The organism is Nocardia ignorata NBRC 108230 (assembly GCF_001612905.1).
Taxonomy (GTDB): Bacteria; Actinomycetota; Actinomycetes; order Mycobacteriales; family Mycobacteriaceae; genus Nocardia; species Nocardia ignorata.
The window spans coordinates 56,666-98,812 of record NZ_BDBI01000013.1 but is presented as its reverse complement, the minus strand read 5'-3'; the positions used below and the strand labels follow the sequence as shown (position 1 = coordinate 98,812).

Below are 42,147 nucleotides of genomic sequence, written 5' to 3'. Positions count from 1 at the left end.
CCCGGTGATAGGAGGGCAGGTTGTCCTCGGTGAGCAGATTGGTGATCATCGCCGCCTTGGCGACATCGGTGAGCTTGGATTGTTCCGGCTCCCAGTCGATTCCGCCCATCGCGGCGAAATTGCGACCCTCGTCCCACGGCACGTAGTCGTGCGGATGCCAGTCCTTGGCGATGGACAGGTGCCGGTTCAGATTCTGTTCGGCGACGGGTTCGAGAGCCTTCAGGATTTCGAGCTGAGTCAGAGCTTTGGTCACGCGAGCCTCCACTGTCGTTGTCGAGCAAGGAGAAATGGGCAAAACCTGGCTTCTAGCGCGGAATCCACAGTATCGCCTCCGCCGTGGCATCGAGAAATGCACCGTCATCGCGCGGTACTGTGCGCATATGGGTTACCCGGAGGATGTCCTCGCGCCCGACGAGCAGCTGATCCTGCACCGCCACCCGCACTGGAAGATGCTGGTCTGGCCGATCATCACGCTCATCGTCGCCACCGCCCTCGCCGGTTTCCTCGGTGGGCTGGCCTGGCGCAACACCACCGGGCACGTGCGAACCGTGCTGCTGGTGCTCATCGGCCTGATCTGGTTCGGGATCATCGCCTGGCGGGTGATCGCACGGGTGATCGCCTGGAAATCAACGCATTTCATCGTCACCCAGCGGCGGGTGCTCGTGCGTGAGGGCGTGCTCACCCACACCGGTATCGATATCCCGCTCAGCCGTATCTCCAGCGTGCAGTTCAGTCACGGCGTCTTCGACCGGCTGCTCGGCACCGGCACCCTGATCATCGGGTCGTCGTCGGAGGAGCCGCTCGAATACGACGACATCCCCCAGGTGCAGCAGGTGCACTCGCTGCTCTACCACCAGGTTTTCGAGGCGGGCCGCTCGCCCACCGATCAACATTGGGGTGGCGGCTACCGGTGAGCCGCGGGTCCAGACCACTTAACCTGGGCACATGACCGCAGTACTTCTGGCCGAGGACGACGAGGCGATCGCCGCACCCCTGTCGCGCGCACTGGGGCGTGAGGGCTACACCGTCACCGTCGAACGCTTCGGGCCGGCGGTGCTGCGGCGCGCTCTCGAAGGCAACCACGACCTGCTGATCCTCGATCTCGGCCTGCCCGGAATGGACGGGCTGGAGGTGTGCAGGCAGGTACGCGCGGGCGGCGCCGACATCGCCGTGCTGATGCTCACCGCGCGCACCGACGAGGTCGACTTCGTCGTCGGGCTCGACGCGGGCGCCGACGACTACGTCGGCAAACCGTTCCGCCTCGCCGAACTGCTCGCCCGCGTGCGAGCTCTGTTGCGGCGCAGCGGAATCGGTGACGACGCGGTGGAGGTCGGCGGTATCCGGCTGGAACCGGCGGCGCGCCGCGTGCTGGTGAACGGGGCCGAGGTGAACCTGGCCAACAAGGAGTACGAGCTGCTCAAGGTGCTCATCGACCGGGCGGGTCAGGTGGTCGGCCGCGAGACGATCCTGCGCGAGGTGTGGGGCGATGCCGACCTGCGCGGTTCCAAGACCCTCGACATGCACATGTCCTGGCTGCGCCGCAAGATCGGCGACGAGGGCCCGATGGCCGAGCGGCGCATCGTCACCGTGCGCGGTGTCGGCTTTCGCCTCAACACCGACACGCACCGGAGCTGACGGGTCGTGCGTCGTCGCATCCTGCGTTCGATTCTCACCGTCCTCACCATCACCACGGTGGTGCTCGGCGTACCCCTGATCTACACCGCCTGGCTCTGGGTGGAGGACATCACCCGCAACGATCTGCAGAGCAGGCTGGAACGCATCGCGGCCGAGGTGATCGCCCAGGAACAGGTCGACGGCTACGTCCATGACGGGCTGGACGTGCGCGCCATCCGGGCGCTGGTGCCCGAGGGCGGCAGGCTCACCGTCGTCTACCCCACGCCGACCGACAATGCCGCGCGCACCGATATCGGTGCCGAGAAGATCGACGATCCCCTGGTGGAGTCGCTGTCGATGGGGACTTCGGCGTCGTTGCGGCTCGAGGTGCCCGCCGGGCCCATGCATGCCCGCCAGGAGCAGGCCGTCGCCGCGGTGGCGCTGGCCGTGCTCGCTTCGCTCGGTGCGGCGTTCTCGGTGGCCGTGGTGACCGCGCGCCGCGTCGCCGATCCGCTACGCGACGTGGCCGCCCGCGCGGCCCGGCTGGCGATGGGCGATTTCCGGCCCGACCCCCGCAGACACGGCATCGCCGAACTCGACCGTGTGTCCGATGTGCTGGACTCGGCGACCGTCGAGATCGCCGGCCGTCTGCAACGTGAGCACGCGCTGGTCGCCGACGTCTCCCACCAGCTGCGCAGTCGTCTGACGGCCGTGCGGCTGCGCTTGGACGAGCTGTCGACCCACAACGATCCGGAGGTCGTGCACGAGGCAGAGGAGGCGATGGCGCAGGTCGACCGGCTCACCGACGCCATCGACGACCTGGTCCGCGCCTCCCGCTCCGAGGACGCCGCCGATCGCGACCCGGTGCCGGTGATGGCCGAGCTGCGCGGTGTGGTCGCCGAATGGACGCACCCGTTCCACGAGGCGGGCCGCGAACTGAGCCTGATCGGTGACGAATCCCTGCGCGCGCCGATCACCGGTTCGCGGTTGCGTGAGGCTGTCACGGTGCTGGTCGACAACGCGCTCATGCACGGCGGCGGCACCTGCACGGTGTCGGTGCGCACGGTCCCGACGATGAGCGCACGTGACCCGCTGATCTGCGTGGAGGTGGCCGACGAGGGCGAAGGCATTCGCGACGAAATGGCACCGCACATCTTCGACCGGGGTTTCTCGGCGGGTGGGTCGACCGGTGTGGGGTTGGCGCTGGCCCGTGCGCTGGTGGAGGCTGACGGTGGTCGCCTGGAGTTGCAGCGGCGGCGTCCGGCGTTGTTCGCGGTGTTCCTCGGTTCCACGGTCAACCGGTCGCCCAACGCGACCCTGACGGAACCGCGCTGATCTCAGCTCTTGCCGAGCGGTTCTTCCTCGACGAGGTGTTCCAGTTCGGCGACGATCTCGTCCATTTCGTCGGGGAACACCCACCGCCGCATCGCCCAGAACCGGAACGCCATCTGCAGCAGGTTGCCGATGACGAACGCGCTCACGAAGTCGGCGATGTTCTCGGTCAGGAAACTCACATTCGGCTGGCGCAGATCGAACACATAGCTCGAGATCCACAGCGGGATATTGCTCAGCGCCACGCCGATGCCGCTGACGCCGAAGAACAGCAATGCCTCGTGATGTTTCTCGCGGCCGCCGCGATTCTTGAACGACCATTCGCGGTTGAGCACATAGGACGCGATCACCGCGACCACGCCGGAAATGATCTTGGCGGTGACCGGCTTTTCCGACAGAACGGTCCATTTGAGCAGGTAGAACAGGCCGCTGTCGATCACGAACGTCGTCGCGCCGACGATGGCGAACTTGATCAGCTCTTTATGCCGGAGCGCGAGCTCGCGCAGGCGCGGGGGAAGGACGCTGACCACGTCGTCGACGATTGACACGAGTTCCGAGTGTACCGGTAGCAAAGATTCGCATTCGACATGACAACATTGCACGACGTGACTGCACGTTCGTTCGATCCGTCTGCCATGCCCACCGTCACGATGGTCGGTGGGGGCCAGCTCGCGCGCATGACGCACCAGGCCGCGATCGCCCTCGGCCAGCGTCTGCGGGTGCTCGCCGAGAACCCCGGCGATCCCGCCGCCCAGGTGAGTCCCGATGTCGTGCTCGGTAGCCACGACGACCTGTCCGCGCTGCGCACGGCCGCCAAGGGCTCACACGCGCTCACCTTCGACCATGAGCACGTGCCGACCGAGCACCTCGACGTGCTCGTCGCCGAGGGCGTGAATGTGGCGCCGCCGCCGCAGGCGCTGATCTTCGCCCAGGACAAGCTGGCGATGCGGACCAGGTTGTCCTCGCTGGGTCTGCCGGTGCCCGCGTTCGTCGAGGTCACCTCGCCCGCTGATGCGGTCGCCTTCGGTGACGAGCACGGTTGGCCCTTCGTGCTCAAGGCCGTGCGCGGTGGGTACGACGGGCGCGGGGTGTGGATGCCCGCCGATGCCGAGGAGGCGACGGCGCTGGTCACCGACCAGCTCGCGCACGGTGTGCAGCTGCTCGCGGAGGCGAAGGTCGATCTGAAGCGTGAGCTGTCGGCGATGGTCGCTCGTTCGCCGTTCGGGCAGGCGGCCACCTGGCCGGTCGTCGAGACCGTGCAGCGCAACGGTCAGTGCGCGGTCGTCATCGCGCCGGCCCCCGACCTGCCAGAGGACACCGGCGCCCGTGCGGAGACGATGGCGCTCGAGCTGGCGGCCGGGCTCGGCGTGGTCGGTGTGATGGCGGTCGAACTGTTCGAAACGCACGACGGCGAACTGCTGGTCAACGAGCTCGCCATGCGCCCGCACAACTCCGGGCACTGGGGCATGGACGGCGCGCGGACCGGTCAGTTCGAGCAGCACCTGCGCGCCGTGCTCGACTACCCGCTCGGTGACACCACCCCGTTGGCGCCTGTCACGGTTATGGCGAACATTCTCGGCGCTGCCGAGGCGCCGGAGATGTCGATGGACGAGCGGCTGCACCACCTGTTCGCCCGGCTGCCCGAGGCCAAGGTGCACCTCTACGGCAAGGGCGAGCGGCCCGACCGCAAGATCGGGCACATCAACATCCTCGGCGACGACGTGACCGAGGTCCGCGAGCAGGCCGAGCGCGCCGCGCATTGGATGTCGCACGCGGTCTGGACCGACGGTTGGGACCCGCACGGCGAGTGAACCGCTGACAACCCCGCGCACCGCACCTCCGCCGAAAGGAATCAGATGAGCACCACCGGACCCCAGGTCGGCCTGATCATGGGCAGCGACTCCGACTGGCCCACCATGGAAGCCGCCGCCGAGGCCCTCGCCGAGTTCGGTATCCGCTTCGAGGTCGGCGTCGTCTCCGCCCACCGCACCCCTCAGCGCATGCTCGACTATGCCCGCGAAGCAGCAGCCCGCGGCCTGAAAGTCATCATCGCGGGCGCGGGCGGCGCTGCCCACCTCCCCGGCATGGTCGCCTCCGCCACCCCCCTCCCAGTCATCGGCGTCCCCGTCCCCCTGAAATACCTCGACGGCATGGACTCCCTCCTCTCCATCGTCCAAATGCCCGCAGGCGTCCCCGTAGCCACCGTCTCCATCGGCGGCGCCCGCAACGCGGGCCTCCTCGCCGTCCGCATCCTCGCGTCCTCCGACGAATCCCTGCGCACCCGCATGGAACAGTTCCAAGCCGGCCTCGAAAAAATGGTCCTAGCCAAAGACGAAGCCCTGCGCACCAAACTTTTGGGCTGAGAGACCACGCCGGTCGCCTCTCTCGGCGACCGGCCGCCCGAATTGGCGAATTCCGGTGAACCGCCGCGATTTTCGCACAACGATTCACCGTCGCATACCTTCACCGCATGGTGACCTCATCGCACGAAGCGATGCATCGGATCTTCCAGCACGATGCCGCGGCAATTGCCCACGCGTTCGTCGTCTTGAATCTGCCGTTCGCGAAACCGACTGCGGTGGAGCAGGTCTGCGTGGATCTGACCGAAACCGCTCCGGTCGAACGGCGTGCCGACACCGTCCTCGACATCACGACGGTCGACGACCGGTTTCTGATGGTGGTCGAGGCGCAGTCGGCGCCCGATGATTCCGGCCGGACGCTTGGTCGTATTACGTCACGTTCCTGCGCAACAAATACCGGCTGCCGGTCATCCTCGTAGTCGTCTGCCACGATCATTCGACGGCACGATGGGCCGAGGCTCCAATGGCGATCGGGCACACGTCGTGGACCACGATCACCCTGCACCCGCTTGTGCTCGGCCCGCACAACGTCCCCGCCATCACCGATCCCGCCGCGGTGGCCCAGGATCTGCCTCTGGCCGCATTGTCGGCGGTGACTCATGCCCGAGAGAACGACATCGGTGCGATACTGGAAGCGATCGTCACAGCTCTGCGCAGGATGGACGGCAACGAGGCGACCGAGTTCTACGTCGAATTGATCGAGCAGGGTATCTCCCATACCGAAGCCGCTGAGACCTGGAGGAAGTACATGACAGCCGATCTCTCGTTCTTCCGTTCCGAGTCCGCGCAGAAGCTCAGGGAGCAGGGCCGCGCTGAGGGGCGCATGCAGGATCTGCTGATGATTTTGCAACACAGGGGGGTCGCGGTCTCCGATGTGGCAGCGGATCGGATTCGAGCCTGCGATGACGAAGCGCAGCTGACCACGTGGCTGCGGCGATCGCTGGACGTATCTTCGGTCGACCAACTGTTCGGTGAGTGAGACGCCCGCGAGCGAGTGGGCGTCGGGTGAGGCGCTCGGGCGATGGTGACTACGGTTGACGTCCGTGGCACAGGATGATGCGGCGCAGTTTCGGCTGACGGTGGTTGATCAGGCGTTGCGGTTGTTTGCCGAGCGGGGGTATGAGGCGACGACGGTCGACGAGATCGCGGTGGCGGCGGGGATTTCCCGGCGGACGTTCTTTCGGCAGTTCCGGTCGAAAGAGGACGTGATCTTCGCGGATCACGAGTTCCAGCTGGCTTCGGCGCAGGAATTCCTGGGTGAGGTGCGGGGGGATCCGTGGGATGCGGTGTGCGAGGCCGTGATCGGGGTGTTCGAGCGGTTCACGCAGTGGCGCGATATCGCGGCGCGGCGGTATCAGGTGGTGCGGCGGGTGCCCGCGTTGCGGGAGCGCGAGATCGTCACCGTGTTCCGGTACGAGCGGTTGTTCACGGAGTTCCTGCGCGAACGGCTGCCGGAGACGCCGGATCTGGCGCGCATCCAGTTCACGGCCGCGGTGACCGCCACCCACAACTACCTGTTGCGGCGGATGGTGCGTGGCGAGCCGGGGGCGGCGGTGAGCGATCTGCGGACCGAACTCGCGCTGATTCCCCGTGGCAGGCGCGACGCGGCGGAAGGGGAGGAGCTGGTGGTCGCGGTGTTTCCGCGCGACATGCCGCCGCGTGAGCTGGCCGACCGGCTCACCGCACGCCTCGGTAACCTGTGAGCCATCAGGCTCGCGACACCACACATCAGTGACACTCGGTGCCACGCCCATATCCCCATGTAGCGATAGAGTGTCCCGGGTATAATCTCTGTGGATTGGCACTGCGTGCCGAACGTAAGCCCGCTGTGCGAGGCGCAGCGAACACCACCAGAACCAGGAGTGTGCCTTCGATGGCTGGAAACCCCGATTTCGACCTGTTCAAGCTCGAGGACTTCCACGACGAGCTGCGGCAGGCCATCCGCGGCCTGGCCGAGAAGGAGATCGCGCCCTACGCCAAGGACGTCGACGGCAACGCCCGGTTCCCCGAGGAGGCGCTCACCGCCCTCAACGCTGCCGGCTTCAACGCCGTGCACGTGCCGGAGGCCTACGGCGGCCAGGGCGCCGACTCGGTCGCCACCTGCATCGTGATCGAGGAAGTCGCCCGCGTCTGCGGTTCCTCCTCGCTGATCCCCGCCGTCAACAAGCTCGGCACCATGGGCCTGATCCTCAACGGCTCCGAGGAACTGAAGCAGAAGGTCCTCGGCGACCTGGTCGAGGGCAAGATGGCCTCGTACTGTCTGTCCGAGCGTGAGGCCGGCTCCGACGCCGCCTCCATGCGCACCCGCGCCAAGGCCGACGGTGACGACTGGATCATCAACGGCTCCAAGTGCTGGATCACCAACGGCGGCAAGTCCGAGTGGTACACCGTGATGGCCGTGACCGACGCCGAGAAGGGCGCCAACGGCATCTCCGCGTTCATGGTGCACAAGGACGACGAGGGCTTCGTCGTCGGCCCGCTCGAGCACAAGCTCGGCATCAAGGGTTCGCCGACCGCCGAGCTGTACTTCGAGAACTGCCGCATCCCCGGCGACCGCATCATCGGCGAGCCCGGCACCGGCTTCAAGACCGCGCTGCAGACCCTCGACCACACCCGTCCGACCATCGGCGCGCAGGCCGTCGGCCTGGCTCAGGGCGCGCTCGACGCCACGATCGCCTACACCAAGGACCGCAAGCAGTTCGGCAAGTCCATCGCCGACTTCCAGAACACCCAGTTCATGATCGCCGACATGGCGATGAAGATCGAGGCCGCCCGCCTCATGGTCTACACCTCCGCGGCCCGCGCCGAGCGTGGCGAGAAGAACCTCGGCTTCATCTCCGCCGCCGCCAAGTGCTTCGCCTCGGACGTGGCCATGGAAGTCACCACCAACGCCGTCCAGCTCTTCGGCGGCGCCGGCTACACCACCGACTTCCCGGTCGAGCGCATGATGCGCGACGCCAAGATCACGCAGATCTACGAAGGCACCAACCAGATCCAGCGCCTCGTCATGAGCCGCCAGCTCCTGCGCTGATCCCGACATCGAACGCCCCCGGCAGGATTACTGCCGGGGGTTGCGTGTTTCAGGGCCCCGAAGGAAGTACGCGTCTTTGGTAGTCGGCACAGCTCGTGGCGGGTAGCCCTCCGTCGTGAGCGCGGTTCACTAGCGTGATCGCCCGAGTGGCCGGGAATGCGGCCGGGTGAGTCTCGAGGTGATGTGGTGCGACGTGACCGGATGGTTCGGTGGGTCGCGGTGTTGGGGGTGGGGGTGGCGTTGGCCGGGTGTGCGGCTGAGGAGGCGCCGGGGATCGTGGCGCTGAAATCGTTGCCTCGGCTGGCCGAGTATCCGGCCGGGTATTCGCTGGTGGGCAAGCCGGCGAGTATCACCGCCGCCGAGGCGGGCACGGCGTTGCCGCTCACCTTCACCGATGAGGCGTGCCGTCCGCTGATCGAGAATCCGATCGGTGCGGGGGCGCGGGAGTCGGTGGCTTCGAATACGAGCCCGGCGGTGTTCCTTGTCCAGATCGTCGAATCCGACTCGGATGTGGCGGGTCTGACCGGCCTGGTGCAGCGGTGCGCGAACGTCGAGGCGCGCACCGGGGACCGCACCTTGAAGATGGCCGTGTCGACGGTGGAGGCGCCGAAAACGGTGGCCACGGAAGCCGTTGTCGTCCGGACGAACGGGAATCAGGAGACGCGCGTCCAGGGTGGGCCGCCGGTGCAGACCCCGGTCGCCCAGCAGCGCGTGGTCGCCAAGGTCGGGAAGTATGTGGTGTCGGCGCTGGTGATGCTGTCCTCGATGCCGGAGCACAGTCAGACCGCCGAGCTCGAGGTGCTGCGGCGGGTCTACGAGATCGCCGTCGACCAACTGGCCCGCGAGACCGCGTGAGCGCTCAGGGGACCAGTTCGGCGTATTCGGGGTGCTCGGCGATGTACTTCTCGACGTACCAGCACGTGGGCACGACCTGGTAGCCGTTGGTCCGGGAGTCGTCGAGGCCGTATTTGACCACGTCGGCGGCGACCCCGCGGCCCCGGAACTCGGGGAAGGTCATGGTGTGGTGGAAGTCGCGGACCTTGGTGTCCTCGCGTTCGGCGTAGTCGGCGTATCCCGCGAGGACATCGTCGAGGTAGATCTCGTAGCGGGTATCGGCGACGTTGTGCTCGAGCCTGGTGGTCATACCGGATGCTAACCCGTCGCGGTCGGCGGATGTTCCTACAGGACCGCGCCGGGGTTGAGGATGCCCGCCGGGTCGAGCGCGTCCTTGATGCGGCGGGTCAGGGCCATCACCTCGGGGCCGACCTGGTTGGGCAGCCACGCCTTCTTGAGCCTGCCCACGCCGTGCTCGCCGGTGATGGTGCCGCCGAGAGTGATCGCCAGGTCCATGATCTCGCCGAAGGCGCGGTGGGCGCGGGCGGTGTTGTCGGGGTCGGTGGGGTCGTGCACGATCAGCGGGTGGGTGTTGCCGTCGCCCGCGTGGGCGATGACGGAGACCAGCACGTCGTTGCGTTCCCCGATCGCGGCCACGCCGGTGATGAGCTCACCGAGCCGGGGCAACGGCACACCGACATCCTCGAGCAGCAGCGACCCGATCCGTTCCACCGCCGGAATCGCGAACCGCCGCGCGGCGGTGAAGGCTTCGCCTTCCTCGGGATCGGCGGTGTGGAAAACCTCTGTCGCCCCGGCCTTTTCGCAGAGCTCCAGCATCGTCTGCGCTTCGTGCGTCGCGTACTCGCCCGGTGCGTCCGACCGGGCGACGAGCAATGCGGCGGCGGTGCGATCCAACCCCATCCGCATCTCGTCCTCGACGGCGTTGATCGCGACGGTGTCCATGAACTCGAGCATCGCGGGCCGCAGCGCCGAGGTGATCGCGAGGATCGCGTCGGTGGCGGCGGTGAGTGTGGCGAAACCGGCGACCACGGTGGCCTGCGGCGGTTGGGCGGGCAGCAGGCGCAAGGTGAGTTCCGTGATGACCCCGAGAGTGCCCTCACTGCCGACGAACAGCTTTGTCAGCGACAACCCCGCCGAGTCCTTCAGTCGAGGCCCACCGAGCCGAACCACGGTTCCGTCGGCGAGCACCACCTCCATACCGAGCACGTAATCGGTGGTCACACCGTATTTCACGCAGCACAGCCCACCCGCGTTGGTTGCCGCGTTCCCGCCGATCGAGCACATCTCGAACGACGACGGGTCCGGCGGATACCACAACCCTTCCGCCGCGACGGCCCGCTTCACCTCCGCATTGAGCAGACCCGGCTGCACCACCGCTGTGCGCGTCACGGGATCGACGCTGATCTCGCGCATCAATTCGGTGGACAGCACGATCCCGCCGTCGACCGCCGTCGCGCCACCCGAGAGCCCCGACCCCGCCCCGCGCGGCACCACCGGCACCCCGCGCGCCTGTGCCCAGCGCAGCGTGGCCGCCACATCGGCGGTACTGCGCGCCCGCACGACCGCGACCGGCGTTCCCGCCTCGGGATCACGAGCCCAATCCTGCCGATACCCCTCCATCACATCGGCATCGACTACAACAGCCCCCTCGGAAACCTCCGAAACCAGCGAATCCAGATCCACCCGGCGATCGTCCATTCCCAACGCTAACCCGACCAGGCCCTCTCGAGTATGCGATCACCACGCTCTGGTGGCGGCATCGTCGGAGAGCCGAACCGTGGTGATCAACCGTCCAGATGTGATGTGCGTCCGAACAGGGCCGCGCGGGCATGATTGTGATTCGGCGCGGCTGGTTGGTGTATACGGCGTCCGAGTGGTCACAATGCAGGGGAGGGTGTGATTTGTCGGGGCGCCCGGCGTGTTTTCTTGTTCCGTTGCCTGCGCATCGCGTACGCGATGTCGTTGTGCCGCACCGTTTTTCACAGGGAGGATCGGATGATGAGGGAACCTCGGGACCGGGCCGAGCTGGTCGGCGCGCTGCTGGGCGCCGATATCGAGGCCGACGCGATGCGTCGCGTGTACGCGGGCGACCACGACGACTGGATGACGGCGCTCGAGTCGACGGGTCTTTTCGATCTGCGCGCGCTCGCCGAGATCGCGAGCTCGTGGGCCGCCGACCCGCGCGTACTGCGTGACGCGCTGCTGGCCGAGGCCGACGAATTCACCCGCCGCCGTTGCCTCGCCGAGTGGGCGGCGCTCGAGCGCGGACCGGTCGTGGCCGTCGGCCGCTAGCGCTCGGGGCGTTTGCCCGTTGCTCACCTCGATGTCATGTGCCGCTGGCAGGCTGGCCGGGTGCAGCAGCAGGCGAGTGTCACCGATTCGGCCGCCGACCGGTTCACCCGCTGGTGCGAGGGCGTTGTCGCCCGGTTGCCGTGGGGACTCGACCGGTACGTGCCCGCCACTTTCCTCGGCTTCGCCCTCATCAACAGCTTCACCTTCGGCGTCGATCTGCTGTTGCTCACCCTGCTGCACGACGGATTCGATATGCCGGTGTGGTTGTCCATCACCTGCGCCTATATCGTCGCGTTCGGCCTGAGTTTCCTGCTGAATCGCACCTTCAACTTCCACTCGCACGCCCCGATGGGCAAGCAGGCAGCGGTGTATGTGGTTGTGGTCGTGGTGAACTACCTGGCGTTCATCCTCGGCGTCGGCTCGGGTCTCACCGCGCTCGGCGTGCAATACCACGTGGCGCGGTTGCTGGCCGGTGGATGCGAGGCCGTGTACATGTACTGCGCGATGCGCTGGATCGTATTCCGCAAACGGACACCGGCACCCGACCTGGCCGCGGCCGACACCGCACGCTGAGACCCTCAGCGTGACCCGCGCAGCACCTCGGTGTGCTCGCCGTCGACCACGACGACATCGTCATCGGTGAGCGCCCAGTGCGGGACGCCTTCTTCCTGGTAGCGCGCAAGCATTTTCGCCGATTCTCCGTCCGGATCGGTGGCCGAGTCCAGGTGCACGACCAGCTGCCGATCCACCAGCCCGAGCCCGTCCCATCGCGGAGCCGCCCCGGTGGTGGGCAACACCTCGCCCGGGTCGTCCATCGTCTCCAGCCCGTGCAGATCGGGCGTGAGCAGGCAGGCGCCCGCGCTGTATCCCGCATAGGTCAACGTGTCCTCGCGCAGCAGCGTGGTAAGCACCGAATCTGCTCCGCTGCGGGCGAATTGGGCACGCAGCACGAACGTGTTGCCGCCACGCACCCACACCATCGAGTACCCGCGCAGCCGACGCTCCAGCTGCGCGGGCTGCCCGACGTACTCGCGCAGGTCCAGCACTTCGGGAGAATAACCCTGCCTGCGTAGGGGTTCCATGTCGCTGGCGACCGCCGACGCCCATGCGGCGGGCCAGGCATCACACGCGTTCGGAATCACCGCGACCTTGCCCTTGCCGCCCGCCAGCGTGGCGAGCCGCTCGGCGAAACCGCCGAATCGGTAGGAGGCCAGGAACAACCGCATCAGATGGTGAAGGCCAGATTCTGGACGAGCCGATCGCCGAGGGCGGCATCGCCTTCGACGACCACCTTCCCCGGGTGCGTCGCCGCCGACTGCCTGCCACCACGCAGACGCGCGAAAAGCCCCGAGTCCAAACGGATCACGGTTGTCGGCTCGCCGTCGGCTTCGTCGAGCACCGAACCGCGCCCGCCCTCCACCGCGAGGTGCACCTGCCGGGTGACCGGGCCGGTGAGATCGAGTGTGATCCGTGAACCATCCGGTGCCTTGGCGCCTTTCACCACCGCGCGCCCGAGCCCGAGCGTGAGTTCGGTGAACGCCGCCTCCGCGCGCGCACCGCCCTCGTCGACACTGCGCCCGATCCCGTCGGCGAGGTCGAGCTCGTGCATCCAGCAGTCGAACAGGCGCACCCGCATGAACCGGCCGTAGGCCACCTGCCCGACCGGCGACACCGTCGGCGCCTCCCACTCCTCGTCGGTCATGGCGGCGAGGGCGGCCCGGCGCAGCTCGGTGACCTCGTCGAACAGCGCGAGCAGGCGTTTGCCCGACAGCGGCCGCAACCGGTCGACCCAGATCTCGTTGAGCACGGCGACCTCGTTGCGCACATGCGGCAGCGTGCGCACATCGGTCTTGGGGCGCAACGGATCATGGGCGGGCGGGGTGCGCCCGAGCAACCACGATTCGGTACCGATCACATGCGCGACCACATCGAACAGCGTCCAGCCGGGCAGGGGAGACGGCCGGCGCCAGGCCTTCTCGTCGAGGTCGGCGACCAAAGTGGCGATGGTCTCCCACTGCTGGGCCAGCAGATCGGTGAGCAGTTCGCGCGGCGGTGTCGGTTCGGTCATCCCTGTACTCCTTCTGCTTCGCTCGACGGGCCCGGCCGATCAGGTTGCCGCCCCGGCGTATCCGCCTCGGCGTCGAGCGCGTCGATGCCCGCGCGGATCGCCGCCGCCGTCGAGGTGGGTTCGTGCGGCCGTCGCAGCAGGAACCCCCTGGCGAAACCGAGTTTGTCACCGTGCTTGCGCGGCACCACGTGCAGGTGCACATGGCCGACGGTCTGGAAGGCCGCGGTGCCGTCGTTGATCGCGAGATTGGCGCCGTCGCTGGCCAGCCCGCTCCGGCGCAGGGCGCGGGCAAGGTGATGGCCCACGCGGAAGACCCGCGCGCCGAGATCGGGATCGAGGTCGTCGAGTTCGGTGGCGTGGGTCTTGGGAACCACAAGGGTGTGGCCTCGCATGATGGGCCGGATGTCGAGGAACGCGCAGACGGCGTCGTCCTCGTAGACCTTGGTCGCCGGCGCGGCACCGGCCACGATCCGACAGAAGACGCAGTCGTTCACACCGTGAACCCTACGGTGTGGCCCTCGGGACGCAACAGTCCTTGCATGACACACGTCACGTCCCGCTCGGTGGTCGGCCGTCCTACCCGCACTCTCACGTCCAGGTAAGTATCGGACCTGCTTGTGCGTTCTTGTCCTCGCCTACCTGCGGCTACGAATGTGTAGTCAGGCGCCACCCGGCGCCCGGCGGGCCGAGGAAGTGGCTGTCGCTGCGGAAACAGGTCCGCTCTGTCCGTTTTGTGGTCAAGAGTCCAGTTCTCCGCTGTGACGGGCATCTCCGCTAGGCTCACCGCGAGCCGAGTACAGTTGCGAGGATTTCAGTTGAACTTACTGACCGGTAACGTCGGCTGAACCGTTGTTCCCAGGCTCGAAGCCAGCACGAAAAGGAAGTCTGACTAGTGGAGACAACGCAAAACGTTGGCGAGGATTCGCCGCGCGGCGCGCGTGTCGGAGTCGTTCGCGAGTCCGGCGTGGGTGAGCGGCGAGTCGCCCTGGTACCCAAGATCATCCCCACCCTGTCCAAGCAGGGTGTCGAGGTGATCGTGGAAGCCGGTGCGGGCCTCGGCGCGCTCATTCCCGACGCGGCCTATGTAGAGGCCGGTGCGACGATCGGCGATCCGTGGTCGGCCGATGTCGTGGTGAAGGTGGCGCCGCCCAGCGATGCCGAGGTGGCCAAGCTGTCCTCCGGGCAGACGCTGATCGGCTTCCTCGCGCCCCGCAACGCGGAGAACCAGATCGGTGCGCTGAAGGCGGCCGGTGTGCAGGCCTTCGCGGTGGAGGCGATTCCGCGTATCTCGCGTGCGCAGGTGATGGACGCGCTGTCCTCGCAGGCCAATGTCGCCGGGTACAAGGCTGTGCTGCTCGCCGCGTCGGAGTCGACCCGGTTCTTCCCGATGCTCACCACCGCGGCGGGCACCGTGAAGCCGGCGACGGTTCTCGTGCTCGGTGTCGGCGTGGCAGGCCTGCAGGCGCTGGCGACCGCCAAGCGTCTCGGTGGTCGCACCACCGGGTACGACGTGCGTCCCGAGGTCGCCGACCAGGTGCGTTCGGTCGGTGCGCAGTGGCTCGACCTGGGTATCGATGCCGCCGGTGAGGGCGGGTACGCCCGCGAGCTCACCGAGGAGGAGAAGGCCAAGCAGCAGCAGGCGCTGGAAGACGCCATCAAGGGTTTCGACGTGGTCATCACGACCGCGCTCGTGCCGGGTCGCCCGGCGCCGCGCCTGGTGACGGCCGCCGCGGTGGAGGGCATGAAGCCCGGCAGCGTGATCGTCGACCTGGCCGGGGAGACCGGTGGCAACTGTGAGCTCACCGAGCCCGGCGAGATCGTCGTCAAGCACGAGGTGACCATCGCCTCGCCGCTGAACCTGCCCGCCACCATGCCCGAGCACGCTTCGGAGCTGTACTCCAAGAACATCGCCGCGCTGCTGGAACTGATGCTGGTCGACGGCAAGCTCGCGCCCGATTTCAGCGATCAGGTGCTGGCCGATTCCTGCGTCACTCGTGAGGTGGAAGCCTGATGTACACCGAACTTCTCGCCAATATCGCCATTCTCGTGCTGTCCGGCTTCGTCGGCTTCGCGGTGATCTCCAAGGTCCCCAACACCCTGCACACCCCGCTGATGTCGGGCACCAACGCCATTCACGGCATCGTCGTGCTCGGTGCGCTGGTGACGCTGGGCAATGTGAAGGATCCCTCGCTGCTGGTTCAGGTGATCCTGTTCGTCGCCGTGGTGTTCGGAACGCTGAACGTCATCGGTGGCTTCGTGGTCACCGACCGCATGCTCGGCATGTTCAAGGGTAAGAAGAAGGCGGCCGAGTGATGCACGCAGTCGACAATATGACCTACCTGGTCAACGGCCTCTACATCGTGGCCTTCTCCATGTTCATCTACGGCCTGATGGGGCTCACCGGCCCCAAGACCGCCGTGCGCGGCAACCAGATCGCCGCCGTCGGTATGGCGATCGCCGTGATCGCCACGCTGATCTCGATCCGGCACACCGAGATGCTGAACTGGATCCTGATCGCCGGCGGCCTGATCGTCGGTGTGGCACTGGGTGTTCCGCCCGCCGTGCGCACCAAGATGACCGAGATGCCGCAGCTGGTCGCGGCGTTCAACGGTGTCGGTGGTGGCACCGTCGCGCTCATCGCGTGGGCCGAATTCATCGACAGCTCGGGCTTTTCCGCGCTGCACGACGAGCCGACCATCCACATCATCATCGGTTCGCTGTTCGCCGCGGTGATCGGCTCGATCTCCTTCTGGGGCTCGATCATCGCCTTCGCGAAACTGCAGGAGATCCTGTCCGGCAAGCCGATCGGCATCGGCAAGCTGCAGCAGCCGCTGAACCTGCTGCTGCTGCTCGGCTCCATCGTGTGTGCCGTGGTGATCGGTCTCGGCGCCAACGACGGTGGCGTGTCGCAGCTCTGGATGATCGCGCTGCTTGTACTGGCCGGTGTGCTCGGCCTGATGGTCGTGCTGCCCATCGGTGGCGCCGATATGCCGGTCGTCATCTCGCTGCTCAACGCCCTGACCGGTCTGTCGGCCGCGGCCGCCGGCCTGGCGCTGAACAACACCGCGATGATCGTGGCGGGCATGATCGTCGGCGCGTCCGGCACCATCCTCACCAACCTGATGGCCAAGGCCATGAACCGGTCGATCCCCGCGATCGTCGCCGGTGGGTTCGGTGGTGGCGGCGCGGTCGCTTCCGGTGCCGGTGGTGAGGCCAAGACGGCAAAGGCCACCTCGGCCGCCGATGCCGCGATCCAGATGGCCTACGCCAACCAGGTCATCGTGGTCCCCGGCTACGGTATGGCCGTGGCCCAGGCCCAGCACGCGGTCAAGGAGATGGCGTCGCTGCTGGAAGGCAAGGGTGTCGAGGTCAAGTACGCGATCCACCCCGTCGCCGGTCGTATGCCCGGGCACATGAACGTGCTGCTGGCCGAGGCCGAGGTCTCCTACGACGCGATGAAGGAAATGGACGACATCAACGGTGAGTTCAACCGCACCGATGTGGTCCTGGTGATCGGCGCCAACGACGTCACCAACCCCGCCGCCCGCGAGGACCCGTCCAGCCCTATCTACGGCATGCCGGTCCTCAACGTCGACCAGGCCAAGAGCGTCATCGTGCTCAAGCGCTCGATGAACTCCGGCTTCGCCGGCATCGACAACCCGCTGTTCTACGCCGACCACACCTCCATGCTGTTCGGCGACGCCAAGAAGTCCGTCGGTGCGGTCACCGAGGAACTGAAGGCGCTGTAAGACAAGCGACATCGAACAAGAGAGGCCCCGCCGGTATTTCACCGGCGGGGCCTCTCGCTGTCGCGTGGCTACTCGAAGGTGTCGGCCAGGAGGTCGAGGGTGGCCATGGACTGGCGGTAGTCCGGGCGCTTGCTGGCTGCGGGGAGTTCGTAGACCTGGTTCTTCTGGAATGCGGGGAGCATGGCCAGGGCCGGGTCCTGCTTCAGGGCGGGGATGTTGCGGCCGCCGTCGAGGAGGATCACGAACAGGACCGGGGCGTCGGCGACGGTGCTCAGGAGTTCGGGGCTGAAGGTGACCCAGTCGCCTGCCTGGGTGCGGGGCGGGTTGCCCGCCTTGGTCTCGATCTTGTCGTCGATGGTGAAGCCGACGTCGGCGAGGAGGTTGGACAGCGGGGTGCCGGGGGCGAGCAGGATGGGCTTGCCGTCGGCCTGGGACTGCATCACCGAGGTCGCGCCCTGGGGGATCTTCAGCTCGGCCTTCACCTCCGCGACCCGGTCCTTGTAGGCGGTGATCATGGGCTCGACCTTGTCGGGGCGGTTCACGAAATCGGCCACCGTCTTCAGCTGGTCCTGCCAGTTGGCGAGGTCTGAGGGGACGAGGGCGGTCGGTGCGACGGCGCTGAGCTTGTCGTAGTTCTTGATGGTCTGCAGGCCCGGGAAACCGGGCCCGCCGCCGATGATGAGGTCCGGTCGCTGGGCGGCGATGAACTCCAGGTTGAGGTCGTCACCGGAGGGAACCGCCTCGGTGCCTTGTTCTTTCGCGTCGGCGGCCCAGGACGGGGGGAACTCGCCGGGTGCGAGGGTGACGCCGAGGATGCGCGGATCCGCGGCCTTCACGTTCGCGTCCAGATCGTAGAGGAATCCGGCGAGGGCGCCGTTGAGCACCACGATGCGCTGCGGGTCGGCGGGCACGGTGATCTGGCCCTTGGCGGTTTCCACTTGGCGGGTGCCGGTGTCGGTCGACCCTTCGGAGGTGGAGGTGCCGCAGCCCACTGCCGTCGCGGTGACCGCGACGATCAGGAGTGCGACGGCGGCGCGCATGCGGGCCGTCATTCGGTGCGCTGACATAGGAGTTGTTCCTTCTTTCTATCCAGGTGGAAGTTCAGGTGCGGATCGCGGGATCCGCGTCGATGAGCGCGGCGACCTCGATCCAGCCGGTCGGCATCGCGATCTCGTTGTGGGTGTAGGGCAGTCGCCGGACCACCAGCTGGGCGCCCGCGGCACGCCAGCCGGTGAGCTGGGCGTGCACGCGCTCGGGTTCGAGGCCGTTGTCGGCGCAGTACAGGGCCATCGGGCCGCTGTAGGAGGGGGACTCGGACTCGGTGACCATGCGCAGCAGTTCGGTCGCGGCGTGGGTTACCACGGCTGCCAATTCGGCTGGGTACTCATCGATTTCGGGGACGAGTGCGGCCATTCCGGAGGGATCCGCCAGGGTCGCGGCGGCCCGTTCGGTCAGGTTCGACAGCGGGTGCGAGTCGAGCAGACCCACATAGGCGACCTGCTCACCCTCAGCCTCGAGGATGGCGGCCATGGCGTGGGCGAGATTGCCGCCCAGCGAATAGCCGAGGAAGTGGTACGGGCCGTGCGGTTGGATGCGGCGGACGGCGGCCAGGTAGTACCGCGCCAGGTCGTCGAGAGTGCGGGTCCGCGTGGTCGGCTCGGTGAGGTGGGGCATCTGTAGGCCGATGATGGGTCGTTCGGCCCGCAGCAACCTCGCCAGCGGAGCGTATTTCCATGCGGTGCCGCCGATTTGGTGGACGCAGAACAGCGGCGGGACCGAGCCCTCGGCGCGTAGTTCCAGGACCGGGTCGAGGCGGCGGCCCAGGCCGGCGAGGCCGTCCTTCGGTGGGGTGGTGGGGTCGGCCGCGCCGATGCGGGCTGCGAGCTTGCGGGGGGTCGAGGCGGTGAAGACGTCGTCGAGAACCACGGGTAGGTCCGCGCGGGTGAGTCGGCCGACCAGCCGCACGGCGAGCAGGGAGTGGCCGCCGTTGTCGAAGAAGTCGTCGTCTGTGTCGATTGCGGGGACCGAGAGAACAGCTGCCATTGCCGCGCGAATGGTGTCGACATTCTCGTCGTGCGTTCTGTCGACGAGCTGGGCCGAGCGGCGGATGGGCTTGTCGCCGGTGACAGCGTCGAGAGGTGTCTCGGTAGCCGTGGCCTCGGCGGGCACGGGGGCGTCGCCTTCCGGGGTGCGTGACTCCGGCGCTGGGAGCGCCCGGCGATCGATCTTCTCCGTCGCCGTGCGAGGGATGTGATCCAGTACGACGACGGCGGCGGGAATCATGTAGGCGGGCAACTTTGTTCGGAGCTGGTCGCGAACCGCATCTGTGTCGAGCGTGATTCCGGACTTCGCCATGAGATAGGCGACCAGCCGCTGATCGCCCGGTGTGCCCTCGCGCAGCTGCACCACCGCGTGAGCCACGCCGGGGCACGTGAGCAGGGCCGATTCGATATCGCCCAGTTCGATGCGTTGGCCGCGCAACTTCACCTGGCTGTCGGTGCGGCCGATGTAGTCGAGTTCGCCGTCGGGGTTCTGTCTCACCAGATCACCTGTGCGGTACATCCTTTCGCCGCTTCCGAACGGGTCGGCGACGAAGGCCGCGGCGGTCAGGTCGGGGCGGGCCAGATAGCCGCGCGCCAACCGCACTCCGGTCATGTAGAGCTCACCGACGGTGCCCTCGGGGACGGGGTGCAGTCGGTCGTCGAGGATGCGGATGGTGTCGGCGGGTGCACCGACCGGGACCGACTTGGTGTCGGCGTCGACGGTCTCGTGGAAGGTGAAGCCGATCGCGGCCTCGGTGGGACCGTAGAAGTTGTACACAGCGGTGCCGGTGAGCGCGCGCATCCGCTGTGCTGTCGCCGGTGGCAGCACTTCACCGCCGGTGAGGACGCAGCGAAGGTCCGCGCATCCCGAGAGGTCGGCCTCCTCGGCGAGCACGGTGAGCATGGAGGTCGTCATCCACATCGCCGTGACACGCTCCGCGCTCATGAGTTGTGCCTGGTAGTAGGGGTCGCGGTGGCCGCCGGGGCGGGTCAGCACGATCCGGGCGCCGAGGTGCAGCGGCAGGAACATCTCCATGAGCGAAGCGTCGAAGATCGGCGGGGTGCGGTAGAGCATGGTGTCGCCCGGGCCGAACCCGACTTCGCGCTGCAGCCATTCGAAAGTGGAGATGATCGCGGCGTGCGACAGGCTCACCCCCTTGGGCACACCCGTGGAGCCGGAGGTGAACAGGAGGCAGGCGGTATTCGCCGGGCGCAGCGGTGCGAGGCGGTCCGCATCGGTGAGCGGAGTAACGGCGAATTCGTCCTCCCCGGGGTGGTCCGATTGCTCGTCGACCATCGTGCGAATGTCATCGAGCGAGCTCAGAACCATTGTAGGAGCAGCGGTATCGATAATCTTCTCGACGCGTTCTGTGGGCTGTTCCGGGTCTATCGGGAGATAGACACCGCCGGCACGGCAGATCGCATGCGCCGTGACGACGGAATCGATAGTGCGCGGCATGGCGACGGCAACCACGGTCTCGGGACCGACACCACGCGAGATGAGCCACCGGGCAAGACGATTGACCCTGGCATCGAATTCGCCGAAGTCGATCGTGACGCCGTCCGCCGTCACCGCCGGGGCTGTCGGATCGACAGCGTTGCCCCACTCGGCCAGGGTGGTACCGCTCGGAGCCGCCACGATCGGGCGACTGAGCAAGGCCCCATTGTTGAGCGGAGCAGCAGATCGGGCGGCAGTGTCGACGCGGGCTGTCGCTGGAGTGCCGTCGACGGCTGGTGCGGTGGGCCGCGCTGTGACGACTGGCTCGGCGAGGACTTCTGGTGGCGGTGCGATGGGTGGTGCCGGTGCGGCCGGGGGCGTGGCGGTTGGAGTGAGGGGCTTGATGAACTGGGTCGCGGGGGTGTCGGGGGTGGTCGTGATCGACGTCAGCGTGGTGGTGATTCGGTCGGCGATCCGGGCGAGGTTGGTGTCGGGGATGACGCTGCGGTCGTACCAGATGACCAGCGTCAGGTGGTCGCCCGGCGGGGCGATCAGGGTCAGTGGGTAGTGGGTGTTGCCGTGGTTGTGGAACGCGCCGAGGCGCAGTTCGTGCGAGCCCGGCTGTCCTGAACCGGAATCGGGGAAGTTCTCGAAGGCGACGAGGGTGTCGAAGAGGGTGCCGAGGCCGGTGATGCGTTCGATCTCCGCGAGGCTCGCGAAGTCGAACTCCTGCATGGCGAACTGGTTTTCCTGCAGGTCGGCCCACTGGTCGAGCAGGGGACGAGCCGGATCGACGGTGCAGCGGACGGGCACGGTATTGGCGAACAGGCCGACCATGCCCGCTACGCCGGGCAGCTCGGCAGGACGTCCGGAGACGGTCGCACCGAACACGACATCGAGGCGACCGGTGAGCGCGGCTAGCACCAGCGCCCAGGTACCCTGCACCAGGGTGTTCATCGTGAGACCGCGGCATCGGCCGAGCTCTGCCAGTGTGGTTGCGAGCGATGCCGGGAGCGCAACCTGCCACTGCCGAACCTCGCGGGAAGTGGCGCCCTGATCGAGTGCCGGTGTGGTGGCCGGCGATGCCGGGCGTCCGACTTGCTGCTGACGGGTTTCGGGTTCGCGGGGAGTGTGGGCGGCATCGACGGTCGTCCCGGTTACCAGCGTCGGTGCCTCGAGCCCGGCCAGTCGGCGAGACCAGGCGGTGCGGACAGCGTCGCGGTCCCGGGCGGCGAGCCAGGTCAGGTAGTCACTGTACGCGGGCGCCGGGGTGAGTTCGTCGCCGTGGTAGGTGGCCAGTACTTCGCGCAGAACTATCGGGGTTGACCAGCCGTCGATGACCAGGTGATGGGTGTTGAGCACCAGGCGGTGTGTATCACCGGGTAGACGAATCAGCGTGGCGCGCAACATCGGTGACCGGTCGACCGCGAACCGGTGGCGGGTCGCTTCGGCTTCGAGGCGGTCGGCTGCGGTCTCTGCGGTGCGCAGCGGCAGATCTGAGAGGTCGACCTCACGCCAGGGCATGCCGACCGAGCGAGGAACCGCCTGCACCGGCTGGTCGAGGTCCTCGTAGTGGAAGGCGGCCGCCATGGTCGGGTGTCTGCCGACAACAGTGTCGAAGGCCGCCGACAACCGTGGGCCGTCGAGTGGACCGTGCAGGTCGACGCGGGCACTCAGGGTATAGACATCGTCGGCGCCGTCGCGAATCGCGTGGAACAGCAACCCCTCCTGCAAGGGCGACAGCGGGAGCAGCTCGGACAGTGGGCCGTGCGAGTCCTCCAGCGCATCGATGGTGTCCTGGTCGACGATCACGCCGGGGCAGTCCGACGGTGTGAGTCCGCCGGGGTACAGCCTCGCGTGGGCGGCGAACGCCTCCAGTGCGAGCTCGAAGTGCCGCTGGATTTCCGCGATCTGGTCGGCGCCGAGAATCCGGCTCGCGGCTGTCCACTCCACGGCCAGGCGCGGCGCACCGGCCTGCGCGGCTTCGTGGACGAAGACATTGAGCGCCAGCACTTCGGTGAGTGCCTTCTCCGGTGGTTCCGTCACCGCGAACGCGTCGTGCTCGGGCAGGCTCCAACCCGGTGCCCCGCCGCCACCGAACCGGCCGAGGTAATTGAGTAGCACCTCCGGTGCGCGGCGACCGGCGAATCGCGGCGCGGTCTCGGGGTCGAGCCTGCGCAGCACGCCGTAGCCGACGCCGTTCCCGGGAACCGCGCGCTTGGCCTCTTTGACCGCGCGCAGAAGGTGCCCGGCCGCCGCGCCACCGGACAAGGCCTCGGTGAGTCCGGCGGGATCATCGATGCCGGTCGCGGGCGTCCACACCGGGAACTCGCTGGTGAACCAGCCGACGGTACCCGCGAAATCGGTGTCGGGACGCAATGCTTCGCGCCCGTGACCCTCGACGGTGACCGGCCTGCCCGGCTCGAGCGCCTCGCCGCGCTCGTGCCGCCAGGCGTTGAGTGCGAGCATGAGTGCGGCGAGCAATACGTCGTCGGTCTTCGCTCGGTAGGCGGTCGGCAGGGTCGTGAGGAAGGCCTCGGTGATCGCGGGCGCCACGAAAGTTCTCGACTGCTGGGCGCTCTCGACAAGGTCGACAGGGGGATCGAGCGCCCTTTGCCCGAGGGGTCCGACGCTCGCGTCGCCGAGCGCCCGCTCCCAGTGCGCCAGTTCCGAGCGGTACTCACCCGCGACACCGGACTCGGCGAGCAACGTGGCGTACCGCCGCCACGAGCTCCCCTTCCCGGCAAGTCGCGCGGGGCGTTCTTCCTGCGCGGCGGAGCAGGCTTCATAGAGCTCGGGCACCAGGACTCGCCACGAAGCACCGTCTACCACAAGGTGATTGGCGACAAGCACCAACCGATCGGCGACGCCGGGCCCGCTACGTACCAGCGCGGCACGAATCTGGACACCCGCGGCGGGCGCCAATTCCCCTGCCAGCGCCAATGCCACCGACTCGGTGTGCTTCGGTGCACCGGCGCGCTCTGGCCCTGTTGTGGCGTCGGCAGTTTCGTCGAGGCGGGTGATCGACGCGGTTTCTGTGTACGCCGTGACATCGGTGGTGCGTGGTGGAGCAACCTCGCGGACCAGGTCGGACGCGCGCACCGTGCCCACTGCGGCGACCTCGAGCCGGGCGTCGGTGCCGGACCCGTCGAGGACGAGGCGGAGGGCGTCGTGGCGGTCGAGGAGGGTTTGCAGGCCGGTGGTTAGGTGGTCGACGGTGAGGTCTTCGTGGAGGGTCAGGGCCGTCCACTGGGCGTAGCCGGCGATGGTGCCGGAGTCCGCGTTCGCCTCGAGGAGGGCCGCCACCATGGGTGGGATCGGGACGGGGCCGGTCGGCTCATCCGGGGTCACGGTGGCGGTCCGGGCTTGCGCCATCTGGGCGGTGGCGGCGATGGTGGCCAGGTCGCGTTGGGCGAGCAGGGTTTTCGGTTGGATTTCCCAGCCGAGGGCGCGGAGGCGGCTGCTCACGCCGATCGCGGTGATGCTGTCGCCGCCGAGGCCGAAGAAATCGTCGGTCGCGTTGACCCGCGCCAGGCCCAGGACCTCGGCGACGATTCCGCACAGTGCCCGCTCCTGTTCGGTGCGCGGCGGTCGGCCGGTCGAGGTCAGCTGGGGTGCGGGGAGGGCGGCGCGGTCGAGTTTTCCGTTGACGGTGGTCGGTAGGGCATCGAGGATCACCAGGGCCGAGGGCACGAGGTGGTCGGGGACCAGGGTGGTCAGCAGCTGACGCAGCTGGTCGGCGTCGAGGGTGCGGCCGGTCTCGGGGACCAGGTAGCCGACCAGTCGGGTGCTGTCGCCGGACTTGCGGATGGTGGCGGCCGCTGCGGCTACGCCGGGCAGCGCGCCGAGCGAGGCTTCGACCTCGCCCAGTTCCACGCGATACCCGCGCACCTTGATCTGAGAATCTGCGCGCCCGAGATAGTCGTAGCCGTGGCCAGGGAGCCAGCGCGCCCGGTCACCGGTGCGGTACATGCGTTCGCCGGACGCGAACGGATCGGCGACGAACCGCTCCGCCGTCACCACCATGCGCCCGAGGTAACCGCGCGCCAATTGCGTTCCCGCCAAGTACAACTCGCCGATCTCGCCGTCGGGCACCGGCTGCAACGCGCCGTCGAGCAGATAGGCCCGGGTGCCCGGCAACGGTCCGCCGACGTGCGGCACGGTGCCGGTCACCGGCGCACTCAGCGCGTCGACGGTCGCCTCTGTCGGCCCGTACATGTTGCGGGCGAACACCTTCGACGCGACGATGACCGACCACAACGCAGGCGGCGTCGCCTCACCACCGAGCAGCAGCAGTTCCGGACGGTGCGCGTTGCCGAGCAACCCGTTGTCGATCAGCGCGGTAGCCATCGAGGGAGTGGTGTCGACGACATCGATCCGATCGGTACGCAACGCCGCTACCTGCGCAGTCGCGTCCTTCTGAATATCTGTGTCGTACAGATGGATCCGGTGCCCGCACCACAGCCACAAGAGCTGATCCAGCGCCGCGTCGAAGGCGAAGGAATAGGTGTGCGCCACATGCAGCTGCCGCCCGCCCACTCGCGCGGCGGTATCGGCGTAAACGGTGCTTCGATGGTGGTGCAACAGTTGAGCCATCGCGCCGCACGAAATCTGCACACCCTTCGGCTTGCCGGTGGAGCCGGAGGTGTACACGACATAGGCGAGATGTCCGGCCGAACGAGGCGCGGCGAGTTCAGCCATCGACAGCGGCCCGCTCGGCAGACCGGTGATCGCTGCACGAACCGTGTTGTCGGACAAGAGGAGGGTCGCCGCAGGCCAGTTGGTCGCCCGCTCGTCGGCGGGACGCAGCGAGGCCGATGTCGCTTCGGCGTCGGAGGTCAGGTCCGTGGCCCCGGCAGTCGTGCGCCGATCCGTGAAGACAGCTTGCGCGACGATGTCATCCGTCAGGATCAGGACCGGATCGGCGTCGTCGATGATGTCTGCCAGGCGCTGGGCGGGGTGGGTGATGTCGAGCATCAGGAAGGCCGCGCCCGCGTGTTGGACCGCCAGGAGGGCGATCACCAGGTCGACCGAGCGGGGGAGGGCGATGCCGACGATGTCCTCGGGGCCGACGCCTCGGCCACGCAGGAAGCGCGCGAGCTGGTGCACGCGGGCGCCGAGTTCCGCCGCGGTGAGCCGGTGGGTGCCGTCGACGAGGACGATGTCGCCGGGCTGGGCCGCGACCATGTGGTCGAAGACCTCGACGACGTCGTCGGGACGATCGGGCAGGGCCGCACCGGCGCGGTCGACGGCGATGTGCGCCGTGAGCGAAGCCGGGTACAGGGTGATCGCGCCGATCGGCTCGTCGGCATCGACCAGCTGAGTGATCAGCGTGACCAGCGCGTCCATCCGCCGCCGCACAGTGGCCGCGTCCAGTGACCGCGCGTCGACCTCGAAGCCGAGCTGGACGCGGTCCTCCGACAGCGGGGTGACGGTCAGGCCGAGGTCTTCGGGCGGCCCGCCGGCCACATTGCGCAGGGTGCCGGTGGCACCGTCGAAATCGAGGGCGAAGTCGAAGGCCTTGAGGTTGACGCCGATGCCGTGCAGCAGGGCACCGGTCTGTGCCCCACCGAATTCCCGGGCCAGGTCCTCACCGCGAAAACGCTGGTGGGCGCGCATCTCTCGCAGTGCGTCGGCCACCCGCTTGCCCAGCTCACCCAGGCGGTCCTGACCGGACACCGAAACTCGCAGCGGCAGGACGTTGACCGCCATCGACGGAGTGGTGAGGGCGGTCTTGCCGACGCGCGCCATCACCGGCAGCGCGATGACCACATCGGTCTCACCGAGCAACCGATGCACGAACCCCGCGTAACCGGCGACGAGCACATCGGCCCACGTGATACCGGCTTCGGTGGCCGCTGTCTTGACGCGACCCATCAGGTCGGCGTCGAGGACCGCGCGTACCTCATGGGTCTGCTCGACCACGCCCTCGGGCGCCCGCCCGCGCCCGTCCAGCGGCGGCAGCGGCGTGAGCCGGTCGCGCCAATACTCGCGGTCGTGCCGATGTGCCTGGCTCCCGCGGTATTCCAGGTCCTCGGCCACGAGCGTCTCGACCGACCCCCAGCGCAGGCGCGGCGCTTCGGTACCGCGACGCAGCGCGGTGTAGTGGGCCGCGACCCGGCGCGACACCATGGCCGCGCTGTAGCCGTCGATGATCAGGTGGTGATAGAGCTGGATACACCACACGTCGTTGTCGGTGAGGCGCAGCAGCGTGTAGGTGTAGAGCTGCCGTTCCACCATGTCGCGGCAATAGGTCGCCGCGCGTTCGCGTTCGGCGGCGACGAGCCGGTGCGCCGCGGCGACCGGGTCGGCTTCGGCGCGCAGATCGACGAGTGGGCGCAGCTCCGGTTCCAGGTCGGTGATCCGCTGGCGCGGGCCATCGGACGTCTCGCTGAAACGCGATCGCATCGTGTCGGTTTCGGCGATGGTCCGGCGAATCGCGGTGTCCAGCAACGGCACGTCCACGGGCTCCGTACCCGAGATCTCGAGTACCTCGCCGACCAGGTAACTGAGCGACTCAGGATCGAGCCGCTGCGCGTTCCAGATGCCCAATTGCGCTCCGGTGAGCGGTAATCCGGGATGTTCGGCGCTCACGTCGTCCCGTTCCACCGAGCCCACAGCAACTCCTTCGTCAAAGTTCTCCACCCACCCACGCGGCTGCCGGACTCGGAAAGAGTCCGGCAGCCGCGCGAGGCGAGTCAGGTTTGTCTTGGTTCGAATGGCGGAGCGTCCGCCGGCGGGTCAGGCGTCTGCTTCGACCTGTGCGGGATCCAGCTGGCGCAGCAGCTCCGAGGTCCCGACCACCGCCCCGCAACGCCGGGCGACGTAGTTCAGTGCCATCACATGCTCGTCGCGGCTGAAATCCGCCGTCGCGTCGTGGACGAGGAAGGGCCGCACATCACCCATGAATGCCTCGGCGGCACTGAGCATGCAGCCCATGTGCGTGTAGACGCCGGTCACCAGGAGCTGATCGCGCCGGTAGTAACCGAGCAGTTCACGCAGGTCGGTGCGCTGGAACGCCGAATAGCGCCACTTGGTCACCTGGATGTCCTGTGGTTCGGGTGCGAGGGCATTGATCACCTGCGTGTCGGCGCCCTCGGCCATCCCGCTGCCCCAGAAGTCGGCCAGAATGCCGCGTCGCGACGGGTGCTGATTACCGGGCTGCATCGTGTAGATCACCGGGATGTCGAGCTCGTGGCAGCGGTCGCGCAACAGGGCGATATTGGCGATCAGGGTGCGGGCGGGATCGCGGTGCAGGTCGTAGGCGTCGAGGAAGTACTGCTGCATATCGTGGATCAGCAGGGCACAACGCCCTGGTTCGGCAGTCCAATCGACCTGGTCGGCGGTGAACTCGTCGACGCCCGGCATCGGATAGGGCGCGATCGGGGGGATAGGCATGAGGGTCTTTCGTTCGAACGGAAGTCGGCTCAGCAAACGGTGACGGGCAGATCCGCGATACCGAGCGGTGCGAGGATGCGCTGGAATTTGCCGGTGGTCTCGGCCAATTCGGCGGCTGGGTCGGAGGCGGCGACGATCCCGCCGCCCGCGTGCGCGAGCAGCGTGGTGCCGTGCTCGGACAGCTCGGCGCAGCGGATGCTCACCATCCATTCGCCGTTGCCGTCGGCATCGCACCAACCGACAGCGCCCGCGTAGAAACCGCGTTCGCCCTCGAGTTCGGCGATGAGACGGGCCGCCGCGGCGGTGGGTGTGCCGCAGATCGCCGGGGTGGGGTGCAGCGCTACGGCGAGCTCGAGTGCCGACGGGCCGGCCAGCGGGACAGCGGCGGTGATCGGCGTACCGATGTGCCACATCGCCGGGGTGGACATGAGTTCCGGTGCGGGAGTGTGCACTTCGGCGCAGCGATCACGTAGCACGGCCGACACCTGATCGGTGACGAAGCGGTGTTCGGCCAGGTCCTTGGTCGAGGCGAGCAGCGTCTCGGCGGCCACCCGGTCGGCATCGCTGTCGTCGAGTACCCGGCGAGCGGAGCCGGCCAGCGGATGGCTCACGACGCTGTGCCGGTCGCGGCGCACCAGGATCTCGGGACTGGAGCCGATGAGATGGCGGCCGGGGTATCGGCCACCCGCCGCGGACAGGTCGACCAGGAATCCGTTCGACATCGGATCCGAGGCGACCATCAAGTCGAGAATGTCCTGTGCGCGAACGGGAGTCGCCGAGCGGGCCCGAATCGCCCTGGCCAGCACGATCTTTCGCAGGGGATGGGCGGGGTCGGCCAGCAGTTCGACAGCGGTGGCGACGCGCCTGCGGTGCTCGTCCGGTGTGGGCAGCGCCGCGTCGAAGGCGAACTGCGGCAGGGACCGCGAATCGGTCGTCGACTCACGCTCGAGCATTCGGGGTTCGTAGGGCGCGTCGGTGATCGTCACCGACTCCGGTGCCCACAACGCTGTCGGTGCGCCGGGCCGGAAGGGGAGTGCGCCGACGATGTGGCTGATCCGGCCACTGCGCAGCGCGGTGATCGCGTCGTGTGCCGAGCGGAAAACCGTCCCGCCCGCGCTCGCGGACACGGTCCGCTGCGGGCGGGACAGCACAAAAGCGGGGTCTGAACTGGCGGTACTGATGGGGATCATCCTCTCGGTCACATGTCGAGCGTCGCGCCACCGTCGACCCGCAGGTCGTGCATGGTGATGTGGCGGGCGTCTTCGGACGCCAGAAAGTGGACTGCGCCCGCGATGTCGGCGGGAGTGGCGATGCGCCGCAACGGGATCCCCAGCCGGTAGGCGGCGGGATCACCGTCGAGTAGCGCGGTCTCGGCGTCGTCGTCCAGCGGTGTGCCGCCGAACATGTCGCGCAGCATGGCTGTGTCGGTGGAGCCGGGGGAGACCAGGTTGACCCGCACGCCCAGCGGTGCGACCTGTAGGGCAAGCGACCTGGTGAACGCGGTCGCGGCGGCTTTGGCGGCACCGTACGCGGCCATGCCGACCCTCGGTGTGGCCGCCGCGTTGGAGGTGACCACGACGATGGATCCGCGTCCGACGGCGGCCATGTCGGCGGCCGCGCGCTGGGTGACCAGCATGGTTCCGGTGGCGTTGACGGTCAGGCACCGTGCCCAGTCGTCCGCATCCAGTTCGAGGGCTGTCCCGCCTACCATCAGCCCGGCGGCGTGCGCCAGCACCTCGACGCGGCCGTGTTCGGAAGTCAGGCGATCGAACGCCGCGCGCACCGCGTCGGCATCGGTGATGTCGATGGTGACGCCGTGTACGGACGCCGTGCGTGCGGTGTCGATGGCTGCGGCGGAGCCATGCCCGGGATCCACGGACGTGCGGACTTCTTCGTCGCGGTCACCGACTCTCGTGGGAGCAGCGGAAGTTGCTGTGGCGCTGTGACTGTGCGTGTTCGGACGCGAGGACTGGTTGCCGGCGGTAGCGAGGGCCGCGGGAGTGTCGTGCACCGCGGGATCGAGGTCCCACAGCGAGACAACCCGATCCTCGGCAGCGAACCGCGCGGCGATCGCGGCGCCGATGCCCCCGGCCGCGCCGGTCACGACGACGACCCGACCGCGAGAATCACCATTAAACATGAGGTTAGCCTAACCTGACTGTCGGTTATTTGGTTAGCTTCCCTCATAACTTTTGGCCGAAACACCGAACCGCCTGCTCGAAAGAGGTGCTCGACTTGACCGAACCCGCCCTCGCCGGCTTCACCCCCTGGCCCGCCGACTTGGCCGCCCGCTATCGTGCCCAGAACCTCTGGACCGGAGAGACTTTCGGCGAAGTCCTCGCCGTACGGGCCGCTGCCACACCGGACCGGATCGCGGTCCTCGACACCGTCGACAGCTGGTCCTATGCCGAACTTCATCACCGCGCGCGTTCGCTCGCCGCCGGTTTGGCCCGCCTCGGCATCACGCCGGGCGATCGCGTGCTGGTGCAACTGCCCAACCGGGCCGAATTCGTCGAGGTGATCTTCGCGCTCTTCGAGCTGGGCGCCCTGCCGGTGTTCTGCCTGCCCGCGCACCGTGCCGCCGAGCTGGTGCCGATCGCCGAGGCCGCCGCCGCGACGGCCGTCATCACCTGCGGAACCCATCAGCGCTTCGATTACGCGGCGCTCGCGGCGACGGTGCGGGAGCACGTGCCGAGCCTGCGACACGTGCTGCTCGTCCTCGACCAGGGCCAGGAACTGCCCGCGGGTGCGCGTGATATCGCCGAATTCAGGGACGAGCCGGTGGAACTGCCGGGTCCGTCGGCCGGTGACGTCGCTTTTCTGCAGCTCTCGGGTGGCAGTACCGGTATCCCCAAGCTCATCGCCCGCACCCACGACGACTACCTCTACAGCGTGCGCCGCAGCGCCGAGATCTGTGAACTCGACAGCGACACTGTCTATCTCGCGACGCTGCCCGTGGCCCACAACTTCCCGATGAGCTCGCCGGGCATTCTCGGCGCGCTGTGGGCGGGCGGCGCGGTGGCCATGACGCCCGATCCCACACCGGCGACGGCCTTCCCGCTGATCGAGCGGTTCGGTGTCACCATCACCGGCCTGGTCCCGCCTCTGGCGCGACTGTGGACCGAGCGCGCCGAAGCCGTTGACACGCCGAATCTTTCGAGCCTGCGGGTACTTCAGGTTGGTGGCGCCCGATGCCAGGACGAGCTGGCTCGCCGGATCGGTCCCGCACTCGGCGTCACTCTGCAGCAGGTGTTCGGGATGGCCGAGGGCCTGGTCTGCTACACCCGGCTCGACGACCCGATCGACGTGGTGGTGAGCACCCAGGGCAGGCCGATGTCGGAGTTCGACCAGATCGCGGTCGTCGACGACAACGGCGTCGAGGTGGCCCCGGGCGAGCAGGGCAACCTGATCACTCAGGGCCCGTACACGATTCGCGGCTACTACGACAATCCCGACGCCGACGCCCGCAGCTTCACCGCCGACGGCTGGTACCGCACCGGCGACATCGTCTCGATCCGCCCCGACGGCAACCTCGTGGTCGCCGGTCGCGCGGGCGACTGGGTGAACCGAGGCGGTGAGAAGGTCTCCGCCGAGGAGCTCGAAGCGCATCTGCTCGAGCACCCGGGCATCCGCGACGCCGTGATCGTCGGAACGCCCGATCCGGTGCTGGGACAACGTATCTGCGCCTTCGTGCAGCCCGCTGATCCGGAGCAGCGCCCGACCCTGACCTCCGTGCGCAAGTTCGTGCGGGAGCGCGGTGTCGCGGCGTGGAAGATGCCGGACGCGGTCGTCGTGGTCGACGACTTCCCGGCCACCGGCGTCGGCAAGACCAGCCGCAAGGACTTGCGGCAGGCACTGGCCGACGGTGCGCACGCCGATCGACCCGGACGCGCCTGATACGCGGGGCGGTGGCCGGTGGCCGTGCTGAGGCGCGGAGGTCGGCCGCGCCGGGGGTGCTGTGATCTGCTCACCCCCGGCGGCCACCGTCAGGCCCCCGGCCGACCCGACCAGCGTCCTCAGGCGAGCAGTTCGATCCACGTGCCGAGCACGGGTTCGCCCGCGAGCGTGGGAAAGTCGATATCCGCATGACCAGCCGACCGCCATTTCTCCACCAGCGACATGATGCGCACCGAATCGAGTCCGGCGTCGAGCAGATCGGTTTCGGCGCTCAGTTCGGTCGCCTCGACACCCAGCACGCCGGCCACGTCGGCGATCACCTGTTCGTCGGTCATGGTCATTCCTCTCGATCGAAGTCGGCGACGCCGCGCTTCCAGTAGCCGGCGATGAGTGAGTCCTTGGGGCCGATGCCCAGGTCGTCGCGGATGATCTTGCGGACACCACGCAGGCACCCGGCCTCCCCGGCCACCCACGCGAAGACCCGGTGTCCGGCAGCGACTTTCACCTCGCGGACCGCCTGCTCGAGGATGTCGCTCGTGCCGGGTGCCGAGTCACCCCGGTGCAGCCAGCGCACGGTCACGCCCGCGGGTGGGTCGAGGGGGATCTCCTCGGCGGGTCCGGCGACCTCGATGAAGGCCCAACCGGTGGTGTCGCGCGGCATGCGCTCGAGCCAGCGGGCGAGGGCGGGCAGCGCGGTGATGTCACCGGCGAGCAGGTAGTCGTCGTAGGTCTCCGGGATGACGACGCCACCGGGCGGACCGGCGATGTGGACCTTGGTGCCCGGGGCCACCGAGGCGGCCCAGTCCGAGGCGAGACCGCCGGGGTGGATGACGAAATCGATGTCGAGTTCACCGTCCTCGACGCTGTGGCGGCGCACCGTGTACTCGCGCGAGATCGGTCGCGGATTGCCCCACTCGAGCATCGTGCCGTCGAGTTTCGGCAACCGCAGCACACCGTCCTCGCCCGGGAAGATCAGGCGCACATGCTCGTCGGGCACATAGCTGTGGAACTTCGCGATGTCCGGACCGCCGAAGGTGATCCGCAGCAGCGCCGCGCCAACGGGCACGACCCGCACCACCTCCACTTCCTGCAGGCCGATCGGGTACGGCACCTTGGCGTAGTGGTTCCCGGCGAGCACCTCGGCGATGTTCGCCGCGTAGTCACTGCGATCCTTCACCGTTTTCCTTTCTGTGCAGTGGCCCGGCGACGAGCGCCATCAGGCCGGTGAGTACCAGGACTGCGACGCCGTAGAGCACGAGCGCGCGTCCTGGTTCGAAGGTCTGGCCGACGAAACCGGCCACCATGGAGCCGACGGCGGTGCCGGCGACGGACTGCACCATCAGCAGGCCCGACATCCGGCCGCGCATGTGGTCGGGTGCGGCCTGCTGCAGCATCGTGTAACGCAGCACCATGTTCACGGCTCTGGCCAGGCCGAACCCGGCAAGGCCGAGGAATACCAGCGCGGCGTGCGACCACAGTCCGGCCGCGATCACGCCGATCGGCATCAGCCCGAGCGAGATCAGCAGCGCCCGACCGGTGTGCGCGCGCCCCATCCAGCCGCTGGTCAACGTGCCGAGCACCGCGCCTGCGCCGGGTGCCGCGTAGAGCAGGCCGAGCGTGCCCGGTCCCGCGTCGAGTTCGACATCGGCGAAGGCGGGCAGCAGCACCAGCGGGCCGCTGACGAGCATCCCGATCAGCCCGGTGAGCAGAATGAGCCGGATGGACTCGTGCCGGACCGCGAACGCGATACCGGCCACCAGCTCACGCACCGGGTTCTCCAGGTCGCGTTGCGGTGGTGGCGACGGGCCGATCGCGGTGATCAGCCCGACGGTCGCGGTGGTCGCGAGGGCACAGAGGAAATAGGCCGTGGCCACACCGGTTTTCGCGACGAGCAGACCGGCGAACGCGGGGGTGATCATGGTGCCGAGGTCGGTGGTCAGCGAGACGAGAGCGCCTGCGGCCGCGACCTTTTCACGTCCGACCAGCACCGGGACCATGGCCATCAGCGCCGAACCGCTCACCCCGCCCGCGAGACCGTCGACGACGGCCGCGAGATAGATGGCGGACAGGAACGGCTCGGGCAGAACGGCATTCACCCCGAGGATGAGGAAGCCGATACCGGCCGCGCTGCGCGCCCACTGGATCACCGTCCGCCGTTCGTACCGGTCGGCCACCACACCGCCCGCGAGACTGCCCGCGAACAGCGCGACCGCGGTGGTGGTGGCGACACCGGCCACTTGCACGCTCGAGCCGGTCAGCTGATAGATCTGCAACGGCAGCGCGACCATCAGCAACCCGATGCCCAGCACCGACACCAGCCGCGCCGCGAACGCGCACCGGAAGGGGCGCGACGCCCGCAGCGGGCTGAGGTCGATGAGCAGTCCCGACGTCACCGGAAACGTTCCACGAGCAGATCGAGTGTCGCCATGACGGTTCGGTAGTCCGGACGCGAGCTGGTGGCGGGCAGTTCGAAGACCTTGCCCGCCTGGAACGACGGCAGCGAAGCGTAGAGCGGATCGGCGCGCAGCTCCTCGAGCGAACGGCCACCACTGAGTGGGATGGTGAACAGCACCGGCGCATCGATCACGGTGTTGAGCAGCTCCGGGCTGAAGCTGATGAAGTCGGCGCTCTGCTCCTTGGCGGGGTTACCGGCCTTGGCCTCCACCTGCGTGTCCAGCGTGAAACCGACCTCGGCGAGCAGCGCGGGCAGCGCGGCGGTCGGCACGAAGACGGTCGGCTTCTGGCTCTTGATCGACTGGAACACCGTCGTCGCGCCGACGGGCGGCTTGATCTTGCTCTTGGCCTCCGACAGCTTGGCCTGGTAGTTCGCGATCAAGGTGTCGACATTGGCCGGCTTGTCCACGGTCTCGGCGATGAACCGCAGCTGGTCCTGCCAGTTGGTCGTCTCGGTCGGCATCAGCACGGTCGGGGCGATGGCGCTGAGCTGGTCGTAGGCGTTCACCGACTGCTGGCCGGGGTAGCCCTGGCCACCGCCGATGATCAGATCGGGACGCTGGGCGGCGATGAACTCGAGGTTGATGTTGTCACCGGACGGAACAGCCTGTGTTCCCTGGGCTTCGGCATCCTCGGCCCAGCCGGTCGGGAACTCGCCCGGCTTGATCGGTACTCCGAGCAGGCGCGGGTCCGCCGCGACGACGGGCGCCTCGAGGTCGTAGAGGTAACCCGCCAGGTTGCCGTTGAGCACGACGATGCGCTGCGGATCGGCGGGCACCTTGACGGGGCCCTTCGCGGACGGCACCTCGCGTGGGCCGGAATCGGTGGAGTTCGACGACGAGTCACCGCACCCGGCGAGCACCGCGACCAGCGCGAGAACCGGGACGACGAGGGCGGCGCGATGCCGGCCCGAGGAACGGTTGGTGAACATGGACGGGGTTTTCCTCATTTCTTCAGTGCACCGGTGCGGCGTTCTCGGCCAGCGGGATCACCAGCGGCGTCCCGGTTTCCGGGTCGTCGACGATGCGGCAGCGCAGCGAGAACACCTCGTGGACCAGGTCCGCGGTGACGATGTCGGCGGGGGTGCCGGTGGCGACGATCCGCCCGTCGCGCATGGCGATCAGGTGGTCGGCGTAGCGGAAGGCGTGATTGAGGTCGTGCAGTACGGCGACGACCGTGCGTTCCGATTCGCGGTTGAGTGCGCGGCACAGATCGAGCAGCTGGATCTGGTAGGCGATGTCGAGAAAGGTGGTCGGCTCGTCGAGCAGGATGATGGGTGTCTGCTGGGCGAGCACCATCGAGATCCAGACCCGCTGCCGTTGACCGCCGGACAGTTCGTCGACCGGGCGGGCCGACAGCTCGGTGACACCGGTGGCCGCCATCGCCGCCGCCACCGCCTCCTCGTCGGACTTCGACCATTGCCGCAGCAGCGTCTGGTGCGGGTAGCGGCCGCGTGCGACGAGGTCGGCCACCCGGATGCCGTCGGGTGCGGTGGAGGTCTGGGGGAGCAGGCCGATCTGGCGAGCCAGTTCCTTGGCCGGATAGTCGGTCACCGGCTTGTCGTCGAGCAGCACCTTGCCGGATTCCGGGGCGAGCAGGCGGGCCAGTGCGCGCAGCAGCGTGGACTTGCCGCAGGCGTTCGGGCCGATGATCACGGTGAACTTGCCGTCCGGGATGTCCACGGACAGTTGGTCGCTGATCGTTCGGCCCTTGTACCCGAGGCGGACCTGGTCGGCGCGCAACCGCGCGGCGTGAGTGTCGTTCATGTCGCTTCCTATTTCCGTCGCGCTTCGGCGACGAGCAGATACGCCAGGTACAGGCCGCCGATCGAACCGGTGACGATGCCGACCGGAATGGTGGTCGGGGCGAAGGCGTGCTGGGCTATCCAGTCGCAGGTGACCAGCAGCGTCGCGCCCATCACCGCCGCCGGGACCAGCGCGATCGACGGGGTGCGGGTGAGTTTGCGCGCCAGATGCGGCGCCGCCAGGGCGACGAAGGCGATCGGCCCGGCCACAGCCGTTGCCAGGGAGGTGAATCCGACGCTGAGTGCGATCAGCCAGCCGGTGGCCTTGCCCGCGTCGAGTCCGAGGGCGCGGGCGGTGTCGTCGCCGAGTTCGAGGATCTGCAGACGCGGCGCGGCCGGGATCAGGGCCACCGCCAGCACGGCGAGCACGATCAGGGTCGGCGCGACCTGCGGCCACGACAACCCGTTGAGCGAACCCGCACCCCAGGCCGCCGCCGACATCGCCGCGTCGAGATCCGCCCGCATGATCAACCAGGTGTTGACCGAGGCGAGCATCGCACTCACACCGATACCGACGATGATCAGGCGGAACCCGGTCACGTTGTGCCGGAAGGCGAGCAGGTGGATGACCAGCGCCGCACCGAGACCACCGACCATCGCGCCCGCCGCCGTCTGGAAACTCCCGCCGCCGAGCGTCAGGATCACCAGGAGCGCGCCGGTGTAGGCGCCGGTGCTGAACCCGATGATGTCGGGGCTGCCAAGGGGATTGCGGGTGACCGACTGCAGGATCGCACCACTCACACCGAGCGCCGCACCGAGGGCGAGCGCCAGCAGGATGCGCGGCAGCCGCCAATCGAAGATCACCAGCCGATCGAAGCGTTCGTCACCGATGAACAGGGCGCGCAGCACACGCGGTGCAGGGATCTCGAAATCGCCACTGCCCAAAGCGAATACAGCGGTCGCGATGGCGATCACCAGAAGGATCGCGCACACCACAACCGTGCGAACCCCGATCCGCGCCGTGATACCCGTGCGCCCGGGACGCACCACGAGCATTGCTCGTCCGAAGTCGATCCTCGTGCTCATGCCGCAGCTCCCACTCGCGAGCGACGTGCCAGCCAGATCAGCATGGGTGCACCGAGGAATGCGGTGACCAGCCCGGCAGGGACTTCGTCGGGGCGAATGATGATGCGGCCCAGCACATCCGCAGTGAGGACGAGCAGCGGTGCCAAAACCAGTGAGTACGCGAAGATCCAGCGCTGATCGGGACCGACCAGCCAGCGGGCGATGTGCGGAACCGCGAGACCGACGAAGGCGATCGGGCCCACCGCGGCCGTCGCGGTACCGCACAACAGCACCAATGCCAGCGCGGTGAGCAGCCGCGTGCGGTTGACGTGCACGCCGAGCGACCGGGCCAGATCATCACCGAGCGCAACGGCATTGAGCGACCGCGCGCAAACGGCGGCGATCAGCAGCCCGACCACGATGAACGGCGCAGCACCGGCGATGATGTCGAAGCCACGCCCCGTGAGCGAACCGGCGTCCCAGCGCCGCATCTCGTCGAAAGCCTTGGGGTCGAGCAGGATCAGGCCGCGCGTGAGACCGCCGAGGACGGCGGTGGCGGCAACTCCGGCGAGGGTGAGCCGGATCGGATCGGTACCGGTGTGGCCCGCGGTGCCGAGCCGGTACACGACCACCGATACCAGCGCGGCTCCGGCGAAGCCGAACCAGACGTAGGACGTGATCTCCTCCACACCGAGCAACCCGACCGCGACCGTGATCGCGAACGCGGCACCGGCATTCACGCCGAGCAGCCCCGGATCGGCGAGCGGGTTACGGGTGAGTCCCTGCATCAGGCATCCCGCGACGCCGAGCGCCAGCCCGGCGAGTAGCCCCAGAACCGTTCGCGGCAGGCGGTATTCGGTGACGGTGACGTGGTCGGGCGTGGTCGCGGCACTGGTCAGCGCCTGCCAGACCTCGCCGACCGGAATCGATTTCGTGCCGACCAGCAGGCTCAGCAGACAGGCCGCGGTCAGCAGCGCCACCGTCAGCAACCAGCCGAACCAGCGCGGACTTCTCATCAGGGATCTCTCTCATATGGAACCGTGTCACGAGGAGGGTAGCTCATGTTTAGGTGAGCCTAGGCTTATTCAAAGTTAGCTAGGGCAAGGTCTTGATAGGTGAGCCTAACCTGTCTACAGTCCGAGCTGTTCAAGATCGGTGTGAATCGGTCACAACAGTTGATGAGGACATCCACGATGCGAAAAATGCTTGCGGCCACTGCGCTGGCCACGGCCGCGCTGGCCGTTGTCGGCGCAACGGCGAGTGCGGACACCTTCGTTCCGCTGCCCGACGGCGAGAAGGCCGGCCCCGGTGTGTTGATCAAGCGGGTGGCGGAAAGCGCCCTGATCTCGCCGTCCATGGCGGCCAACGGCGCAGGCCGCGTGGCGTGGGTGAGCGGAACCGTGCTGGCCGAGGTGGCCGAGACTCCGAAGGGTGAGCCCCGCCCGTTCGTCGGCGGCAACGGCGCGCCCGGCACCAACAACTCCTCCACGCACGGTTCTTCGCGCGTGAGCACCGGCTACATCGTCGGCTGCCAGGTGAGCATCGCCGACGACGCGATTTCGGCGGGTGTCTCGGGCGGCATCAACACCAGCGGCGTGAACGCGGGTGCCTCCATCGGCGTCAAGCTCGGCCCGGGCGAGGTGAAGTTCATCGGTATCGAGGGCTTCGACATCGTCGAGAAGGGCAACTACCACATCAGCTACAAGGACGTGGAGCTGCAGATCCAGGGCTGCGCCGGTTACGCGCAGGCCCGCGCCTACACCGTCGTGGAGATCATCGGCGACAACTACTCCAAGACCTCCCTCTACGGTGCCCCGTTCAGCATCGGCTGACCTGTCGCCCTTCTCGACGAATAGGAACAACTCCATGACCATCTTCACGAAGGCCGGTGCCCGTCTGGCCGGCGCCGCCGCGGCCGCGACTGTCGCGCTCGGCCTCTTCTCCACCGGCGCCGCCAACGCCGACACCTTCATCCCGCTGCCGGGCGGTGAGCTCACCCAGACCCTGCCCGACGGCACCGCGGTGACCATCCGTCTGGTCGGTGAATCGGTGAACATCAGCCCCTCCATGGGTGCGACTCCCTTGCATCGCAATGTCTGGGCCTCCGGCCGGGCCGAGGTGCAGGTCCACGCCGAGCACAAGGGTGTCAAGATCTCCCCCGGATATGTCGTCGGTTGCCAGGTCGACATCTCCGGTGGCAACGCCACCGGTGGTGCGAACGGTGCGGTGAACAATTCGGGCAACGGCAGCGGTGGCGTGACCTCCGGTGGCAACCTGACTCTCGGCCCCGGCCAGGCGTCGACCTTCTGGCTGCTCCAGGTCGAGGGCCCCGATGCCTACGGCGAGGAGAGCTACGTGCCCGCCATCAAGTTCTTCGGCCAGGAAGGTTCGGTCACCTGGGCCGACTCGACCCTCGGCCTCTCGGGCTGCGCGGGTTACGCCCAGGCGCGTGCCTTCGTTTCCGTCGAGGTGACCACCCAGTTCGGTCGCTCGGAGCTGCGCCTGTGGGGCCAGCCGTTCAGCCTCGGCTGATGCCCTGGGCCCCGCGGGGAGTTGCACGCTCCCGGCGGGGCCCCGGCTCATTTCTGCTCGTCGGCACGCTCGTTCGGTGCCGGAACGTGGCGAAGCAGCACGACGACCAGTCCGGCCGCGATCGCGGTGAGTCCGATGCCGACGATCGAGTTCACTTGCAGCGCATGGGTATACGCCGCTCGTGCCGTGGCGGTCAGCTCGGCGCCGAGGGCTTCGGGTAGCAGCGAGGCGACGTGCAGAGCTCCGGCGAGGGTGTCCTCGGCGGTGTGCGCGAGCTCGGTGGGCAGGCCATTCGGTAATTCACCGGCCATCTGCCCGCGATAGACCGCGGTGCCGATGCTGCCGATCACCGCGACCCCGAGCGCGGTCGACAGTTCCTGCCCCGTCTCCGAGATCGCGGAAGCGGCACCGGCACGCGCCGGGTCGACCGCACCGACGATCAGGTCGAGGCCGAGCACGAACATCGGGCTCAGGCCGAGCGCGAACACCACCATGCCGGTGACGATCAAGCCGAGATCGTCGCCACCCGCGAGCTGGGTGAAGATCGCGTAGCCGAACATGGCGATCACCAGCCCGCCCGTCATCAGATACGCGGGACGAATCCGAGGCGCGAGGGCGCTCACCGCACCGGCCGCGAGCACCATGGCTACCGCCTGCGGTACCGTCCACAGCCCCGCCTCGAACGCCGAAAGCCCGAGCACCAGTTGCAGATACTGCGCGAGCAGCAGGAACAGGCCGCCCATCGCGAGCATGGCGACCATCAGCGCCGCGAGCGAACCGCTGAACCGGACATTGCCGAACAGTCGCAGATCGATCAGCGGGTCGGTGAGTTGTTGCTGGCGCAGCACGAACACAGTGCCCAGGACCAGCGCGCCGACCAGAACGGCCACGGGTTCCACGGCCAGTCCGTCCTTGGCCAGTTCCTTGATGCCGTAGATGACACCCATCACCGACACCAGCGACAGCACGGCGCTGAGAATGTCGGGCTTGCCCGGGTTCGGATCCTTGTACTCGGGCAGCAGGAATGGTCCCGCGGCGAGCAGCAACACCATCGCGGGAACGGCGACCAGGAACACCGAACCCCACCAGAAGTTCTCCAGCATGGCCCCGCCGACCAGCGGTCCGACCACCATGCCGACCATGAAACTGGTCATCCACACGCTGATCGCGGCGGTCCGCTGGCGGTCGTCGTGGAACATATTGCGGATCAAGGCCAGTGTCGATGGCATCAGCGTGGCACCCGCGATACCGAGCAGCGCGCGCGTGCCGATGAGCATGTTCGCGCTGGTCGAATAGGCCGCGATCACCGAGGCGGCGCCGAAGGCCAGCGCGCCGATCATCAACAGTCTGCGCCTGCCGATCCGGTCGCCGAGGGTGCCCATCGTGATGAGGAAGCCCGCGACGAGGAACCCGTAGATGTCCAGGATCCACAACAGTTGTGAACTGCTCGGCTGCAACGCCTCGCTGATGTGGGGGATGGCCAGGTAGAGCACGCTCATGTCCATCGAGATGAGCAGGGTGGGCAGGGCGAGGACCGCCAACCCGATCCACTCCTTGACCCCCGCGGTCGGAGTGGGTTCGTCGACCGGCCGGAGGCTCTGGGTGGAAGTCACATCGCCGACGTTAGCGACGGATCGAGAACGTGTGCCAGCGATTTTCCGGGCCCGGTGACCCAGCGCACAGCCGGGAAGTCGTTGGACATTCCGGGCCCGCGACCACGATCATTGGCGCGGTGTCCACACCTATCGACCAGCTCCGGGAACCGTCGCGGGAGACGGGCGAGCCGTTTCCGTGGTCGGCGGCCATCGATTCGACCTATTCCACCCGCGACGCCATCGACGCGCTCGCGCTCGCCCCGTTCCTGCGCGGCGAGCAGCCCTTCGCCCGGCAGGCGCATCTCGACCGGGTCCATCCCGACGCGCCGTTGCGGCCCGAGGGGTCGACGATCCTGCGCTCGGTCTTCGACGACGACAGCAGTGCGATGCTGGCCGCCGGGGCCGGCTGGTCGCTGCGGGCGGTGCGCTGGGCGGGCGGCTCGGCGACGGTCGAGGTGACCGCCGCCAGCGATGAGCTCGCCGTCGAGGTGCTCGCGCGCGCCACCGAGGGCGCGGCCCAGGCTCGCGATACCTCCTCGACGGTGGAAATGGGCTTCTGGCACATGGATGTGCGGCGGCCCGCGCGCAGGCGCCGCCAGATAGTCGCGCCCGCGTGGCCGGAGATCCGCGGCAACTACACCGCGCCGGCATCGGCGGCGTTCGACCGGCTGATGAGCCTGG

39 protein-coding genes (1 of these 39 running past the window's edge) are annotated in these 42,147 nt (G+C 68.0%); 19 read left to right on the top strand and 20 right to left on the bottom strand.

The annotated features are described in order from the left end of the window. A partial coding sequence (locus tag NI2_RS13585; protein WP_167355144.1) for an acyl-ACP desaturase occupies window positions 1-253 on the bottom strand: 253 nt, incomplete at its 3' end. Between the two features lie 127 nt (window positions 254-380). Between NI2_RS13585 and NI2_RS13580 the strand changes: the two genes are divergently transcribed. From NI2_RS13580 to NI2_RS13570, 3 genes are read left to right on the top strand one after another with little or no spacing between them, the layout of a single operon-like run. Next, window positions 381-914, top strand: coding sequence for a PH domain-containing protein (locus tag NI2_RS13580; protein WP_067490654.1), 534 nt, complete (start codon window positions 381-383; stop codon window positions 912-914). 31 nt (window positions 915-945) lie between these two features. Further along, on the top strand, window positions 946-1,635 hold the full coding sequence (locus tag NI2_RS13575; RefSeq protein WP_067490653.1) for a response regulator transcription factor: 690 nt from the start codon (window positions 946-948) through the stop codon (window positions 1,633-1,635). 6 nt (window positions 1,636-1,641) lie between these two features. Then, the gene (locus NI2_RS13570; RefSeq protein WP_067490648.1) at window positions 1,642-2,949 is read left to right on the top strand and encodes a sensor histidine kinase; all 1,308 of its coding nucleotides are present in this window, start codon (window positions 1,642-1,644) and stop codon (window positions 2,947-2,949) included. 2 nt (window positions 2,950-2,951) lie between these two features. On the opposite strand, the gene NI2_RS13565 is transcribed toward NI2_RS13570, so the two are convergent. Then, a complete protein-coding gene (locus NI2_RS13565) occupies window positions 2,952-3,494 on the bottom strand; it encodes a GtrA family protein (RefSeq protein WP_067490646.1) in 543 nt (180 codons plus the stop codon). Window positions 3,495-3,533: 39 nt separating this feature from the next. Between NI2_RS13565 and NI2_RS13560 the strand changes: the two genes are divergently transcribed. The 7 genes from NI2_RS13560 to NI2_RS35545 all read left to right on the top strand — a co-directional run bounded on the left by NI2_RS13560 (window position 3,534) and on the right by NI2_RS35545 (window position 9,192). Next, entirely contained in the window at window positions 3,534-4,757 is a 1,224-nt protein-coding gene (locus NI2_RS13560) for a 5-(carboxyamino)imidazole ribonucleotide synthase (RefSeq protein ID WP_067490644.1), read from the top strand. Window positions 4,758-4,802: 45 nt separating this feature from the next. After that, complete coding sequence (gene purE / locus NI2_RS13555) at window positions 4,803-5,309, top strand: 5-(carboxyamino)imidazole ribonucleotide mutase (RefSeq protein ID WP_067490641.1); 507 nt, start codon at window positions 4,803-4,805, stop codon at window positions 5,307-5,309. Window positions 5,310-5,416: 107 nt separating this feature from the next. Continuing rightward, window positions 5,417-5,725: a hypothetical protein gene (locus NI2_RS34755; protein ID WP_208115342.1), complete on the top strand. Its 309-nt coding sequence runs from the start codon at window positions 5,417-5,419 to the stop codon at window positions 5,723-5,725. A gap of 44 nt (window positions 5,726-5,769) precedes the next feature. Further along, window positions 5,770-6,285 (top strand): hypothetical protein, encoded by a 516-nt coding sequence (locus NI2_RS34750; RefSeq protein ID WP_208115343.1) that lies wholly within the window; start codon window positions 5,770-5,772, stop codon window positions 6,283-6,285. Window positions 6,286-6,349: 64 nt separating this feature from the next. After that, complete coding sequence (locus tag NI2_RS13545) at window positions 6,350-7,009, top strand: TetR family transcriptional regulator (RefSeq protein ID WP_067490639.1); 660 nt, start codon at window positions 6,350-6,352, stop codon at window positions 7,007-7,009. Window positions 7,010-7,179: 170 nt separating this feature from the next. After that, window positions 7,180-8,337 (top strand): acyl-CoA dehydrogenase, encoded by a 1,158-nt coding sequence (locus NI2_RS13540; RefSeq protein ID WP_067490637.1) that lies wholly within the window; start codon window positions 7,180-7,182, stop codon window positions 8,335-8,337. A gap of 186 nt (window positions 8,338-8,523) precedes the next feature. Further along, window positions 8,524-9,192, top strand: a complete 669-nt coding sequence (locus tag NI2_RS35545; RefSeq protein WP_133733982.1) for a hypothetical protein — start codon at window positions 8,524-8,526, stop codon at window positions 9,190-9,192. A 4-nt stretch (window positions 9,193-9,196) separates the two neighbouring features. Here NI2_RS35545 and NI2_RS13530 read toward each other — a convergent pair whose 3' ends face one another. Continuing rightward, complete coding sequence (locus NI2_RS13530) at window positions 9,197-9,481, bottom strand: GNAT family N-acetyltransferase (protein WP_067490634.1); 285 nt, start codon at window positions 9,479-9,481, stop codon at window positions 9,197-9,199. A 35-nt stretch (window positions 9,482-9,516) separates the two neighbouring features. Further along, complete coding sequence (locus NI2_RS13525) at window positions 9,517-10,890, bottom strand: FAD-binding oxidoreductase (protein ID WP_067490631.1); 1,374 nt, start codon at window positions 10,888-10,890, stop codon at window positions 9,517-9,519. Window positions 10,891-11,190: 300 nt separating this feature from the next. Between NI2_RS13525 and NI2_RS13520 the strand changes: the two genes are divergently transcribed. Next, a complete protein-coding gene (locus NI2_RS13520; protein WP_067490675.1) occupies window positions 11,191-11,484 on the top strand; it encodes a hypothetical protein in 294 nt (97 codons plus the stop codon). 36 nt (window positions 11,485-11,520) lie between these two features. Continuing rightward, window positions 11,521-12,057: a GtrA family protein gene (locus NI2_RS13515; RefSeq protein ID WP_067490629.1), complete on the top strand. Its 537-nt coding sequence runs from the start codon at window positions 11,521-11,523 to the stop codon at window positions 12,055-12,057. A gap of 5 nt (window positions 12,058-12,062) precedes the next feature. On the opposite strand, the gene NI2_RS13510 is transcribed toward NI2_RS13515, so the two are convergent. Genes NI2_RS13510 through NI2_RS13500 form a run of 3 tightly spaced genes read right to left on the bottom strand, consistent with a single transcriptional unit; the run spans window position 12,063 to window position 14,046 of the window. Further along, window positions 12,063-12,710 carry a Type 1 glutamine amidotransferase-like domain-containing protein gene (locus tag NI2_RS13510; RefSeq protein WP_067490627.1) on the bottom strand — a complete coding sequence of 216 codons (648 nt, stop codon included), beginning with the start codon at window positions 12,708-12,710 and terminating at the stop codon, window positions 12,063-12,065. Then, complete coding sequence (locus NI2_RS13505) at window positions 12,710-13,552, bottom strand: maleylpyruvate isomerase family mycothiol-dependent enzyme (RefSeq protein ID WP_067490622.1); 843 nt, start codon at window positions 13,550-13,552, stop codon at window positions 12,710-12,712. The genes NI2_RS13510 and NI2_RS13505 overlap by 1 nt, the downstream gene beginning before the upstream one ends. After that, the gene (locus NI2_RS13500) at window positions 13,549-14,046 is read right to left on the bottom strand and encodes an HIT family protein (RefSeq protein ID WP_084476405.1); all 498 of its coding nucleotides are present in this window, start codon (window positions 14,044-14,046) and stop codon (window positions 13,549-13,551) included. The genes NI2_RS13505 and NI2_RS13500 overlap by 4 nt, the downstream gene beginning before the upstream one ends. Before the next feature lie 398 nt (window positions 14,047-14,444). On the opposite strand from NI2_RS13500, the gene NI2_RS13495 reads away from it, so the two are divergent. The 3 genes from NI2_RS13495 to NI2_RS13485 are packed head-to-tail and all read left to right on the top strand — an operon-like array spanning window position 14,445 to window position 17,301. After that, on the top strand, window positions 14,445-15,563 hold the full coding sequence (locus tag NI2_RS13495) for a Re/Si-specific NAD(P)(+) transhydrogenase subunit alpha (RefSeq protein ID WP_067490619.1): 1,119 nt from the start codon (window positions 14,445-14,447) through the stop codon (window positions 15,561-15,563). Next, window positions 15,563-15,865 (top strand): NAD(P) transhydrogenase subunit alpha part 2, encoded by a 303-nt coding sequence (locus tag NI2_RS13490; RefSeq protein ID WP_056818017.1) that lies wholly within the window; start codon window positions 15,563-15,565, stop codon window positions 15,863-15,865. The genes NI2_RS13495 and NI2_RS13490 overlap by 1 nt, the downstream gene beginning before the upstream one ends. A gap of 17 nt (window positions 15,866-15,882) precedes the next feature. Further along, window positions 15,883-17,301: an NAD(P)(+) transhydrogenase (Re/Si-specific) subunit beta gene (locus NI2_RS13485; protein WP_067490614.1), complete on the top strand. Its 1,419-nt coding sequence runs from the start codon at window positions 15,883-15,885 to the stop codon at window positions 17,299-17,301. A gap of 68 nt (window positions 17,302-17,369) precedes the next feature. Here NI2_RS13485 and NI2_RS13480 read toward each other — a convergent pair whose 3' ends face one another. The 5 genes from NI2_RS13480 to NI2_RS13460 form a co-directional block, all read right to left on the bottom strand. Continuing rightward, the gene (locus tag NI2_RS13480) at window positions 17,370-18,368 is read right to left on the bottom strand and encodes an ABC transporter substrate-binding protein (protein ID WP_067490613.1); all 999 of its coding nucleotides are present in this window, start codon (window positions 18,366-18,368) and stop codon (window positions 17,370-17,372) included. A gap of 34 nt (window positions 18,369-18,402) precedes the next feature. After that, window positions 18,403-27,399: a non-ribosomal peptide synthetase gene (locus tag NI2_RS13475; RefSeq protein WP_067490611.1), complete on the bottom strand. Its 8,997-nt coding sequence runs from the start codon at window positions 27,397-27,399 to the stop codon at window positions 18,403-18,405. A 123-nt stretch (window positions 27,400-27,522) separates the two neighbouring features. Then, window positions 27,523-28,179: an isochorismatase family protein gene (locus NI2_RS13470; RefSeq protein WP_067490608.1), complete on the bottom strand. Its 657-nt coding sequence runs from the start codon at window positions 28,177-28,179 to the stop codon at window positions 27,523-27,525. Between the two features lie 29 nt (window positions 28,180-28,208). Then, window positions 28,209-29,381: an isochorismate synthase gene (locus tag NI2_RS13465; protein ID WP_243749863.1), complete on the bottom strand. Its 1,173-nt coding sequence runs from the start codon at window positions 29,379-29,381 to the stop codon at window positions 28,209-28,211. After that, window positions 29,378-30,319, bottom strand: coding sequence for an SDR family oxidoreductase (locus NI2_RS13460; RefSeq protein WP_067490605.1), 942 nt, complete (start codon window positions 30,317-30,319; stop codon window positions 29,378-29,380). The genes NI2_RS13465 and NI2_RS13460 overlap by 4 nt, the downstream gene beginning before the upstream one ends. Before the next feature lie 86 nt (window positions 30,320-30,405). On the opposite strand from NI2_RS13460, the gene NI2_RS13455 reads away from it, so the two are divergent. Next, window positions 30,406-32,076, top strand: coding sequence for a (2,3-dihydroxybenzoyl)adenylate synthase (locus tag NI2_RS13455; RefSeq protein WP_084476403.1), 1,671 nt, complete (start codon window positions 30,406-30,408; stop codon window positions 32,074-32,076). Window positions 32,077-32,195: 119 nt separating this feature from the next. Here the strand turns inward: NI2_RS13455 and NI2_RS13450 are convergent, their stop codons facing one another. Genes NI2_RS13450 through NI2_RS13420 form a run of 7 tightly spaced genes read right to left on the bottom strand, consistent with a single transcriptional unit; the run spans window position 32,196 to window position 38,355 of the window. Further along, window positions 32,196-32,411 (bottom strand): phosphopantetheine-binding protein, encoded by a 216-nt coding sequence (locus tag NI2_RS13450; RefSeq protein ID WP_067490602.1) that lies wholly within the window; start codon window positions 32,409-32,411, stop codon window positions 32,196-32,198. 2 nt (window positions 32,412-32,413) lie between these two features. Further along, complete coding sequence (locus tag NI2_RS13445) at window positions 32,414-33,253, bottom strand: siderophore-interacting protein (protein WP_067490593.1); 840 nt, start codon at window positions 33,251-33,253, stop codon at window positions 32,414-32,416. Beyond that, a complete protein-coding gene (entS, locus tag NI2_RS13440; protein ID WP_067490591.1) occupies window positions 33,237-34,469 on the bottom strand; it encodes an enterobactin transporter EntS in 1,233 nt (410 codons plus the stop codon). Before entS ends, NI2_RS13445 begins: the two co-directional genes overlap by 17 nt. After that, window positions 34,466-35,479 carry an ABC transporter substrate-binding protein gene (locus NI2_RS13435; protein WP_067490589.1) on the bottom strand — a complete coding sequence of 338 codons (1,014 nt, stop codon included), beginning with the start codon at window positions 35,477-35,479 and terminating at the stop codon, window positions 34,466-34,468. Before NI2_RS13435 ends, entS begins: the two co-directional genes overlap by 4 nt. 4 nt (window positions 35,480-35,483) lie before the next feature. Next, complete coding sequence (locus tag NI2_RS13430) at window positions 35,484-36,296, bottom strand: ABC transporter ATP-binding protein (protein ID WP_067490587.1); 813 nt, start codon at window positions 36,294-36,296, stop codon at window positions 35,484-35,486. Window positions 36,297-36,304: 8 nt separating this feature from the next. Next, the gene (locus NI2_RS13425) at window positions 36,305-37,360 is read right to left on the bottom strand and encodes a FecCD family ABC transporter permease (RefSeq protein ID WP_067490585.1); all 1,056 of its coding nucleotides are present in this window, start codon (window positions 37,358-37,360) and stop codon (window positions 36,305-36,307) included. Next, window positions 37,357-38,355 (bottom strand): iron chelate uptake ABC transporter family permease subunit, encoded by a 999-nt coding sequence (locus NI2_RS13420; RefSeq protein WP_067490580.1) that lies wholly within the window; start codon window positions 38,353-38,355, stop codon window positions 37,357-37,359. Before NI2_RS13420 ends, NI2_RS13425 begins: the two co-directional genes overlap by 4 nt. 186 nt (window positions 38,356-38,541) lie before the next feature. Between NI2_RS13420 and NI2_RS13415 the strand changes: the two genes are divergently transcribed. Together NI2_RS13415 and NI2_RS13410 are read left to right on the top strand one after the other, a co-directional pair. Next, window positions 38,542-39,171: an MspA family porin gene (locus tag NI2_RS13415; protein ID WP_243749864.1), complete on the top strand. Its 630-nt coding sequence runs from the start codon at window positions 38,542-38,544 to the stop codon at window positions 39,169-39,171. A 34-nt stretch (window positions 39,172-39,205) separates the two neighbouring features. Then, window positions 39,206-39,871, top strand: coding sequence for an MspA family porin (locus tag NI2_RS13410; RefSeq protein WP_067490567.1), 666 nt, complete (start codon window positions 39,206-39,208; stop codon window positions 39,869-39,871). Between the two features lie 47 nt (window positions 39,872-39,918). On the opposite strand, the gene NI2_RS13405 is transcribed toward NI2_RS13410, so the two are convergent. Beyond that, window positions 39,919-41,484 (bottom strand): MFS transporter, encoded by a 1,566-nt coding sequence (locus NI2_RS13405; RefSeq protein ID WP_067490565.1) that lies wholly within the window; start codon window positions 41,482-41,484, stop codon window positions 39,919-39,921. Window positions 41,485-41,603: 119 nt separating this feature from the next. On the opposite strand from NI2_RS13405, the gene NI2_RS13400 reads away from it, so the two are divergent. Next, window positions 41,604-42,147 carry the start of a DUF5925 domain-containing protein gene (locus tag NI2_RS13400; protein WP_243749865.1) on the top strand. It continues 584 nt past the right edge of the window, so 544 of the gene's 1,128 nt are visible here — the first part of the coding sequence; it begins with the start codon at window positions 41,604-41,606; its stop codon lies off the right edge, out of view.

Excerpts from the sequence above, each read along its gene's own strand:
- NI2_RS13575 (WP_067490653.1), top strand. The coding sequence starts at position 946 with ATGACCGCAGTACTTCTGGCCGAGGACGACGAGGCGATCGCCGCACCC.
- NI2_RS13505 (WP_067490622.1), bottom strand. The coding sequence starts at position 13,552 with ATGACCGAACCGACACCGCCGCGCGAACTGCTCACCGATCTGCTGGCC.
- NI2_RS13425 (WP_067490585.1), bottom strand. The coding sequence starts at position 37,360 with ATGAGCACGAGGATCGACTTCGGACGAGCAATGCTCGTGGTGCGTCCC.
- NI2_RS13430 (WP_067490587.1), bottom strand. The coding sequence starts at position 36,296 with ATGAACGACACTCACGCCGCGCGGTTGCGCGCCGACCAGGTCCGCCTC.
- NI2_RS13410 (WP_067490567.1), top strand. The coding sequence starts at position 39,206 with ATGACCATCTTCACGAAGGCCGGTGCCCGTCTGGCCGGCGCCGCCGCG.
- NI2_RS13540 (WP_067490637.1), top strand. The coding sequence starts at position 7,180 with ATGGCTGGAAACCCCGATTTCGACCTGTTCAAGCTCGAGGACTTCCAC.
- NI2_RS13515 (WP_067490629.1), top strand. The coding sequence starts at position 11,521 with ATGTGCCGCTGGCAGGCTGGCCGGGTGCAGCAGCAGGCGAGTGTCACC.
- NI2_RS13525 (WP_067490631.1), bottom strand. The coding sequence starts at position 10,890 with ATGGACGATCGCCGGGTGGATCTGGATTCGCTGGTTTCGGAGGTTTCC.
- NI2_RS13580 (WP_067490654.1), top strand. The coding sequence starts at position 381 with ATGGGTTACCCGGAGGATGTCCTCGCGCCCGACGAGCAGCTGATCCTG.
- NI2_RS13520 (WP_067490675.1), top strand. The coding sequence starts at position 11,191 with ATGAGGGAACCTCGGGACCGGGCCGAGCTGGTCGGCGCGCTGCTGGGC.
- NI2_RS13510 (WP_067490627.1), bottom strand. The coding sequence starts at position 12,710 with ATGCGGTTGTTCCTGGCCTCCTACCGATTCGGCGGTTTCGCCGAGCGG.
- NI2_RS13560 (WP_067490644.1), top strand. The coding sequence starts at position 3,534 with ATGACAACATTGCACGACGTGACTGCACGTTCGTTCGATCCGTCTGCC.
- purE (WP_067490641.1), top strand. The coding sequence starts at position 4,803 with ATGAGCACCACCGGACCCCAGGTCGGCCTGATCATGGGCAGCGACTCC.
- NI2_RS13435 (WP_067490589.1), bottom strand. The coding sequence starts at position 35,479 with ATGAGGAAAACCCCGTCCATGTTCACCAACCGTTCCTCGGGCCGGCAT.
- NI2_RS13415 (WP_243749864.1), top strand. The coding sequence starts at position 38,542 with ATGCTTGCGGCCACTGCGCTGGCCACGGCCGCGCTGGCCGTTGTCGGC.
- NI2_RS13530 (WP_067490634.1), bottom strand. The coding sequence starts at position 9,481 with ATGACCACCAGGCTCGAGCACAACGTCGCCGATACCCGCTACGAGATC.
- NI2_RS13450 (WP_067490602.1), bottom strand. The coding sequence starts at position 32,411 with ATGACCGACGAACAGGTGATCGCCGACGTGGCCGGCGTGCTGGGTGTC.
- NI2_RS13420 (WP_067490580.1), bottom strand. The coding sequence starts at position 38,355 with ATGAGAAGTCCGCGCTGGTTCGGCTGGTTGCTGACGGTGGCGCTGCTG.
- NI2_RS13490 (WP_056818017.1), top strand. The coding sequence starts at position 15,563 with ATGTACACCGAACTTCTCGCCAATATCGCCATTCTCGTGCTGTCCGGC.
- NI2_RS13460 (WP_067490605.1), bottom strand. The coding sequence starts at position 30,319 with ATGTTTAATGGTGATTCTCGCGGTCGGGTCGTCGTCGTGACCGGCGCG.
- NI2_RS34755 (WP_208115342.1), top strand. The coding sequence starts at position 5,417 with ATGGTGACCTCATCGCACGAAGCGATGCATCGGATCTTCCAGCACGAT.
- NI2_RS13485 (WP_067490614.1), top strand. The coding sequence starts at position 15,883 with ATGACCTACCTGGTCAACGGCCTCTACATCGTGGCCTTCTCCATGTTC.
- NI2_RS13480 (WP_067490613.1), bottom strand. The coding sequence starts at position 18,368 with ATGTCAGCGCACCGAATGACGGCCCGCATGCGCGCCGCCGTCGCACTC.
- NI2_RS13470 (WP_067490608.1), bottom strand. The coding sequence starts at position 28,179 with ATGCCTATCCCCCCGATCGCGCCCTATCCGATGCCGGGCGTCGACGAG.
- NI2_RS34750 (WP_208115343.1), top strand. The coding sequence starts at position 5,770 with ATGGCGATCGGGCACACGTCGTGGACCACGATCACCCTGCACCCGCTT.